This window comes from Variovorax sp. Varisp53 (assembly GCF_059491555.1).
Genome location: NZ_CP168512.1, coordinates 1,028,468 through 1,084,419, shown reverse-complemented (window position 1 = coordinate 1,084,419; position 55,952 = coordinate 1,028,468). Strand labels below are relative to the sequence as shown.

At 66.8% G+C, this 55,952-nt stretch carries 50 protein-coding genes and 1 pseudogene (2 of these 51 running past the window's edge); 15 read left to right on the top strand and 36 right to left on the bottom strand.

The genetic code is table 11. From position 1 onward, the window contains the following. A protein-coding gene (locus ACEOAB_RS04825) for an LpxL/LpxP family acyltransferase (protein ID WP_056585961.1) crosses the window boundary here: on the bottom strand, positions 1-308 show its 5' end (the start). The gene continues 577 nt to the left of window position 1, outside the view; 308 of the gene's 885 nt are visible here — the first part of the coding sequence; it begins with the start codon at positions 306-308; the stop codon falls past the left edge of the window. Next, entirely contained in the window at positions 305-1,195 is an 891-nt protein-coding gene (locus tag ACEOAB_RS04820; protein WP_495653508.1) for a lysophospholipid acyltransferase family protein, read from the bottom strand. Before ACEOAB_RS04820 ends, ACEOAB_RS04825 begins: the two co-directional genes overlap by 4 nt. 214 nt (positions 1,196-1,409) lie before the next feature. Between ACEOAB_RS04820 and metK the strand changes: the two genes are divergently transcribed. Further along, the gene (metK, locus tag ACEOAB_RS04815; protein WP_413748146.1) at positions 1,410-2,594 is read left to right on the top strand and encodes a methionine adenosyltransferase; all 1,185 of its coding nucleotides are present in this window, start codon (positions 1,410-1,412) and stop codon (positions 2,592-2,594) included. Between the two features lie 24 nt (positions 2,595-2,618). Here the strand turns inward: metK and ACEOAB_RS04810 are convergent, their stop codons facing one another. From ACEOAB_RS04810 to ACEOAB_RS04795, 4 genes are all read right to left on the bottom strand, one after another. Next, positions 2,619-4,757: a TonB-dependent receptor domain-containing protein gene (locus ACEOAB_RS04810; protein WP_413748145.1), complete on the bottom strand. Its 2,139-nt coding sequence runs from the start codon at positions 4,755-4,757 to the stop codon at positions 2,619-2,621. A gap of 63 nt (positions 4,758-4,820) precedes the next feature. Further along, on the bottom strand, positions 4,821-5,009 hold the full coding sequence (locus ACEOAB_RS04805; protein ID WP_413748144.1) for a hypothetical protein: 189 nt from the start codon (positions 5,007-5,009) through the stop codon (positions 4,821-4,823). Then, the gene (locus ACEOAB_RS04800) at positions 5,006-6,196 is read right to left on the bottom strand and encodes a PepSY-associated TM helix domain-containing protein (protein WP_413748143.1); all 1,191 of its coding nucleotides are present in this window, start codon (positions 6,194-6,196) and stop codon (positions 5,006-5,008) included. The genes ACEOAB_RS04805 and ACEOAB_RS04800 overlap by 4 nt, the downstream gene beginning before the upstream one ends. Before the next feature lie 26 nt (positions 6,197-6,222). Continuing rightward, on the bottom strand, positions 6,223-8,319 hold the full coding sequence (locus ACEOAB_RS04795) for a TonB-dependent siderophore receptor (RefSeq protein WP_413748142.1): 2,097 nt from the start codon (positions 8,317-8,319) through the stop codon (positions 6,223-6,225). Between the two features lie 176 nt (positions 8,320-8,495). Between ACEOAB_RS04795 and ACEOAB_RS04790 the strand changes: the two genes are divergently transcribed. Continuing rightward, positions 8,496-10,097, top strand: a complete 1,602-nt coding sequence (locus ACEOAB_RS04790) for a phospholipase D family protein (protein WP_413748141.1) — start codon at positions 8,496-8,498, stop codon at positions 10,095-10,097. A gap of 81 nt (positions 10,098-10,178) precedes the next feature. On the opposite strand, the gene ACEOAB_RS04785 is transcribed toward ACEOAB_RS04790, so the two are convergent. Continuing rightward, positions 10,179-11,045 (bottom strand): helix-turn-helix transcriptional regulator, encoded by an 867-nt coding sequence (locus ACEOAB_RS04785; protein ID WP_413748140.1) that lies wholly within the window; start codon positions 11,043-11,045, stop codon positions 10,179-10,181. 100 nt (positions 11,046-11,145) lie between these two features. Between ACEOAB_RS04785 and ACEOAB_RS04780 the strand changes: the two genes are divergently transcribed. The 3 genes from ACEOAB_RS04780 (at position 11,146) to groL (ending at position 13,948) form a co-directional block, all read left to right on the top strand. Then, positions 11,146-11,619, top strand: coding sequence for an ester cyclase (locus ACEOAB_RS04780; protein WP_413748139.1), 474 nt, complete (start codon positions 11,146-11,148; stop codon positions 11,617-11,619). Between the two features lie 356 nt (positions 11,620-11,975). Next, a complete protein-coding gene (locus tag ACEOAB_RS04775; protein WP_007835162.1) occupies positions 11,976-12,266 on the top strand; it encodes a co-chaperone GroES in 291 nt (96 codons plus the stop codon). A 29-nt stretch (positions 12,267-12,295) separates the two neighbouring features. Continuing rightward, entirely contained in the window at positions 12,296-13,948 is a 1,653-nt protein-coding gene (groL, locus tag ACEOAB_RS04770) for a chaperonin GroEL (protein ID WP_056585923.1), read from the top strand. Between the two features lie 161 nt (positions 13,949-14,109). Here groL and xylB read toward each other — a convergent pair whose 3' ends face one another. The 11 genes from xylB to ACEOAB_RS04715 form a co-directional block, all read right to left on the bottom strand. Then, the gene (gene xylB, locus ACEOAB_RS04765) at positions 14,110-15,579 is read right to left on the bottom strand and encodes a xylulokinase (RefSeq protein ID WP_413748138.1); all 1,470 of its coding nucleotides are present in this window, start codon (positions 15,577-15,579) and stop codon (positions 14,110-14,112) included. Between the two features lie 21 nt (positions 15,580-15,600). After that, complete coding sequence (locus ACEOAB_RS04760; RefSeq protein WP_056594794.1) at positions 15,601-16,557, bottom strand: AraC family transcriptional regulator; 957 nt, start codon at positions 16,555-16,557, stop codon at positions 15,601-15,603. Between the two features lie 18 nt (positions 16,558-16,575). Further along, positions 16,576-17,541: a carbohydrate kinase family protein gene (locus ACEOAB_RS04755; RefSeq protein WP_495653507.1), complete on the bottom strand. Its 966-nt coding sequence runs from the start codon at positions 17,539-17,541 to the stop codon at positions 16,576-16,578. Between the two features lie 17 nt (positions 17,542-17,558). After that, positions 17,559-18,230 carry a transaldolase family protein gene (locus ACEOAB_RS04750; protein ID WP_413748160.1) on the bottom strand — a complete coding sequence of 224 codons (672 nt, stop codon included), beginning with the start codon at positions 18,228-18,230 and terminating at the stop codon, positions 17,559-17,561. Positions 18,231-18,551: 321 nt separating this feature from the next. Continuing rightward, positions 18,552-19,340: an L-iditol 2-dehydrogenase gene (locus ACEOAB_RS04745; RefSeq protein ID WP_413748136.1), complete on the bottom strand. Its 789-nt coding sequence runs from the start codon at positions 19,338-19,340 to the stop codon at positions 18,552-18,554. Then, positions 19,337-20,725 carry a D-arabinitol 4-dehydrogenase gene (gene dalD, locus ACEOAB_RS04740; RefSeq protein WP_413748159.1) on the bottom strand — a complete coding sequence of 463 codons (1,389 nt, stop codon included), beginning with the start codon at positions 20,723-20,725 and terminating at the stop codon, positions 19,337-19,339. The genes ACEOAB_RS04745 and dalD overlap by 4 nt, the downstream gene beginning before the upstream one ends. 85 nt (positions 20,726-20,810) lie before the next feature. Further along, the gene (locus ACEOAB_RS04735; protein WP_056594801.1) at positions 20,811-21,851 is read right to left on the bottom strand and encodes an ABC transporter ATP-binding protein; all 1,041 of its coding nucleotides are present in this window, start codon (positions 21,849-21,851) and stop codon (positions 20,811-20,813) included. Between the two features lie 17 nt (positions 21,852-21,868). Then, positions 21,869-22,705 (bottom strand): carbohydrate ABC transporter permease, encoded by an 837-nt coding sequence (locus ACEOAB_RS04730; protein WP_056594802.1) that lies wholly within the window; start codon positions 22,703-22,705, stop codon positions 21,869-21,871. A 13-nt stretch (positions 22,706-22,718) separates the two neighbouring features. Then, the gene (locus ACEOAB_RS04725) at positions 22,719-23,576 is read right to left on the bottom strand and encodes a carbohydrate ABC transporter permease (protein ID WP_007834021.1); all 858 of its coding nucleotides are present in this window, start codon (positions 23,574-23,576) and stop codon (positions 22,719-22,721) included. Between the two features lie 149 nt (positions 23,577-23,725). Continuing rightward, entirely contained in the window at positions 23,726-25,036 is a 1,311-nt protein-coding gene (locus tag ACEOAB_RS04720) for an ABC transporter substrate-binding protein (RefSeq protein WP_413751210.1), read from the bottom strand. A 179-nt stretch (positions 25,037-25,215) separates the two neighbouring features. Then, positions 25,216-26,142, bottom strand: coding sequence for a LysR family transcriptional regulator (locus ACEOAB_RS04715; protein ID WP_495653506.1), 927 nt, complete (start codon positions 26,140-26,142; stop codon positions 25,216-25,218). A 94-nt stretch (positions 26,143-26,236) separates the two neighbouring features. Here ACEOAB_RS04715 and ACEOAB_RS04710 point away from each other — a divergent pair, with 94 nt between their 5' ends. After that, a complete protein-coding gene (locus tag ACEOAB_RS04710; RefSeq protein ID WP_495653505.1) occupies positions 26,237-27,211 on the top strand; it encodes a Bug family tripartite tricarboxylate transporter substrate binding protein in 975 nt (324 codons plus the stop codon). Between the two features lie 46 nt (positions 27,212-27,257). Then, positions 27,258-28,310, top strand: a complete 1,053-nt coding sequence (locus tag ACEOAB_RS04705) for a 4-hydroxythreonine-4-phosphate dehydrogenase PdxA (protein ID WP_495653504.1) — start codon at positions 27,258-27,260, stop codon at positions 28,308-28,310. A 31-nt stretch (positions 28,311-28,341) separates the two neighbouring features. Here the strand turns inward: ACEOAB_RS04705 and ACEOAB_RS04700 are convergent, their stop codons facing one another. The 3 genes from ACEOAB_RS04700 to tal form a co-directional block, all read right to left on the bottom strand. Continuing rightward, positions 28,342-28,674 carry a DUF805 domain-containing protein gene (locus ACEOAB_RS04700; RefSeq protein ID WP_056594808.1) on the bottom strand — a complete coding sequence of 111 codons (333 nt, stop codon included), beginning with the start codon at positions 28,672-28,674 and terminating at the stop codon, positions 28,342-28,344. Between the two features lie 143 nt (positions 28,675-28,817). Beyond that, a complete protein-coding gene (gene pgi / locus ACEOAB_RS04695) occupies positions 28,818-30,371 on the bottom strand; it encodes a glucose-6-phosphate isomerase (RefSeq protein WP_495653503.1) in 1,554 nt (517 codons plus the stop codon). A 2-nt stretch (positions 30,372-30,373) separates the two neighbouring features. Continuing rightward, complete coding sequence (tal, locus tag ACEOAB_RS04690) at positions 30,374-31,330, bottom strand: transaldolase (protein ID WP_413749847.1); 957 nt, start codon at positions 31,328-31,330, stop codon at positions 30,374-30,376. Positions 31,331-31,639: 309 nt separating this feature from the next. Here tal and ACEOAB_RS04685 point away from each other — a divergent pair, with 309 nt between their 5' ends. Beyond that, positions 31,640-32,230, top strand: a complete 591-nt coding sequence (locus ACEOAB_RS04685; protein WP_495653502.1) for a lipocalin family protein — start codon at positions 31,640-31,642, stop codon at positions 32,228-32,230. Here ACEOAB_RS04685 and ACEOAB_RS04680 read toward each other — a convergent pair. The 4 genes and pseudogenes from ACEOAB_RS04680 to ACEOAB_RS04665 all read right to left on the bottom strand — a co-directional run bounded on the left by ACEOAB_RS04680 (position 32,176) and on the right by ACEOAB_RS04665 (position 37,182). Then, positions 32,176-32,838, bottom strand: a complete 663-nt coding sequence (locus ACEOAB_RS04680) for an HAD family hydrolase (protein ID WP_413749845.1) — start codon at positions 32,836-32,838, stop codon at positions 32,176-32,178. The two genes, ACEOAB_RS04685 and ACEOAB_RS04680, sit on opposite strands and share 55 nt — an antisense overlap. 12 nt (positions 32,839-32,850) lie before the next feature. Continuing rightward, the gene (locus tag ACEOAB_RS04675) at positions 32,851-33,900 is read right to left on the bottom strand and encodes an ABC transporter ATP-binding protein (protein WP_413749844.1); all 1,050 of its coding nucleotides are present in this window, start codon (positions 33,898-33,900) and stop codon (positions 32,851-32,853) included. After that, a pseudogene (locus ACEOAB_RS04670) lies at positions 33,897-36,159 on the bottom strand (ABC transporter permease). Before ACEOAB_RS04670 ends, ACEOAB_RS04675 begins: the two are co-directional and overlap by 4 nt. A 12-nt stretch (positions 36,160-36,171) precedes the next feature. Beyond that, entirely contained in the window at positions 36,172-37,182 is a 1,011-nt protein-coding gene (locus tag ACEOAB_RS04665; protein WP_056594819.1) for an ABC transporter substrate-binding protein, read from the bottom strand. Between the two features lie 155 nt (positions 37,183-37,337). On the opposite strand from ACEOAB_RS04665, the gene zwf reads away from it, so the two are divergent. Beyond that, complete coding sequence (gene zwf / locus ACEOAB_RS04660) at positions 37,338-38,810, top strand: glucose-6-phosphate dehydrogenase (RefSeq protein ID WP_056594820.1); 1,473 nt, start codon at positions 37,338-37,340, stop codon at positions 38,808-38,810. 22 nt (positions 38,811-38,832) lie between these two features. Here the strand turns inward: zwf and ygiD are convergent, their stop codons facing one another. The 8 genes from ygiD to ACEOAB_RS04620 all read right to left on the bottom strand — a co-directional run bounded on the left by ygiD (position 38,833) and on the right by ACEOAB_RS04620 (position 48,401). Beyond that, complete coding sequence (gene ygiD / locus ACEOAB_RS04655) at positions 38,833-39,753, bottom strand: 4,5-DOPA-extradiol-dioxygenase (protein ID WP_413749842.1); 921 nt, start codon at positions 39,751-39,753, stop codon at positions 38,833-38,835. 77 nt (positions 39,754-39,830) lie between these two features. Further along, a complete protein-coding gene (locus ACEOAB_RS04650) occupies positions 39,831-40,838 on the bottom strand; it encodes an ABC transporter ATP-binding protein (protein WP_056594822.1) in 1,008 nt (335 codons plus the stop codon). After that, positions 40,835-41,905, bottom strand: a complete 1,071-nt coding sequence (locus tag ACEOAB_RS04645; RefSeq protein WP_495653501.1) for an ABC transporter ATP-binding protein — start codon at positions 41,903-41,905, stop codon at positions 40,835-40,837. Before ACEOAB_RS04645 ends, ACEOAB_RS04650 begins: the two co-directional genes overlap by 4 nt. A gap of 134 nt (positions 41,906-42,039) precedes the next feature. Then, the gene (locus ACEOAB_RS04640) at positions 42,040-42,951 is read right to left on the bottom strand and encodes an ABC transporter permease (protein ID WP_056509329.1); all 912 of its coding nucleotides are present in this window, start codon (positions 42,949-42,951) and stop codon (positions 42,040-42,042) included. A gap of 118 nt (positions 42,952-43,069) precedes the next feature. Beyond that, positions 43,070-44,656, bottom strand: a complete 1,587-nt coding sequence (locus tag ACEOAB_RS04635) for an ABC transporter substrate-binding protein (protein WP_056594824.1) — start codon at positions 44,654-44,656, stop codon at positions 43,070-43,072. Positions 44,657-44,687: 31 nt separating this feature from the next. Further along, complete coding sequence (locus ACEOAB_RS04630; protein ID WP_056594826.1) at positions 44,688-45,959, bottom strand: M20 aminoacylase family protein; 1,272 nt, start codon at positions 45,957-45,959, stop codon at positions 44,688-44,690. 4 nt (positions 45,960-45,963) lie between these two features. After that, positions 45,964-46,944, bottom strand: a complete 981-nt coding sequence (locus ACEOAB_RS04625) for an ABC transporter permease (RefSeq protein WP_413750079.1) — start codon at positions 46,942-46,944, stop codon at positions 45,964-45,966. Between the two features lie 194 nt (positions 46,945-47,138). After that, a complete protein-coding gene (locus ACEOAB_RS04620) occupies positions 47,139-48,401 on the bottom strand; it encodes a porin (RefSeq protein WP_056594830.1) in 1,263 nt (420 codons plus the stop codon). A 282-nt stretch (positions 48,402-48,683) separates the two neighbouring features. Between ACEOAB_RS04620 and coq7 the strand changes: the two genes are divergently transcribed. Further along, positions 48,684-49,313, top strand: coding sequence for a 2-polyprenyl-3-methyl-6-methoxy-1,4-benzoquinone monooxygenase (gene coq7 / locus ACEOAB_RS04615; protein ID WP_413750078.1), 630 nt, complete (start codon positions 48,684-48,686; stop codon positions 49,311-49,313). Between the two features lie 9 nt (positions 49,314-49,322). Here coq7 and ACEOAB_RS04610 read toward each other — a convergent pair whose 3' ends face one another. Further along, the gene (locus ACEOAB_RS04610) at positions 49,323-49,772 is read right to left on the bottom strand and encodes an OsmC family protein (protein ID WP_056594832.1); all 450 of its coding nucleotides are present in this window, start codon (positions 49,770-49,772) and stop codon (positions 49,323-49,325) included. 269 nt (positions 49,773-50,041) lie between these two features. On the opposite strand from ACEOAB_RS04610, the gene ACEOAB_RS04605 reads away from it, so the two are divergent. Next, positions 50,042-51,256: a porin gene (locus ACEOAB_RS04605; RefSeq protein ID WP_413750080.1), complete on the top strand. Its 1,215-nt coding sequence runs from the start codon at positions 50,042-50,044 to the stop codon at positions 51,254-51,256. A 92-nt stretch (positions 51,257-51,348) separates the two neighbouring features. On the opposite strand, the gene ACEOAB_RS04600 is transcribed toward ACEOAB_RS04605, so the two are convergent. Further along, a complete protein-coding gene (locus ACEOAB_RS04600) occupies positions 51,349-52,479 on the bottom strand; it encodes a site-specific integrase (protein ID WP_056594834.1) in 1,131 nt (376 codons plus the stop codon). A gap of 49 nt (positions 52,480-52,528) precedes the next feature. Here ACEOAB_RS04600 and ilvA point away from each other — a divergent pair, with 49 nt between their 5' ends. After that, on the top strand, positions 52,529-54,145 hold the full coding sequence (gene ilvA, locus ACEOAB_RS04595) for a threonine ammonia-lyase, biosynthetic (RefSeq protein ID WP_056594836.1): 1,617 nt from the start codon (positions 52,529-52,531) through the stop codon (positions 54,143-54,145). A 6-nt stretch (positions 54,146-54,151) separates the two neighbouring features. On the opposite strand, the gene ACEOAB_RS04590 is transcribed toward ilvA, so the two are convergent. Beyond that, the gene (locus tag ACEOAB_RS04590) at positions 54,152-54,781 is read right to left on the bottom strand and encodes a type II secretion system protein N (RefSeq protein ID WP_495653500.1); all 630 of its coding nucleotides are present in this window, start codon (positions 54,779-54,781) and stop codon (positions 54,152-54,154) included. Positions 54,782-54,831: 50 nt separating this feature from the next. On the opposite strand from ACEOAB_RS04590, the gene gspG reads away from it, so the two are divergent. The 3 genes in view from gspG to gspI are tightly spaced (each overlapping or abutting the next) and all read left to right on the top strand, a layout consistent with a single transcriptional unit that may run on beyond the window. After that, a complete protein-coding gene (gspG, locus tag ACEOAB_RS04585) occupies positions 54,832-55,272 on the top strand; it encodes a type II secretion system major pseudopilin GspG (protein ID WP_042673496.1) in 441 nt (146 codons plus the stop codon). Continuing rightward, a complete protein-coding gene (locus tag ACEOAB_RS04580; protein WP_413751337.1) occupies positions 55,247-55,759 on the top strand; it encodes a prepilin-type N-terminal cleavage/methylation domain-containing protein in 513 nt (170 codons plus the stop codon). Before gspG ends, ACEOAB_RS04580 begins: the two co-directional genes overlap by 26 nt. Continuing rightward, on the top strand, positions 55,756-55,952 hold the 5' portion of the coding sequence (gene gspI, locus ACEOAB_RS04575) for a type II secretion system minor pseudopilin GspI (protein ID WP_413751336.1). It continues 187 nt past the right edge of the window; the window shows 197 of its 384 coding nt (coding positions 1-197); it begins with the start codon at positions 55,756-55,758; its stop codon lies beyond the right edge, outside the window. Before ACEOAB_RS04580 ends, gspI begins: the two co-directional genes overlap by 4 nt.

The window sequence follows — 55,952 nt, the reverse complement described above, 5'->3', positions numbered from 1 at the left end:
ATCTCCGACGCCGCCCCAACCACCTTGAGCCGGCTCGCCACCACCTTCTCGGGCGCATGCCAGAGCCAGCTGCGGTCCAGCCAGGACTGCGCCACGTAGACGAAGGTCTGGCGCGCGATGGCGCGGCGCTCGGCCTCCGATTTCCCGGGAAAGCAGACCGCCAGGTTGGTGTCGACCACGCGCCGCCGCGGCACCGCGACGGTGTGCAGGATGCGGCCGAGGAACGCGCCGAAGCCGCGCACGAGCGGCAGCGGCAGCGGCGCGATCACGCGCATGAAGCCGATGCCAAGCCGGGAACCGAGGCTCATGCGGCCTCCCCGGTGGCGGCGGCCACGCGCTGGGCGCGCGGCTCCTTGTAGCGGGCGTAGTCCCACACGTACTGGCCCGGCAGGCTGTGGATCAACCTGCCGATGGCGTCGTTCATGGCCGCGGCCGCGTCCTCGATGGAGGCCGACGGGTCGGTCAGCGCCGTGCCGACGATGGGCTCGAAGCGGACCACGTAGCCGGCGCCGTCCGGCAGCCGCTCGCAGACGCTCAGGAAGCAGGCCGCGCCGGTCTGTTGCGCAAGGCGGGGAAGGAGGGTCATGGTGTAGGCGGGACGGCCCAGGAACGGCGCCCAGACGCCCTGCCCCATCGGCGGCACCTGGTCTGGCAGGATGCCGGTGTAGCCGCCGCTGCGCAGCGTGCGGATCAGGCCGCGCACGCCGCTGTTGTTGGTGGGCAGCGTCTGCAGGCCGGGCCGGTCGCGCGAGCCGGCGGCGATCAGGTCGGCCATACACTTCTTGCGCGCCGGCCGGAACAGCGCAGTGATCGGCCCGTAGGCCGACAGGAAGCGCTCGCCGATGGCCTGGCCGCACATCTCCCAACTGCCGAGGTGCGGCGCCACCAGGATCACGCCTTTCTTCGCCTGCATGGCCGCCTCGAAGGCCTCGACGCCCTCCCAGCGCACCACGCGATGCAGCACGGTCTCGCCATGCGGGCGCAGCCAGAGCCAGGGCAACTCGGAAGCCATCTTGCCGGCGGCGGCAATGGCGGGACGGTATTGGCCGGGCGCGAAGCCCGCGCTCTCGGCATTGGCCTTGAAGCGGCGGCGGTAGTCCGGCGCGCTCCACCAGACCAGCCAGCCCAGCATGGCGCCGAGCCGATGCATCAACGGCATCGGCACGCGGGCGAGCAGGCGAAACAGGGTGATCATTGAAAGCGGGAGGGTCAAAAAACGGACGCGCGCGCATGGTATGCACGGCTCGAATAGAATCCAAATTGTCGCCGAGTTACGGAACAACTTGCAGGGCGACAAACACAAGCGCAAAGCGATTGTGCCCCGTCGATCCATCGACATCTGCTAAAGCGTTCGCCAGGGCTCCGCAGAGTTGGCAACGCGCCAATCTCAACTTCAAGGAGTTTTAAAAATGGCGAACGACTTCCTCTTCACTTCCGAATCGGTTTCCGAAGGCCACCCCGACAAGGTCGCCGACCAGATCTCCGACGCGATCCTGGACGCGATCTTCGAGCAGGACCCGCGCAGCCGCGTGGCCGCCGAGACGCTGACCAACACCGGCCTCGTGGTGCTCGCCGGCGAGATCACGACCAACGCGCACGTCGACTACATCCAGGTCGCGCGCGACACCATCAAGCGCATCGGCTACGACAACACCGAGTACGGCATCGACTACAAGGGCTGCGCGGTGATGGTCTGCTACGACAAGCAGTCCAACGACATCGCCCAGGGCGTGGACCACGCGAGCGACGACCACCTGAACACCGGCGCCGGCGACCAGGGCCTGATGTTCGGCTACGCCTGCGACGAAACGCCCGAGCTCATGCCCGCGCCCATCTACTACGCGCACCGCCTCGTCGAGCGCCAGGCCCAGCTGCGCAAGGACGGCCGCCTGCCCTTCCTGCGCCCCGACGCCAAGAGCCAGGTCACGATGCGCTACGTGGACGGCAAGCCGCACAGCATCGACACCGTGGTGCTCTCCACGCAGCACAGCCCCGACCAGAGCGAGACGCCGACCAAGATGAAGGCTTCGTTCAACGAGGCCATCATCGAGGAGATCATCAAGCCCGTGCTGCCCAAGGAGTGGCTTAAGGAAACGCGCTACCTGATCAACCCGACCGGCCGCTTCGTCATCGGCGGCCCGCAGGGCGACTGCGGTCTCACGGGCCGCAAGATCATCGTCGACACCTACGGCGGCGCCTGCCCGCACGGCGGCGGCGCGTTCTCGGGCAAGGATCCGTCGAAGGTCGACCGCTCGGCCGCCTACGCCGCGCGCTACGTGGCCAAGAACATCGTGGCCGCCGGCCTGGCGCGCCAGTGCCAGATCCAGGTGGCGTACGCCATCGGCGTGGCGCAGCCGATGAACATCACGGTCTACACCGAAGGCACGGGTGTGATTCCTGACGACAAGATCGCCGAACTCGTGCGCGAGTTCTTCGACCTGCGTCCGAAGGGCATCATCCAGATGCTCGACCTGCTGCGCCCGATCTACCAGAAGACCGCCGCCTACGGCCACTTCGGCCGCGAGGAGCCCGAGTTCACCTGGGAAGCGACGACGCAGGCCGCCGCGCTGCGCGCAGCCGCCGGCCTCAAGTAAGCGACAGGAACCGGCGGTGGGTCGTCAGAAGCGGTACGCGCCGCTCAGGCCCACCGTCCAGTTGCGGCCCGGCGCGGGCTCGTAATAGCGCGCATTGCCCTCGTTGACGATGACCGAGCCCACGTAGCGCCGGTCGAACAGGTTGTCGACACGCGCGAAGGCGTTGAACTCCCAGCGCTCCCATTTCTTCAGGTAGCCCGCATACACCGCCGCGACGGCATAGCCCGGCGCGCTCGCGGTGTTGGCGTCGTTGGCCTGGATGCGCCCCAGCGCGCGCATCTCGACGCCGGCGCGCCAGCCTTCGGGCGGCACCCAGCCCAGCGATGCGAACAGCGACTGCCGCGCGATGCCAGGAATGCGGTTGCCCGCGACGACGGTGTTGGCCGCCGCGCACGGTGACGGCGAGCAGAAGGCATCGCGGTAGGTCGCGTCCAGCCACGTGTAGGCCAGTTGCGTGCGCCAGTGGTTCGCGGTCTCGTGCTGCCAGCCCAGCTCGAAGCCGTTGCGCTTCGTGCGCCCCGCGTTCTGGAAGGTGGCGCGGCCGCCGACGTTGGTGTCCGTCACGATCTCGTCGCGCGTGCGGGTCTGGAACAGCGCTGCCGTCAGCAGTCCACCGGCAAGCCGTGCCTTGGCGCCGAGCTCGATGCTGTCGTTCACCGCAGGCCGCAGCGCGAAGTTGAGCCCGCTCGCGCCGTTTGCCCGATAGGAAAGTTCGTTCAGTGTCGGCGTCTCGAAGCCGCGGCCGATGGAGCCGTACAGGGCCAGGTCCGGCGTCGCCTGGTAGCGCAGCGAGGCCACCGGCAGGGTCTTGCTGTAGCGCGCACTGCCGCTGTCGTCGCGGTTCGTGCCGACGATGTAGCGGTCCTGCGAGTTGAAGTGCACGCTGCTGCGGCGCACGCCGGCTTCGAGCGTCCAGCGGTCGGCGAAGCGCCAGGTCGCCTGCGCGTAGGGATCGAGGTTCCAGACGTCGTTGAGCTCGTTGCGCCGCAGACGGCCCTGCACGCCCAGCACGGGCGCCGCGACGCGGCCGAGGTAGTTCTCGTAGCCGCGGCGCTTTTCGCGCAGGCTGTCGTAGCCCAGGCCGGCGACCACGTCGAAGGGCCGATCGGCCAGGGTCAACGCAGCATTCCAGCGGATGTCGACACCGCCGTACTGCCGCGACAGGTCGATCACGCCGCCCGCATGCAGCGGGTTCTGCTGCGCCGACACCGGAATCGATTGGTACTGCGTGGTCTTGCGCTCGCCGCCATAGACCATGAGGCGCAGCCCCTGCTCTGCGTTGATGCGACGCTCGTACAGCAGGCCGGCCTGCGTCTGCTCGACCGTCTTGCGCGTGTTGAATTGGGTGGCGAGCGCCGCATTGCGCGGCGCCAGCGCGTACTGGTCGGCCGTGAGGCCCAGCGGGTCCTGCGCGTCGACGCGCACGCTGTTGAAGACCAGCGTGAGCCTGTCGCCGTTGTCGAGCGCGATGCCGAGCTTGCCGTTTTCGATGTCGCGCCGCGCGGCGCTGTGCTCGCGCCAGCCGTCGGTATGGAAGCGGCTCGCGTCGAGCAGGTAATCGACCGCGCCCTGCGATCCACTGAGCTGCAGCGACTGCCGCCAGGTGCCGAAGCTGCCGCCCGCGAGCGAGTACGACAGCCGCGGCGGCCCCTCGCCCGAGGCGGTGAAGGCCTGCAGCACACCACCCGAGGAGTTGCCGTACAGCGCGGAGAACGGCCCGCGCAGGATCTCGACGCGGTCCAGCGAGCCGATGTCGATGTTCGAGGTCTGCCCCTGCCCATCGGGCAAGGTCGCCGGAATGCCATCGACGTACAGCCGCACGCCGCGCACGCCGAAGGTCGAGCGCGCACCGAAGCCGCGGATGGACAGCTGCAGGTCCTGCGCATAGTTCAGCCGGTTCTGCACCTGCAGCCCCGGCACCGCGCCCAGGCTTTCGGAGAGGTTGACCTGCAGGCGGCTGTCGCGCATCTCGTCGCCGTCAACGCGGTCGACCGAGCCGGGCACATTGAAGGGCGCAACCTCGCCGCGCGGCGTGGAGACGGTGATCTCGCGCAGGCGCGCGCCGCTGGCGCCTGGATCGGCCGGCGGCTCCTGCTGGGCCTGCACGGCCAGCGGAACACCCAGCAAGAGAAGGCAGGCAGCGGCGACGGGCGCAAGTTTCATCGCGCCGATTCTGCTTCGGCACGCCGGCCGCGCATGTCGCGGTGGCGCGACTCTCAGGGAAAACTAGCGGGCCGGCGCCTTGCGCCAGCCATACCAGGCGCCCACCACGACCGGGATGCCCAGCGTGATCCAGGCCAGGACGTCGCCCAGCCCGCCGTCGCTGAAGAGCGCCGAGATCAGCCCGAAGGTCGTCAGCAGGCCGAGCGCGATCGGCCAGCCCCACATGCGCCTGAAGCTTTGATGCTGCTTCATGCCTGCACCTTCATGGCCGGCGCGGGCTCGGGCTGCGCAGTGCCGCCAGAGACGCGCGCTTCATGCGCCGCGGCCCTCGGGGGCGCGGGCACGGGGTTGCCCCGCTTGAGCCACAGGTACAACCCGCTGCCCAGCACGATGATGGTCGCGATGTCGAGCAGCGCCCAGATGATCTGCATCGGCATGCCGCCGTAGTCGCCGAAGTGCAGCGGCTGCGACACCAGCAGCGCCGTGAGGTACCAGGGCAGCTTCGGCACCGCGGTCACCTCCGCTGTCTTGGCATCGACCAGCACCGGCTGGAACAGCTTCGACGTGAAGGGCTCGTTGCCGCGCACGAAGAAGGTCGTGTGGTGCGGGCTCGAGAACGACGTGCCGGGGAAGGCGACGAACGACAGCTTCATGCCGGGCGTCTTCTGCATCGCGGCGTCCATCGAGCGCTGCACCGAGGCACGCTCGTTCACCGCCACGATGGGTTCGTTCTTGTAGGGCGCGAGCAGCGAGCTGAGCTGGTCGTGCTGCCAGTACTTGATGAGCAGGTCGGCCCAGGTGTTGATCATGCCGGTGGAGCCCACCACGAACAGCCACACCAGCGTGACGATGCCAAGCAGGTTGTGCAGGTCGAGCCACTTCAGGCGCGGGCGCTTCTCGCGCCGCACCGTGCCGAAGTCGAGCTTGCGCATGAAGGGCGAATACAGCACCACGCCCGAGACGATGGCCACCAGCAGCAGCAGGCCCATGAAGCCGAGGAAGAGCTTGCCCGCCAATCCCGCGAAGAGGTCGACGTGCAGCTTGAACATCACATAGATGAAGCCCTCGTCGAACTTCGGCTGCGCCAGCACCTCGCCGGTGCGCGCGTCGATCGCGACCGACTTGAAGTCCTCCGTGGCTTGCGGCGTGGGCGTGAGCGTGACGAACCACAGGCCGTCGTCGTCCTCGGGCTGCGAGACGAACTGCACCACCCGGCCGGGGTGCTTCGACTTCGCGATGTCGAGCACGCGGTCGAGACTGACGCGCGGCGTGCCCGCGGGCATCTTCGGCGCCTCGACCTCGGTGCCCAGCAGGTGGCCGATCTCGTGATGGAAGATCAGCGGCAGGCCCGTGATGCACAGCAGCAGCATGAACACCGTGCACACGAGGCTGCTCCATTTGTGCACCCAGGCCCAGGTCTTGATCTTTCGGCTGTTCATGCGGGGGCTTTCCTGAAGGTCGTGTTCTAGAAGCGATAGGTCGCGCTCGCGACGATGTTGCGGCGCGAGCCATACCAGCAGTCGCCGCGCGACAGGCAGGTGCTGAAGTAGACCTTGTCGGTCACGTTGTTGATGTTGAGCGCATAGCGCCAGCGGTCGGTCTCGTAGGCGAACACGAGGTCGGCCAGCGCGATGCCCGGCACGCGCGGACCGGTGCCGAACTGCGTGTCGCGAAACGAGCTCATCAGGCGCACGCCGGCGCCGGCGGAAAAACCGTTCACGCCGCCGATGGAAAACCTGTACTTCGCCCAGAAACTGGCCTGGTGTCTGGGCAGGCCTTCGATCTGCGCATCGGCATCGGTGTAGTTGTAGTGGGCGATCAGGTCGAGGTTCGGGCCGGCCGAGCCCTTGGCCTCGAGCTCCACGCCCTTCGTCTTCGTCAGGCCGTGCTGCGAGAACACGTTGGGCTGCTCCTCGACGATCTGGTTCTTCTCGCGCAGGTCGTACACCGCTGCGCTGAAGGCCAGGGCGCGGTCCCTGGGCTCGTACTTGACGCCGGCTTCCCACTGCTCGCCACGCAATGGCGTGAAGATGCGGCCTTCGCGCGGCGACTGCGGCGTGAACGACTCGCTGTAGCTCAGGTACGGCGACCATCCCGACGGCGAGGCGTACATCAGCCCGAAGCGCTTGGTGGTGGCGCTGCTCTTTTCCTCGTTGCTGCCCGCTGCGCTGGACACAGCCCTGTCTTGCCGCAGGCCCGCCACGAAGATCCAGTTGTCGAGCCTGACCTGGTCCTGCAGGTAGACGCCCGCCTGTCGCTGGCGAGTGCGCGGCCGCGCATCGCGCACGGGCTCGTCGAGATGGCCGTAGACCGGCGCGTAGACGTCGATGGTGTCGAAGGTGGTGCCGCCCCAGACGTTCTCGCGCTGGCGCGCGAAGTCCGCACCCACGAGCAGCGTGTGCTTCAGCGCGCCGGTCTGGAAGCGGCCCTCGACGTGGTTGTCGAGCGTCTGCGTGCGGTTGCGGGTCAGCTGGCTGTCGTAGTAGCGGCCGAGCACGCGCTTGAAGACCGGGTCGGTGGACCAGCTGTCGAATCCGCTGAACGAACTGCCGTAGTGGTAGCGGTTGTCGTTTTCGTTGTGCGCATAGCGGAAGTTCTGGCGGAAGGTCCAGCTGTCGTCGAACTTGTGCTCGAACTGCCAGCCGAAGGTCTTGCGCTCGCTGTCGTAATAGTCGCCCGGCTCGCCGATGAAGCGGCTGCTCGGCAGGCGTCCGTTGGGGTTCGGCAGCAAGGTGCCCTCCCACGGCAGGAACTGCGAGCTGCTGCCGCTCTTGTCCTTCTGCCAGAGGCCCTGCAGTGTCAGCGAGGTCATGGCGTTGGGCCGCCAGGTCAGTGAAGGCGCGATCACGCTGCGGTCGTCGGGCACGTGGTCGACCTGCGTGCCGGACTTGCGCTGCAGCGCGATCAGGCGGTACGACAGCGTGCCGTCGGCGTTCAGCGGGCCGGTCAGGTCGGCCTGGATCTGCTTGCGGCCGAAGCTGCCAAACTGCACGCCCACCTCGCGCTGGGCCTCCTGCAGCGGCCGCTTGCTGACCATGTTGACCACGCCGGCGGCGGTACCCGCGCCGAACAGCATGCCCGAGGGGCCGCGCAGCACTTCGAGGCGCTCCAGCGTGTACGGCTCGGTGCGGGTGGTGCTGGTGTAGTAGCCGTAGGCCTGGCGCAGGCCGTCGAGGTAGACATCGGGATAGGCGCCGCGCACCCGCACGGAGTCGGTGCGGGAATCGAGTCCGTAGGCATCGGAACGCACACCGGCCGCGTAGTTGAGCGCGTCCTGCACATTGACCGCGCCCTGGTCGACCATCTGGTCGCGCGTGACCACGGTCACGGACTGGGGTGTTTCGGACAGCGGGGTGTCGGTCTTGGTCGCGGTGATCGCATTTTTCGCGCGGTAGCCGATCACCGGCGTGATCGCCGTCTCGGTTTCGGCATTCGCGTCGACCCGCACTTCCGGCAGCGCGCCCGCATTCGTCGCCTGGGCCAGCACCTCGCGCTGTGTACAGATCGCCAGACACCCCATCAGCACCGATGCAGCCTTGCGCCGCGCCTCCAACCTCTTCATCCCGGTCTCATTCCAAATATTATTAAGAATGATTCGCATTTTAGTACGTGACTTATTTGTGCCTCCCCCAATCACTGCTCCGATGAAGGGTGTTGCGTTGCGAAATTGCGTCTGCGGGTCCAGGGCGGACCGGCTACCATGCCGCCCGCACGCTTCCCGTGCGTTGGCAAGCCCTCATGCTCAAGCTCATCGCCTTTCTGTTTCCCGCACTGCGCGGTCCGGCTCTGCGGCTGATGGTCCTCGCGGCTGCCATTGCGCTGGCCGGCTGCGCGGGGCTCCCACCGCGCACGCCTGAACCGCCCACCCTGGCGATTGCGGCCTCGCCTGCCACCGAGCTCGGCCGCGCCGCCGTCAGCCTCGACTCCCCGCCCGACGGCCTGAGCAGCATGCGGCCGCTGATCGAGGCGTCTTTTGCGCTCGACGCCCGGCTGGAGCTGATGCGGCGCGCGAAGTCGTCGCTCGACATCCAGACCTACCAGCTCGGCAACGACAAGACCGGCCGCCTGCTGCTGCGGGAAATGCGCAATGCTGCCCGGCGCGGCGTGCGCGTGCGGCTGCTGCTTGACGACTTCTACACGGCCGGCATGGATCGCCTGCTGCTCGGCCTGGCCGCCGAGCCCAATGCCGAGATCCGGCTGTTCAACCCGTTCGTGAACGCGCGCGACCACTCGTCGGGGCGGTGGCTGGAGTTCTTCACCGACTTCCGGCGCCTCAACCACCGCATGCACAACAAGCTGTTCGTGGCCGACGGCGCCATGGCCATCGCGGGCGGCCGCAACCTCGCCGACGAGTATTTCCTGCGCAGCGAGAGCGCGAACTTCATCGATTTCGAGCTGCTGCTGGCCGGCCCGGTGGTTCCCGAGTCGGCCGCCATCTTCGACACCTACTGGAACAGCGACGTGGTCTACCCCCTGCAGCGGGTGGCCGGCACCAGCAGCACGCCGCAGGCGCTGAAAGCCGATTTCGAGGAAGCGACCTCCCCGGCCCACGCACCGCCGCCCGACCCGCTGCCTCCCACCGACCTGCTCGGCGACCTGCCGCTGGGCGCCCAGCTCGCCAACATCGACGAGGCCAAGTGGATGCGCGCCGAGGCCCACGCCTCCGCCGACAGCCCCAACAAGGCGCTGGGCGTCATGGCGCAACCCATGGAGCCGCTGGCGCAGCGCTTCCACGAGATGCTGGCCACGGCCAAGTCGAGCGTGGTGGTGATCTCGCCCTACTTCATTCCGGGCGACGAGGGCATGGAGCGCATCCGCATGGGGCGTGAGCACGGCGTGAACATCACCGTCATCACCAATTCGCTGGCCGACAGCGACGAGCCGCTGGTCAACATCAACTACAACCGCTACCGCGTCGACATGCTCAAGCTGGGCGTGAACCTGTACGAAGTCAGCACCCAGCAGCTGCGGCGCAGCGGCCAGTTCCGCGACCTGCTCAAGAAGGCCCGCGGCCGCCTGCATGCCAAGCTGGCACTGGTCGACCGCCAGTGGGTGCTGCTCGGCTCCATGAACCTCGACCCGCGTTCCGCCCGGCTGAACACCGAATTCGGCATACGCGTGCGCAGCTTCGACCTGACGCAGGCGCTGCTTTTCGCCTACGAGCTCGACGACATCGAGGGCGTCTACCGCGTGGTGCTCAAGCCCGACGGCCAGAACGTCCAGTGGATCGGCACCGGCGACGTCCACAACGAGGTGCTCGACAGCGAACCGGATTCGAGCATGCTGACGCGGCTGCAGCTGCTGCTGTTCTCGTGGTTCGTGCCGACCGACCAGCTGTAGGCGGCTGCGGAACGCCAGAGAACCTTGGCGGCCAAAACCTCCCGGCGCGCCAAGTGAAATGCAGAGGACGGTCCTTCCGCGTCATGGCGTCTTGTGGCCGACCCGGTGCTCGTTCCAGCGGCGTTGCAGCAACTTCACCTTCTGCGCGCTCTGTGCATCGACCGGCGTATAGACGACGAGCCGCATGTCCGGCGACTCCTCGACCATGAACGAGCTTTGCTCCAGTTCCATCCGGCCGACGCCGCGCACCTCGAAGCGCTTGGCCCGGTCGGTGCGCATGCTGACATTGTGGTCCGGCCACCATCGTCCGAATTCGGGGCTGGCGATCTGGAGGCGTTCGATCAACGCAAGAAACGCCGGATCGTCGCGATGCCGCCCGAACTCGACACGAAAGCGCGCGAGCATCGCGCGTGCATCGGTTTCCCACTGCGGTATCGCCGCGCGGTGCGCCGGGCTCGCGAACACCAGCCACAGCATGTTCCTGTCTTCGGGCGCGATTACCGAGAGATCGCCGAACACGGCCGAGAGCGCATCGTTCCATGCAATCACGTGCATCGATGCGGTCGCGAGGTAGGCCGGCCCGGTGACTGCATCGAGCATGCGGCGCAGGTGCGGCGTGACCGCGAGCGAGGGGCCGGGCGCGATCGGCGGCGGTCGGTTGTGCGCCAGCGTGAAAAGGTGCGCGCGCTCGGTTGCATCGAGCTTCAGCGCCTGAGCGATGCGGTCGAGGAAATGCGCCGACACCTCGATCTCGCGCGCCTGCTCCAGCCATGTGTACCAGGCCAGACCAACGCCCGCGAGGTGGCAGACCTCTTCGCGCCGCAGGCCCGGCGTTCGGCGCCTCGCCGTTGTCGGGAGACCGACTTCGGCGGGCTGCAGACGCTCGCGGCGGCTACGCAGAAACGCGGCCATTTCGGCGCGCGCCAGCATGCGGGTCGGTGGGGTCATTGCGTGAGGCTGGTGGTTTTTATACCTGGATAACTTCCTGTCTTGTCGAGGGATATTAGGCCTTCTACGCTGGTTCTTTCAACTGACGAAGGACCACCGAATGACACCCATCGCCCGCATCAGGGAACGCTTTCTCGACTTTCGCAGCCGGCTCTACGACCAGCACGATCTCACAGTTGTCGACGAGCACCTGCACCCGGAATTTTCGAGCCACAGCCCCAATGTCCGTCCGCTGCTGGAGGCGGCGCGATCGGCCGGCGCACCGCGCCCCGACGTGCGGCCCGCCTACAAGGAGTTTGTGAAGGCCTTCTACGTCGGCTTGCCCGACCTGAAGCCGATGCGCCAGGAGATCATGGTCGAGGATGAAGGCCTGATGGCGATGACGCAGTGGGAAGCGACGCACACCGGCGTCTTCTTCGGCGTGCCGGCCACGGGCAAGGCACTGCACTTCTCGACGGCGGACCGCTATCGCCTGCAGGACGGCCTGCTGGTCGAACACTGGGATGTGGTGGACGTGCTGGAGGCGTGGCTCGCGCTCGGCATCGTCATTCGCCCCGGGGCCGCCCAGATGTAGAGCTTCGATAGGTTGTTGCGGGTGTTCACCCGGAGTGGATTGAGAGGCTGGAAATCGCCCCCGATCCACTCAACACCCCAACCCGTGCGTAGCCGTCAGGACGGCCCAAATACCCCTGCCAAGCACCCTGAGGCCAAGAATCGGATGTTCAGTGGCGCATCGTTGAAGGATCAGTGTCGTTCCGCACCGAGACACCGGCGGCAACCCCGCCCCCTTGAAAGCCCGCCGATTGCCCTTATGATTAGCACTCGCTGCTGATGAGTGCTAACAGCCTCGCTTCCAGTCGATGGGCTGCCGGCCTCCGGTCCGGCACCCGACCACAAACCCGTTTCTTATCCATACATCCAGGAGATGCAATGAAACTTCGTCCTTTGGCCGATCGCGTGATCGTCAAGCGTGTTGACAGCGAAACCAAGACCGCCTCCGGCATCGTCATCCCCGACGCAGCCGCTGAAAAGCCCGATCAGGGTGAAGTCCTGGCCGTGGGCCCGGGCAAGCGCAACGACAAGGGCGAGCTGGCCGCACTGACCGTCAAGGTCGGCGACCGCGTCCTGTTCGGCAAGTACAGCGGCCAGACCGTCAAGGTCGGCGGCGACGAACTGCTGGTCATGAAGGAAGACGACCTGTTCGCGGTCGTCGAGAAGTAATTCAACAAATCCATTCGGAGTAAACAGACATGGCAGCAAAAGACGTAGTCTTCGGCGGTGAAGCCCGCGCACGCATGGTCGAGGGTGTGAACATCCTGGCCAACGCAGTCAAGGTGACCCTGGGCCCCAAGGGCCGCAACGTGGTGCTCGAGCGCTCGTTCGGCGCCCCCACCGTCACCAAGGACGGTGTGTCGGTCGCCAAGGAAATCGAACTCAAGGACAAGCTCCAGAACATGGGCGCCCAGCTCGTGAAGGAAGTGGCTTCCAAGACTTCGGACAACGCCGGTGACGGCACCACCACCGCGACCGTGCTGGCACAAGCCATCGTTCGCGAAGGTTTCAAGCTGGTGGCTGCCGGCATGAACCCGATGGACCTGAAGCGCGGCATCGACAAGGCCGTGACGGCCCTGGTCGCCGAGCTGAAGAAGGCTTCGAAGCCCACCACCACGTCGAAGGAAATCGCTCAAGTCGGCTCGATCTCGGCCAACAGCGACGAAACCATCGGCAAGCTCATCGCTGACGCGATGGACAAGGTCGGCAAGGAAGGCGTGATCACCGTGGAAGACGGCAAGTCGCTGGACAGCGAACTCGACGTCGTCGAAGGCATGCAGTTCGACCGCGGCTACCTGTCGCCCTACTTCATCAACAACCCCGAGAAGCAATCGGCGCTGTTGGACAACCCCTTCGTGCTGCTGTTCGACAAGAAGATCAGCAACATCCGCGACCTGCTCCCCACGCTGGAACAAGTCGCCAAGGCTGGCCGTCCGCTGCTGATCATTGCCGAAGAAGTCGAAGGCGAAGCCCTGGCTACGCTGGTTGTGAACACGATCCGCGGCATCCTGAAGGTCGTGGCTGTCAAGGCTCCTGGCTTCGGCGACCGCCGCAAGGCCATGCTGGAAGACATCGCCATCCTGACGGGCGGCAAGGTCATCGCTGAAGAAGTGGGCCTGACGCTCGAAAAGGTGACGCTGGCCGACCTGGGTCAAGCCAAGCGCATCGAAGTGGGCAAGGAAAACACGATCATCATCGACGGCGCCGGCGCCGCTGGCGACATCGAAGCCCGCGTGAAGCAAGTGCGCGTGCAGATCGAAGAAGCCACGAGCGACTACGACCGTGAAAAGCTGCAAGAGCGCGTGGCCAAGCTGGCCGGCGGTGTTGCCGTGATCAAGGTTGGCGCTGCCACCGAAGTCGAAATGAAGGAAAAGAAGGCTCGCGTCGAAGACGCCCTGCACGCTACCCGCGCTGCAGTGGAAGAAGGCGTTGTGGCTGGCGGCGGCGTGGCTCTGCTGCGTGCCAAGCAAGCCGTGGGCGAATCGGTCAAGGGCGAGAACGCCGACCAGGAAGCCGGCATCAAGCTGGTGCTGAAGGCCATCGAAGCCCCCCTGCGCGAAATCGTGAACAACGCCGGCGGCGAAGCCTCGGTGGTGGTGAACGCTGTGTTGGCCGGCAAGGGCAACTACGGCTTCAACGCTGCGAACGACACGTACGGCGACATGCTCGAGCTGGGCATCCTGGACCCGACGAAGGTCACGCGCACCGCACTGCAGAACGCCGCTTCGGTGTCCTCGCTGCTGCTGACGACCGAAGCCATGGTTGCTGACGCACCCAAGGACGAAGGCGCAGCCGGCGGTGGCATGCCTGACATGGGCGGCATGGGTGGCATGGGCGGCATGGGCATGTAATTGCTCGCCCCCAGGCTGCGCGGCACTTCGTGTCCGCTACGCCTACCCCCTACCGGGGGCGACACCTGCGGACCGGCAGAGCCGGATCCGCGGTGTCTCGCGAAATGAAAAAAGCCCGGCTTGCGCCGGGCTTTTTTCATGGGCGGTCGTGATCGCTCCGTTTACTGGAATTGATCTCGCACCGCCTTGTACAGCGCCTGGAAGCGCGCATGCCTCGTTCTGTGGACATCGGCTCCTTCGGTCGACGGCACCAGCTTCTGCTTCACCGGCGGCAAGGTGCACACATCGGCCACCGTGCCGCCATCGGCCAGCCACGCCAGCCGCGCCGCGCCCAGTGCGCCCCCCGTCTCGCTGCCCGCATAAAGCGTGAGCGGCACGCCGAAGATGTCGGCCAGCAACTGCCCCCACCACACGCTGCGCGCACCACCGCCCACCAGGGCCATTTCGCGCAGCGGCATCCCGGCCGGCAGCCGCAGGGTGTCGAAGCCGTCGCGCAGGCCGAAGCTCACGCCCTCGACCACGGCGTACGCGATTTCCGCCGGCCCGTGTGCGTGCGTGAGGCCGAACAGCACGCCCTGTGCATTGGGGTTGTTGTGCGGCGAGCGCTCGCCCGAGAGGTACGGCAGGAACAGCGGGCAGCCCTCGCGCTGTGCCAGCGGGACGGACGCCGCCGCTTCGAGCAGTGCAGCCTCGTCCGCGAACTTGAAAGTCTTCGCGGCCCAGCTCACCGCACTCGCGGCCGAGAGCATCACCGACATCTGGTGCCACCGTCCCGGCAGCGCATGGCAGAAAGCGTGCATCGCCTGTGCGGGGTTCGGCAGGAAGCGGTCGGTCGAGACGAACACCACGCCCGAGGTGCCGAGCGACACGAATCCCTGCCCCGGCTCGACGAGCCCCATGCCGACGGCGCTGGCCGCGTTGTCGCCGGCACCGCCCGCGATCATCACGCTGCCGCTGCCCACGCCCCAGCGCGCCGCCAACTCGGGCTTGAGCTGCGCCGACATCTCGCTGCCTTCGACCAGCCGCGGCATGTGCGCGCGCGTGAGGCCCGTGGCCGCCAGCAGTTCGTCGGACCAGTCGCGCGCGCCCACGTCGAGCCACAGCGTGCCCGCCGCATCGGACATCTCGCTGACCGCCTCACCGCTGAGCATGAAGCGCAGCCAGTCCTTGGGCAGCAGCACGCGCGCCACACGGCCGAAGATTTCAGGCTCGTGCTCGCGCACCCACAGCAGCTTGGGCGCGGTGAACCCCGGCATCGCGAGGTTGCCCGCGATCTCGCCGAGCCTCGGCACGGCGCGGGCAAGCGCCTCGCACTGCGCGCCGCTGCGGCCGTCGTTCCAGAGGATCGCAGGGCGCAGCACCTCGCCCGCCGCATCGAGCAGCGTGGCACCGTGCATCTGCCCCGACAGGCCTATGGCGCGCACCGCCGCGAGTTCTTCGGGATGCGACTTGCCGAGCGCACGCATCACCTCCTCGAGCGCGTGCCACCACTGCTGCGGCGCCTGCTCCGACCACAGCGGCCGCGGCCGTTCGACCGTGAGCGGCGCGCGCGCCACGCCAACGATGCGGTGGTCGTCGGCGAGCAGCAGCGCCTTGAGCTCGGACGTGCCGAGGTCGAGTCCCAGGTACAAGATGAACCCCCTGGCTTTTGTTCAGGAAGAGATGCCGCCGCCGAAGCGGGTGTCTGCCTGCTTTCGGAATTCGCTCGGCGTCATTCCCTTGATTTCAAGAAAACGTCGATTGAAATTCGCCACGTTGTTGAAGCCCACCTGGTAGCAGATGTCGGTCACGTAGTGATCGGTCTGCATCAGCAGGTGGCAGGCGCTGTTGATGCGCACGCGGTTGACGAAGTCGGTGAAGCTGTTGCCGGTGGAGCGCCGGAAGAAACGGCTGAAGCGGCTCTCGCTCATGCCCAGTTCGGCCGCCACGTCCGACATCGAGATCGACTCCGCCATGTTGCTGGTGATGCGGTTGACGATGTCGTTGATCTGGTCGACCTGTGCATCGCCCTCGATGCCCTGCGCGCCCTGCATCTGCACGCTCGACAGCAGCCGGTAGTCGGTGCATTGCGCAAGGTCGGCCATGAACTCGAGGAACCGTCCGAGCCGGCGCACGCCGCGCGCGGCCTTGATGGCGTCCCAATGCGCCTGCGCCTGTTCCGACATGCCGAAGAACTCGATGCCGTGCCGCGCACGTTCGAGCAGCTGCATCACTTCGCGCAGCTCGGGAATCTCGGCCGCGGCGTGCTCGATCGGCTCGTGGCGGAACTGGATCACCCGGTCGCGCCCCGCGGCGCCGCCTTCGGGCACGTCGAGCGAGATCCAGTTGTGCGGCAGGCGTGGCCCGCAGAGCACGAGGTGTCCGGGCTGGAACGGCCCGATCCAGTCTCCTATGAAGGCCTTGCCCGAGGTCTCGGTGATCAGGTGCAGCTCGTAGTCTTCATGGAAGTGCCATCGCACCAGCGGGCTCGGAAAGCCATGCGCGAGGCAGCGCACCAGGCCGGTTTCTTCGAGGGCCTCGTAGCCCAGCGAGGGGGAGCGCGCAAAGTCGCGCTCCAGCTCGGGTTGGCGCTGACGGGGAACCGAACGCTTGCGGGTGGACGTCGTCATTGCAGCATGAGCATGGAGTCAGGACCGGGAAGCAGCCCCATTGTCCGCCTCGGCAAGCGCGTTGTGAACGGCCTGCAGCGTGGGCGGATCTGCGCCTTCCCGGGTGCAGTTCAGGGCGGCGGCGGTGGCAGCGAAACGCAGCACCTCGGTCCAGGCTTCGTCGCCCAGTTCACCGAGCTGGGCCGGGTGCTCCACGCCATGCGCGAGCAGCGACACCGAAAGCCCGGCCGTGAAGGTGTCCCCCGCCCCGATGGTGTCGACCACAGTGACGCGCGGCGCGGCCACGGTCAGCGGCTCGTGACCCGTGCGCCAGAGCGTCGCGCCGTCGCCGCCTCGCGTGACGATCACGGCGCGCGCGCCGGCCGTCACGCACTCGGCCGCCAGCGCGTCGACCGGCTGGCCGGGCGCGAGCAGCGCAGCATCTTCGTCGCTGAGCTTGACCAGATCGGCCATGCCGAACCAGCCCGTGACGCTGGTACGGTAGGCCGCCATGTCGGGGATCAGGCTGGGCCTCACGTTGGGGTCGAACACGATCACGCGGTGCCCCGCGTTTGCCGCAACGAGCTCGGCGATGCGTGTGGCAGCCGGGTCCTGCAGCAGCGAGATCGAGCCGAAGTGCAGGAAGCGGCAGTCCGCCGGCAGCTGTGGCAGCGGCTCGGGCGCCCAGGTGGCGTCGGCGCTGCCGCGCGTGTAGAAGGCGTAGCGGTTGGTCTGCGGCGTGCGCTCGACGAAGGCCAGCGTCGAGGGCGCGTTGCTGCGCAGGATGAAACTGGTGTCCACGCCGTTGCGCTGCAGGAAGCCCATCAGCCGCTCGCCGAACAGGTCGGTCGACAGCTGCGTGAGAAAACCGGTCGGCTGCCCGAGCCGCGCGCAGGCCACGGCCGTGTTGAGCGGAGAGCCGCCCTCGTGGCCCAGGAACGCCAGGGTGCCCGCCTCGCTGGCGGTGAAATCGATGAGGGCTTCGCCCGTGAGTGCTATGCGCATGATGACTGGATTCTCGATCAGGGCAGTGCGCGGGCATCCGCCAAGAAGCCGCGTTCGGCGGCGAGCGTGGCGGGATGGTCGAGCAGCTCGGCGAAGAGGCGCGGCGGGATGGTGATGGCTCCCACGCCGAGCCCCAGCAGGGCAAGATAGGCCTCGCGCGAACGGATGCTGGCCACCAGCAGCCGCGTGCCCGACGCCGGGCGGCGCGCGACCAGCGCCTGCATCTGCCCGATCAACGCCAGGCCATCGACGCCGCTGTCTTCGAGCCGTCCGAGATACGGCGCCGCATAGGCTGCACCCAGTTGCGCGGCGAAGTGCGCCTGCTCGGGCGCATACACCGCCGTCCAGGTGACGGGGACGCCCTGCGCAATGAGGCGCGCGCCGGCATCGAGGCCCTGCCGCGTGGAGGGGATCTTCACGACGAGTTGGCCTCGGTCGAAGTGCGAGAGCAGGGCTTGCGCGTCTTCGAGCATGCCGTCGACTTCGCTGGAATACACCTGCGCCTGGACCTGGCGTGCGCCCAGTTCGATGCAGCGCTTCAGCAGGCCGGGCACTTCGCCGCGTCCGATACCCGCACGCTTGAGCAGCGTCGGATTGGTCGTGACGCCATGCACCACGGGGTGCGGCAGGCAGGCCTTTAGCTCGGCCAGGTCGGCGCTGTCTAGATACAGATGGAAGTCTTCGGTCATGGATTGCATGGTGCAGGAGAAAAGGCGCGTTGGGGGTGCGTGCACAGGCCACCGGGTACTCCCCTCCGCGAATGTCCCCCGGCTTCGCCTCCTCCTTTATTTCGCTGCGGGGAGCACCCGGTGCCCTGTGCACGAGGGGCACTCTGCTTATGCCCGCAGTTCAACCGCTCTGCTGAACGATCACGCCGGCGGGGTGCCTTGCGCAGCGAAATAAAGGAGGAGCCCGAAGGGCGGGGGACATTCGCGGAGCAAGGTACCCCGTCGGCGTGAGCGCACCCCAAACAAAACCCACCGCATCGAACAGAAAAGAAAACTCTCATCTCAACTCATGACATTGCCACCATCGACATTCAAGGTCTGCGCCGTGATGTAGCGCGCCTCGTCGCTGGCAAGAAACACGGCTGCCCCCGCGATGTCGCTCGGCATGCCCATGCGGCCGAGCGGCACCTCGAGGCCGACGCGCCGCTTCTTCTCTCCGGGCGGCAGTCCCTCGGCCTTGGCGAACAGGCTGTCGACATGGTCCCACATCGGCGTATCGACCACACCGGGAGCAATGCCGTTGACGCGGATGCCGTGCGGCGCCATGGCCAGTGCGGCGCTCTGCGTGTAGCTGATGACGGCCGCCTTGGTCGCGCAGTAGTGCGACACCAGCGCCTCGCCGCGGCGCCCGGCCTGGGAGGCCATGTTGATGACCGAAGCGCCCTGCGTGCCCGCCTCGACCATGTGGCGCAGCACCGCCTGCATCACGAAGAACATGCCCTTCACGTTGACCGCGAAGAGGCGGTCGAAAGAGGCTTCGTCGCTGTCGAGCAGCGGCGCCAGGTCGAACACGGCGGCGTTGTTGAACAGCGTGTGGATCGGGCCGAAGGCGACCTGCGCCTCGGCCAGCATGTGCTTGATGGCCTGCGTGTCGGTCACGTCGGCCGCAATGTAGGCCAAGTGGTCGGGATGGCGCTGCTGCAGCGCCCGCACCGCCTCGGGCGCCGCTGCAGCGCGGTCGACCACGCTGCAGCGAGCGCCCTCGGCAATGCAGGCCTCGGCAACGGCCAGGCCGATGCCGCCGCCGGCACCGGTCAGCAGCACGTGGCGGTTCTTCAGGCGTTCGCTCATTTCGTTGCTCCAGGATTCAGGAAATTTTCCACTCGGCCGCTCGCACCTCGAACGGCATCGATCAGGCGTGCATCGCCCGCAGCGGCGCCCCACAGCCCCGCGTCCGAACACAGCGCGAGCACCGGGTCGGCGGCATCGCAGATCGCATGCGCCACGGCCTCGTCCATACCCTGGTCCTGGTACGCATAGGGCAACGCGCCACGATGCCAGCGCTGCAGGAATGCAAGGAACAGTGCGGGCAGCATCGCCACGCTGTCGATGCCCTGGCCCGCCGCCAGCCGCTCGCGCACCGTCGGCGCGATGAAGCCGGGGATCTTCGAGAAACCGTCCGCCGCCACGCGCTGGTTGGTGTCGCGGATGGACGGATTGCCGAAGCGGTCGAGCACCACGTCGCGATACGCCGCGAGGTCGATCGGGCTCGGGCTCAGGCACGGGATGACGTCGTCGGTGACGTAGTCGAACGCCATCTTGCGGATGGCCGCGTCGTGCGTGCCTTCGTGGATGAAGTCGAGACCCGCGAGCGTTCCCGCCCAGGCGATGCAGCTGTGCGTGGCGTTGAGGATGCGGATCTTGGCTTCTTCATACGGCTGCACCGATGCGACCAGCTCCACGCCCACGCGGCCCCAGTCGGGACGGCCAGCCGCGAAGTCGTCTTCGATCACCCACTGGATGAAGCTTTCGCCGGTGATGGCGGCCGCGTCGTCGCGCCCCGTGGCGGCCTTCACGCGCGCGCGCAGCTCGGGCGGCGGGCGCGGCGTGATGCGGTCGACCATTGCGTTCGGGCAGCGCGTGTTCGCGTTCACCCAGGCCAGCAGGTCGGCATCGCCCGCCAGTTCGATGAACTCCAGCAGCCCGGCGCGGAAGCGCTCGCCGTTGTGGCGCAGGTTATCGCAATTGAGCAGCGTCACAGGGCCGGCATTCGCGGCCTTGCGCGCGCGCAGGATGGCGCAGACCGCGCCGTAGATGGTCACGCCGTCGCCGCCCGCCTCGCCGCGGCGCGCGCGCTCGACATCGGCCGCCAGGTCGCCGAACGACAGGTCCAGCCTGCCCTTGGTGTCGAGGTAGTAGCCCGCCTCGGTCACGGTGAACGACACGATGCGCGTCGAGGCCGCCGCGCCGCGCGCGATCACGCCGGCCAGCGAGGGCTCCCACGGCAGCACCTCGCGGATGGCCTCGATCTGCTCGTAGCGGTACTCGCCCGCGGGCGACACGGTTTCGAGCGTGTAGCGTCCGCCCTGCGCCTGCAGGGCCGCGACGACCTCGGGCATGTCGGGCCGGATGTTGGCGCCCGACAGCGACCAGCGGTTGTCGCCCGCATCGATCAGCCGCTGCAGGTAGACCGCCTGGTGCGCGCGGTGGAACGAGCCCAGGCCCAGGTGAAGCACCGTGAACTCCGTGGGAGCCGGTGGAATGTGCGCGATGGTCACGGGAATGTCCGTTGAAGAATGCGGTGAAGAAGAAAAGGAGGTGTCACGCGCTGACCGACCGGCCTTCGCGGTTGAACAGGTGCAGCACCGACGGATCGAGCTCCACGGCCACGTCATCGCCGGCCTGTAACGGCGTGCGCTCGTTCTGGCGTGCGATGAGCGGCACGCCGCCCACGTCGACGTGAATGAGCGTGTCGGCACCCAGCGCCTCGATGAGCTCGACGCGGCCCTGCACCTCGCTCACCGGTGCGCCCTGCTTCGGATGCACGCGCAGGCCTTCGGGGCGCACGCCCAGGAAGCCGTCGGTGGGCAGCCTCCCGCCGGTAGCGGCCGAGAAGCTGGGAATCGCATTCGCCGCCACCATGTTCATCGACGGCATGCCGATGAACTGCGCGACGAACTGGTTGGCCGGACGGTCGTACAGCTCCAGCGGCGTGCCGACCTGTTCGATGAGTCCGTCCCTGAGCACCACCACGCGGTCGGCCAGCGTCATGGCTTCGACCTGGTCGTGCGTCACGTAGATGGTGGTTGCGCCGAGCGCGCGGTGCAGCTTGTGGATCTCGACGCGCGTGTTGCCGCGCAGCGCCGCATCGAGGTTCGACAGCGGCTCGTCGAACAGGAACACCTTGGGCGCGCGCACGATGGCGCGGCCGATGGCCACGCGCTGGCGCTGGCCGCCCGACAGGTCCTTCGGCGTACGGTCGAGGTACTGCGTGAGGTTGAGCGTCTTGGCCGCATATTCGACCTTGGTCTTGATCTCGCTCTTGCCCACGCCCGCGAGCTTGAGCGCGAAGGACATGTTGTCGTACACGCTCATGTGCGGATAGAGCGCGTAGCTCTGGAACACCATCGCCAGGTCGCGCTTGCCCGAGGGTGTCCAGGTGATGTCCTTGCCGTCGAGCAGCAGGTTGCCGCTGGTGATGGGCTCGAGCCCCGCGATCAACCGCAGCAGCGTCGACTTGCCGCAGCCCGAGGGCCCCACGAAGACGATGAACTCGCCCTTCTGGATTTCGAGATCGACGCCCTTGATGATGTTGACTTCACCAAAGCTCTTCTTGATGTCTTTGAGTTGCAGGTAGGCCATGAGATGTCTCCCTTTCTTTACTTGACGGCGCCGAAGGTCAGGCCTTGCACCAGTTGCTTCTGGCTGAACCAGCCGAACACGACGATGGGCGCAATGGCCATCAGCGAGGCCGCCGACAACTTGGCCCAGAACAGGCCTTCAGGGCTGGAGTACGAGGCGATCAGCGTGGCCAGCGTGCCGGCCTTGGCGGAGGTGAGGTTGAGCGCCCAGAAGGCCTCGTTCCAGCTCAGCACCAGGCACAGCAGGCCGGTCGATGCGAGGCCGCCCACCGACAGCGGCATCACGACGTGGCGGAACTCGGTCCACAGGCTCGCGCCGTCCATGCGCGCGGCTTCGAGGATCTCGTTCGGAATGTCCTTGTAGGCGCTGTAGAGCATCCACACCATGATCGGCAGGTTCGACAGCGTGAACACGATGGTCAGCGCGGTGAGCGAGTCCAGCATGCCGGCGGTCTGCGCGATCACGTAGATCGGTACCAGCGCGCCCACGGCCGGCATCATCTTGGTGGAGAGCATCCACATCAGGATGTCGCGCGTCTTCTTCGTGCGGAAGAAGGCCATCGAGTACGCGGCCGGCGCCGCGATCAGCAGGCCGAGGATGGTCGAGCCCAGGCTGGTGATGAGCGAATTGCGCGCATACAGCAGGTAGTCGCTGCGGCGCTGCACCTCGCCGAAGTTGTCGAGCGTGGGCTCAAAGACGAAGAGCGGCGGCACGTGAATGGCCTGCAGCTCCGTCTTGAAGGCCGTGAGGAACAGCCAGCCGAGCGGGAAGAACAGCAGCAGCGCGACGGCCCACGCACCCACGGTGCGCAGCAGTTGCGGCAGGAAGTTGCTGGGAGCTTGTTGTTGTTGCATGGCGTGCCGCTCCTCAGTCCAGGTTCTTGCCGATGATGCGGATCAGGAACACGGCCACGATGTTGGCCAGCACCACCGCGAACAGCGCGCCCGCCGAGGCCACGCCCACGTCGAAGTTCATGAGCGACTGCTTGAAGATCATGTAGGTCATGTTCGTGCTCTCGTTGCCCGGGCCGCCGTTGGTGGTGATGGCGATCTCGGCGAACACGCTGAGCAGGAAGATCATCTCGATCATGATCACCACCGCCATCGGGCGGCCGAGGTGCGGAATGGTGAGATAGAAGAAGCGCTGCACCGCGCTCGCGCCGTCCATGCGCGCGGCCTCCATCTGCTCGCGGTCCAGCGACTGCAGCGAGGTGATGAAGATCAGGCAGGCGAACGGCAGCCACTGCCAGGCCACCATGATGATCACCGACAACAGCGGCACGTCGGTGAGCCAGTCGACCGGCTGGGCGCCGAAGGCGCGCCACACGTCGGCCAGCACGCCGTAGATGGGGTTCATCATCATGTGCTTCCACAGCAGCGCATTGACCGCGGGCATGACGAAGAACGGCGAGATCAGCAGCACCCGCACGATGCCGCGCCCCGGGAAGGGCTCGTTCACCAGCAGCGCGAGCAGCACGCCCAGCACCACCGTGATGACGATCACGCTGCCGATCAGCAGCAGCGTGTTCCACGTGGCCGGCCAGAAGTCGGGGTCGGTGACGAAGTAGTGAAAGTTCTCGATGCCCGCGAAGGTGTGCTCGCCCGGCTGCATGAGGTTGTAGTTCACCAGCGAGAAGTACAGCGTCATCACGAGCGGCACGATCATCCAGGCGAAGAGCGTGAGCACGGCGGGCGCCATGAGGGCGCGGGGCAGGAGTCGTTTCATGAGGTATCCCTTCTTGTGGTCCCTGGCTCCTTCCCCCGCTGGGGGAAGGTGGGGATGGGGGCTGCCCGATCAGGCGCGGCGAAGATTGATGCGCCGCGTGCCCCCACCCCGGCCCTCCCCCAGCGGGGGAGGGAGAAAGAAAGCCCGGGTTACTTGTAGTACCCAGCCTTCTTCATCTCCCGCTCGGCCGCCGTCTGCGAGGTCTTCAGCGCCTGGTCCACCGTGACCTTGCCCGACAGCGCCGCGCTCATCTGCTGGCCCACCGCCACGCCGATGGCCTGGAACTCGGGAATGGCCGCGTACTGCACACCGACGTACGGCGACTTGGGCAGCGTGCTGTCGGTGAGGTTCGCGCTGTCGATGGCCTTCTTCTCCGCTTCGGCGAACTTGGCCACCTTCTGGAACTCGGGGTTCGCATAGGTCGACTTGCGCGTGCCGGTCGGCACCGAGGCCCAGCCGGTTTCCTTGGCCACGAGGTTGACGTAGTCCTTGGAGGTCGCCCACTTGATGAACTTCTGCGCCGCCTCGTCCTTGGTCGAGCTGGCCGGAATGGCGAGGTTCCACGACCACAGCCAGTTGGCACCCTTCGGCGTGGTGGCGGTCGGCGCCTGCGCGAAGGCCACCTTGTCGGCCACCTTCGACTGCTTCGGGTCGCTGATGAACGAGGCGGCGATGGTCGCGTCGACCCACGCGGCGCATTTGCCTTCGTTGAACAGCGCGAGGTTCTCGTTGAAGCTGTTGGCCGAGGCGCCCGGGGGGCCGTCCTTCTTCATCATGTCGACGTAGAAGGTGATGGCGTCCTTCCAGGGCTTGGTGTCGATCTGCGGCTTCCATTGCATGTCGAACCACTGACCGCCGTTGGTGTTCACCAGCGTGGTCAGGAAGGCCATGTTGTCGCCCCAGCCGGGTTTGCCGCGCAGGCACATGCCGTACACGCCGGCCTTCGGGTCGTTGACCTTGTCGGCGAACTCCTTCACCTGCGCCCAGGTCGGTTGCTCGGGGAACTTGATGCCCGCCTTGTCGGCCAGGTCCTTGCGGTACATGAGCATCGAGCTCTCGCCGTAGAAGGGCGCGGCGTACAGCTTGCCGTCGTTCGACAGGCCGTTGCGGATGGCGGGCAGCAGGTCGTCCACGTCATAGGCCGCGTCGGTGGCGATGGGCTTGAGCCAGCCCTTCTTCGACCAGATCGGGGTCTCGTACAGGCCGATGGTCATCACGTCGAACTGGCCGCCCTTGGTGGCGATGTCGGTGGTCACGCGCTGGCGCAGCGTGCCTTCTTCCAGCGTGACCCACTTGAGCTTGATGTCGGGGTTGGCTTTTTCGAAGAAGGGGGTGAGCTTCTGCATCTCGATCATGTGGCCGTTGTTCACGGTCGCGATCACGAGTTCGGTGGCGGCCTGGGACAGCGCGCCCGTGCCGATGAGTGCGAGGACGAGGCCCGCTTTCAGAAAACGCTTCATGTTGTCTCCTAGAGGTGAGCGACGCCCTCTTGTCTGTCGGGTCGCCGTGGTCGGATTCTGGAGAAACGCGCTTGCGGTTTTGGTACTTCGGCAGTTGATACCAGTACTCTCATGCACCAGTCGGCTAGTGAATTCCCTAGTTAACGCAAGACAGCATGTAAATCGGCAACCCAAAGGCTTCAGCCGCCGCCCAGCAACTGGCGCCGGAACTGGGCGGCGGCCGGCGAAAGCGCGCGGTCCTCGCGGGTGATGAGGCAAATCGGCGGCACGCGCACCGGCAGCTCCACCGGCACGGTGCGAAGCACGCCCAGCCGGGCGTAGTGGCTGGCCTGCGAGGCAGGCATCACCGCCGCCATGTCTGAGCTTTCCAGCAAGGCGGTGATGGCAATGGGCGATGCCGTTTCGATGATGTCGAGCCGGGCCTGGATGCCCGCCTCGCGCATCGCCGCCTCGAAGCGCCCGCGCTGCGGCGAGCCCGGCGGCTGCAGCACCCAGGACCAGTTCGCCATCTCGGCCAGCGTGACCGTGGGGCGCTCGAACACCGGGTGCGCGATGCGCACCACCACCTGCGACTCGCCCAGCAGCGGCACGCTCGCGTACTTCGCCTCGTCGTGGCGGTCGGTGAGCCGGCCCAGCACGAGGTCGACATCGCCCTGCTCCAGCTGCGCCTGGATCACGTCGCTGGTCTCGACCACCACCGACACGGCCACCTGCGGATGGCGGCGGTGGTACTCCACCAGCGCCGGCGCCAGCAGCTCGGGCACGGCGCCCGGTACGCTGCCCACGCGCAAGGCGCCGCTCAGGCCCGAGCGCAGCGCCAGCATCTCCTCGCGCGCAGTGCCGAAGTCGCTGAGCACGCGGCGGGCATAGCGGATCAGGATCTCGCCGTAAGGCGTGGGCTCCATGCCGCGCGCCAGCCGCTCGAAGAGCTTTTCGCCGAGCGAGTCTTCGAGCTGCTGCAGCAGCTTGGTGGCCGCGGGCTGGCTGATGTTCATGGCCTCGGCCGCGCGGCCGAGATGGCGGTGGGCATCGAGCCGGGCCAGCAGCAGCAACTGGCGCGGCCGCACGTGGAGCATCAGCGAGGCATCGGTCGAACCGGAGTTCATGCACAAAAGTATATGAAGCTTCGGGCTTTTTCGATTGGATCGGGATGGCGAAGCTCCGTACGCTCGGTCCCCACAACAAGCAGGAGACGACCCGATGAAGCTTTCCTCCCTGGCCCGCGCGGCAGGCCTGGCCGCCGCGCTGCTGGTCGCGGCGTCGGCCGGCGCCCAGTCCGCCTACCCCGACAAGCCCCTGCGCATCATGGTGGGCGCCTCGCCCGGCGGCGGCACCGACATCCTCGCGCGCGTGCTGGCCGACAAGCTGTCGCCAGCGCTCAAGCAGCCCGTGGTGGTCGAGAACCGGCCCGGCGCTTCCAACACCATCGCCGGCGAACTCACGGCCCGCGCGCCGGCCGATGGCGCCACGCTGCTGCTGGCCACCAACACGGCGCAGGCAGTGGCGCCGCACATCCTCAAGCTCAAGTACGACCCGCTGAAAGACCTGCAGCCCGTGGGCCTGGTGGCCGTGATGCCCAACGTGCTGGTGGTGTCCGCGAACTCGCCGTACAGGTCGGTGAGAGACCTGGTGACGGCGATGGCGGCGAAACCCGGCGGCTTCAAGTACGCGTCGTCCGGCATCGGCAGCACTCAGCACGTCGGCGGCGAGGCCTTCAACCTGGCCACCGGCATGAAGTCGATCCACGTGCCCTACAAGGGCAGCTCGCAGGCGCATGTCGACATCATCTCGGGCGAGGTCGACATGATGTTCGACAGCACCTCCTCGGCCATGGGCCAGATCAGGGCCGGCAAGTTCCGCGCGCTGGCCGTGAGCGCGCCGCAGCGCTCGCCCGAGCTGCCCGACGTGCCCACGCTGGCCGAGCAGGGCATCAAGGGCGCCGACGTGTCCACCTGGTACGGCCTCTACGTGACGGCCGGCACACCCCGCCCCGCGGTCGAGCGGCTGAGCGCCGAACTCGTGCGCACGCTGAAGTTGGCCGATGTGCAGAGCCGCATCAAGGCGCTGGGCGGCGAGCCCGGAACACTGACCGGCGAGCCCTTCGCGGCGATGAACAGGCAGGAGTTCGACCACTACGGCCAGCTCGTGCGCGACGCCAACATCAAGGCCGAGTGAGCCGGCCCTTGTTACCCTTTTCCTTCAACCGCATCCAACCGACACCATGCCCACCCCACCCAAGACGCCGAGCGTGATCTCCGCCAAACCCCGCATCGCCGTGCTGCTCGGCGACCCCGGCGGCGTCGGCCCCGAAATGGCCGTGAAGCTGCTGGCGCGCCAGCGCAACCTGGACGCCGCGCGCGTGCTGCTGATCGCCGATCCGGTGGTGCTGGCCGCCGGCGAGCGGGTGGCAGGCCTGAAGCTGGCCCCGCTGCAGGTCGAGAGCCTCGACGAACTGCATTTCGAGGACGGCCGGCCCAGCCTGCTCGCGCGCGACTGGATGGAGGGACAGGAGCCGGTGCCCGGCGAGTCGAACGAACAGTCCGGCCGGGCTTCGTTCGAGGCGCTGGAACTGGCCACGCTGGCGGTGCGCCGCGGGCAGGCCGAGGGAATTCTCTTCGCGCCGCTCAACAAGCATTCGCTGCGCCTGGGCGGCCTCGTGCACGAGGACGAGCTGCGCTACATGCAGGAGCGCTTCGCGGTGACGGGCTTCGTCTGCGAGTTCAACCTCACCGGTTCGCTGTGGACCTCGCGCGTGACCTCGCACATTCCGCTGAAGGACGTGGCGAGCCACATCACGGTGCAGGGCGTGAGGGACGCGGTGAAGATCATCGCCGCCGCGCTGCGCCGCGCGGGCGTGGCGCATCCGCGCATCGCGGTGACGGGGCTCAACCCGCACGCGGGCGACGGCGGCTCCATCGGCATGGAGGAAATCGAGATCATCGCGCCCGCCGTCGAGCGGCTGCGCGCCGAGGGCTTCGACGCACGCGGCCCGTTCTCGCCGGACACGGTGTTCATCGGCGCGCGCCGCGGCGACGTGGATGCGGTGGTGTCGATGTACCACGACCAGGGCCAGATCGCGATGAAGCTCATGGGCTTCGAGCAGGGCGTGACGCTGCATGGCGGCCTGCCGGTGCCGGTGGCCACGTCGGCCAGCGGCAGTGCATTCGACATCGCCGGCCGGGGCATCGCGAACATCGAGGGGCTGCAGCTGGCCTTCGACCTGTGCGTGCGCATGGCGAGCGGCCAGGAAAAAGGGCCGCTTTCGCGGCCCTGACGATGCGGCGCTGCATGCGCCGTTGCAAGGCTCAGGCGCTCGCCGGCTCGCCGTGCGGGTTGGCCTCGGGCTGGGAGGGCTGCACGTAGAAATAGATCAGCACGAGGTTGACGATCGGGATGAGCATCAACAACTGGAGCCAGCCGCTCTTGCCGATGTCGTGCAGGCGGCGCGCGCCCACGGCCAGCGCGGGCAGCAGGAAACCCAGCGCCGCAATGACATACACGAACTGATGAATGAGGCTCGCGACGATGAGCACGATGACCTCGGCCAGCACAAACCACCAATATTCCGAGCGCGATGCGCGCCCGTTGAAATCGGCGTATTTGCTGAAACAAGTCTTGACCGCTGTTTGAAAATCCATTGATCGACTCCTCTTGATGGGTCCCAGGGAAATTTCCCCGGACCGATCATATCGATGCATCTTCCAACGGCAAACTCGGCCATTCGTACGCAAACAAACGGCTTATTTCAAGAAGCCGCCCAACGAATCCGGGTCCGGATTCTTCAGTTTCCCAGCCGCTTCAACAGCCCCGCCGTCGAGGCATCGAGCCCCGCGACGTCGCCCGAGGCCAGGCGCGGTTCGATGTCGCGCGCGAGCACCTTGCCCAGCTCCACGCCCCACTGGTCGAAGCTGTTGATGCCCCACAGCGCGCCGCTGGTGAACACGCGGTGTTCGTACATCGCGAGGAAGGCGCCCAGCGATTCGGGCGTGAGCTTCTCGAACACGAAGAAGGTGCTTGGACGGTTGCCCGGGAAGTTCTTGTGGCCGCCCTGGTCGAGCTTGCCGACCATCAGCGCCTGCGCCTGCGCGAGCGCGTTGGCCAGCAGCTTGGGGTGGTGGCCTTCGAGGTCGTGCGCCGCGTCGCGCACCGCCACGAACTCGAGCGGGATCACGTCCGTGCCCTGGTGCAGCATCTGGAAGTAGGCATGCTGGCCGTTGGTGCCCGGCTCGCCCCACAGCACCGGCGAGGTGCCGAAGGCCACGGGCTTGCCGCTGGCATCGACCTGCTTGCCGTTGCTTTCCATCTCGAGCTGCTGCAGGTAGGCCGGCACGCGCTTGAGCGCGCTGTGGTACGGCGCGATGCTGCGGCTCGTGAACTTGTGGAAGTTGCGATACCAGACGTCGAGGAGGCCCAGCCGCACCGGCAGGTTGTGCTCCAGCGGCGCGGTGCGGAAGTGCTCGTCCATCGCGTGCGCGCCCGCCAGCAGGCGGCGGAAACCGTCGGCGCCGATGGCCAGTGCGATCGGCAGGCCGATGGCCGACCACAGCGAATAGCGCCCGCCCACCCAGTCCCAGAAGCCGAAGGTGGTGTCGATGCCGAACTTCTTCGCCGCTTCCACGTTGGTGGTGAGCGCCGCGAAGTGGCCCGCGATGTCGGTGCCGCCCGACTGCTCGTACCAGCGCCTGGCCGACTGCGCGTTGGTCATCGTCTCGGCCGTGGTGAAGGTCTTCGAGGCAATGAGGAACAACGTGTGCTCGGGCGCAAGGCCCTGCAGCACGCCGGCCAGCTCGTGGCCGTCGACGTTCGAGACGAAGTGGAATCGCTTGCCCGGCGCGGCGAACTCGGCCAGCGCCAGCACCGCCATCTGCGGGCCGAGATCGGAGCCGCCGATGCCGATGTTGACCACGTCCGTGATCGTGTGGTCGCCGCGCACCTTCTCTGCATAGGCCAGCATCGCGTCGAGCGTGGCGTGCACCTCACGCAGCTCGTTCGCGGTCTTCGGCCCGGTCGGCGCATCGGCCGGCGCGCGCAGCAGCGTGTGCAGCACGGCACGGTCTTCGGTGTTGTTGATGTGCTCGCCCGCGAACATGGCGTCACGGTGCGCCTCGAGGCCGCATTCGCGGGCCAGCGCGAGCAGCAGCTCCTCGGTGCGTGCGTCGATCAGGTTCTTCGACAGGTCGGCGAAGACATACGGCGCCTCCTGGCTGAAACGCGCAAAGCGGTTCGCGTCGTCCACGAAGGCGTGGCGCACGTCGAACTGGCGGCCCGCCGTTTCGAAGCTGGACTGAAGTTGCGCCCAGGCCGGCGCATGGTCGCAGCGAAGGGTCATGGCCATGTTTACTTGCCGCTTTCCTGCATGAGTTTTTCGAGCTTCACCGCATCGGCTGCGAAGGCGCGGATGCCTTCCGCGAGTTTCTCGGTGGCCATGGCGTCTTCATTCAGCGCAAAGCGGAAACCCGCCTCGTCGTAGCTGACCTTGGCGATGTCGCCCCCGGACGCGGCCTTGGCGTCGAGCGCGTGCTGCAGCGGTTCGTTGCTGGCGGCCAGCTCGGCCAACAGCTCGGGGCTGATGGTCAGCAGGTCGCAACCAGCCAGCGCCTGGATCTGCCCCACGTTGCGGAAGCTCGCGCCCATCACCTCGGTCTTGATGCCGTGCTGCTTGTAATAGTTGAAGATTTCCCGCACCGACTTGACGCCCGGGTCGTTGGCGCCGGCACTGGCCGCTTCGTCCCACTTGGCGCCGGCCGACTTCTTGTACCAGTCGTAGATGCGGCCCACGAAGGGCGAGATGAGCTGCACGCCGGCCGCGCCGCAAGCCACGGCCTGCGCGAACGAGAACAGCAGCGTGAGGTTGGTGCGGATGCCCTTCTTCTCGAGTTCGCGCGCCGCCTCGATGCCTTCCCAGGTGGAGGCCACCTTGATCAGCAGGCGCTTTTCGGTGTCGATGCCTTCGGCCTTGTAGAGCGCCACGATGCGCTCGCCGCGCGCGACGGTCGCGGCCGTGTCGAAGGACAGGCGAGCGTCGACCTCGGTCGACACGCGGCCCGGGATGATCGAGAGGATCTCGCCGCCGAAGCGCACCAGCAGGCGATCGATGACCTCATCGAGCGGCTTGCCGGCGTGCTTCTTCACGGTTTCATCGAGCAGCGGCCGGTACTCGGGCTTCTGCACGGCCTTGAGGATGAGCGACGGATTGGTGGTCGCGTCCTGCGGCCTGGAAACGCTGAGTTGCTTGAAGTCACCGGTGTCGGCGACGACGGTGGTCCACTGGCGGAGGGCATCGAGTTGGTTCATGAAATGATTATCCAGTGCGGGTTGTGACAAGTCCTGCACGCAGTTGCGCGTGGGCCGATGTTTTCATGCGCACCGTAGCACGGCTTTTCCGGCGCTCTATCAGCCTGTTGCGTACAGGGTTGTCAGCCGCCCTGCCCTACACCGGCTGTGGTCCGCGGCTGACGGCATCGGCCGCCCGCCCGGGGCTACGCTGCGCTCCACGCCGAAATTTTCAGCCAGGAGCCCCCCATGTCCCATCGCCAACGCGGCCCCGCGCCTCCCGACGGCCTGCCCTTCGACTAGCGCCGCACCAGCGGGGCTATCGGCACCATGGCCACCGCTTTCGTCATGGGCGGCGCCGCGGCCTGGCTGGCCCTCCAAGCCTCGCGCACCGCGCGTGTGCAACCGGCCGGCCCAGCCGACGGCGCACCGCTGATGCGCGCCCCGCTGCAGGTGGTGGCACCGGTCGACCTGCGGCGCTATGCCGGCATCTGGCACGAGCAGGCGCGCCTGCCGAACCGCTTCCAGAAAGCCTGCGCTGGCCCCGTGACCGCCGAGTACACACTCCAGCCCGACGGCACCGTGCAGGTCGTGAACCGCTGCGCGCGCGCGGACGGCAATTTCGACCAGGCGACCGGCACCGCGCGCGTGGTGCCCGTGGCAGGCCAGCCCGGCGCGGGCCGACTCCAAGTGCGCTTTGCGCCCGCCTGGCTCGGCTGGCTGCCCATGGTCTGGGGCGACTACTGGATCCTGAAGCTCGACCGCAACTACGAGGTGTCGCTCGTCGGCACGCCCGACCGCGAGTACCTCTGGGTGCTGTCGCGCGCGCCGCGCCTGGACGACGCGGTTCTGAAGGCGGAGCTGGACTACGCCGGCAGCCTGGGGTTCGACACCGACAAGGTGGTGCTGACGGGCAGGTAGCGCTGCAGCTGCGACGGCAGCATGGCCGGCGCGGTGCAGTGGATGGCCTGCCAGCCGAAGGCGCGCGCGGCCTCTACGTTGGCGGCGGAGTCGTCGATGAACACGGTCTGTTCCGGATCGAGTGCGTAGCGCATCGCCAGCACCTCGTAGATCTCGCGCTCGGGCTTGAGGAACTTCACGTCGCCCGAGAACACGCCGCCGTCGAAGCGCTGCATGAACGCATGCCGGCGCTCGATGGCGCGGGCGTACGACGCAGGCATGTTCGACAGGTAGTACAGGCGCAGCGGCTGGCCGGCCTCACGGTGCGCGACCAGCTGTTCGAGCATGTCGACCGTGACGCCGATCGGCTCCAGCCGCTCGCCCAGTCCTTCGAGCATGGTGCGAAGCGGCTCGGCCGGCAGCGAGAGCCGGGCCGACATGCGGGCGATGGCATCGTCCAGCGTGCGGGTGCCGCAGTCGAAACCCGTCCAGTCGTCGTGATGGAATAGTGCCCGGCCGAGTGCCGCGGCGGCCGTCTCAGTGGGTGCGTGCTGCGCGAGATGGGCCTGTACCAGCCGGGTGGGCTCCCATGCGAACAGCACGGCGCCCAGGTCGAAAACCACGTTCATGGCGCCATTGTTTCATGCACCGGGCACCACGCTCACGCCGTGGGCTCCCAGCGACAGCGTGGCCTGCGCGCCCGCCGCCAGCGGACGGGACAGGTCGCTCGACACCACGAAGACCGGCCCCAGGGTGGTGTCGAAGCCGTATTCGTAGAAGCTGCCGAGGTACGCCGCCTTGCGCAGCGTGGCCGGCAGGCCGTTGCCCGCGTCCGCGGCGCCGATCTGCCAGGCTTCGGGACGCACCGCGACCTTCACCGTGCCGGGTGCCACCGCATGGCGCGGCTGCAGGCGCAGCGGGCCGAGCGCCACGCTGCCGTCGGCGTGCGCCGTGGCGGGAAACACCATCGCCTCGCCCATGAACCCGGCGACGAACTCGCTCTCGGGCCGCCCGTAGAGCTGCTCGGGCGTGCCGCGCTGGGCGATCACGCCGTGGTCCATCACGATGATCTGGTCGCTGACGGCCAGCGCCTCGCTCTGGTCGTGCGTGACGTAGGCCACGGTCAGCTTCAAGCGCTGCTGCAGCGCGCGGATTTCCTCGCGCATCTCGCGGCGCAGGCGGGCGTCGAGGTTGGAGAGCGGCTCGTCGAAAAGCAGCACCGCCGGCTCCAGCACCAGCGCGCGCGCCAGCGCCACGCGCTGCTGCTGGCCGCCCGAGAGTTCGCTGGGCAGGCGCTCGTCGAAGCCGACCAGGCCCACGCCGCGCAACGCCTCGCGTGCCCGTGCGGTGGCCTCGTCCTTCTTCACGCCGCTCATCCGAAGGCCGTAACCCACGTTCTCGATCACGTTCATGTGCGGGAACAACGCGTAGCTCTGGAACATCATGCTCACGTTGCGCTCGGCCGGTCCCAGCGTGGTGACGTCGCGCCCGCCCATGAAGATCGAACCCGAGGTTGGCGATTCGAGCCCCGCGATCATGCGCAGCGTGGTCGTCTTGCCGCAGCCCGAGGGGCCAAGGATGGTGGTGAGCGTGCCGACCGGCACCTCGAAGCTGATGCCCTTGACGGCCAGCGGCGCGTTCTTGTCCGCGCCGTAGCGCTTGGTGACGTTGCGGAGTTCGATGCCGTTCATGCCAGGCCTTCCATTTTGTGATGTCCCTGATGCTGCGGCGTGGCCCCTCGCCGTCCCAGCTTGCGCTCTCCCACCACAAACTGCACCAGCGCAATCGCCAGCGACATCAGGATCATCAGCACCGTGCAGTACGCCAGCGCGATGCCGTAGTCGCCGTTGCCGACGCGGCCAATGATGTAGGTGGTGGCCAGCTCGTTCTCGGCCGTGACCAGGAAGATCACCGCGCTCACCGTCGTCATCGCGCGCACGAAGCTGTAGACCAGCGCGGCCAACAGCGCCGGCTTCAGCAACGGCAGCACCACCTTGAAGAGCGTCTGCGAGGTCGAGGCGCGCAGCATCAGCGAGGCTTCGTCGAGCGAGCGGTCGAGCTGCTTGAAGGCCGCCGTGCCCGCCCGCACACCCACTGGCAAATTGCGAAACATGAAGCACAGCACGATGATGAGCCCCGTGCCCGTGAGCTCGAATGGCGGCACGTTGAAGGCCAGGATGTAGCTCACGCCCAGCACCGTCCCCGGAATGGCGAAGGCCAGCAGCGCGCCGAACTCGAACAGCCCCTGTCCCCTGAACTCGTTGCGCGCCAGCAGCCACGCGATCAGCAAGCCGAGCGCTGCAGTGATCGGCGCCGAGATGCCCGCGAGCTTGAGCGTGGTGATCAGCGAGTTCCACGCCGTACCCGCCCACACCAGCCCGAACTGTCCCCATTCGAGCGAGAACGCATTCCTGAAGTGGTTCAGCGTGAAGCTGTAGTCGCGCCCCCAGGTCTGCACGAAGCCGCCCGCGAAGGCGAACAGGTAGACCACCGCAGTGAACGCGATCCACGGCAGCGCGATGCACTGGATGGTGCGGCGCACGCCGTCGGGCAGTGCCATCGCGATGCCGGCGTCGCCCTTGCCGCTCACGGTGGTGTAGTTCTGCTTGCCGAGCACGCCGCGCTGCAGCGCGAACACGCCGAGCGCGAAGATCGTCAGCACCCAGGCCAGCGACGCGGCACGTCCCTGGTCGTATTGCGCGCCGACGATGGCGAAGAAGATGTCGGTCGACAGCACCGAGAACTGCCCGCCCACCACCACAGGGTTGCCGAAGTCGGCGATGCTCTCGATGAAGCCGACAAGGAAGGCATTGGCCAGCCCCGGCTTGAGCAGCGGCAGCGTGATGGTGAAGAAGGTGCGGCGCCGGTCGGCGCGCAGCATCTGCGCGGCTTCTTCCAGGCTGGGCGCGATGCCCTGCACCACGCCGCGCATGATCATGAAGGCGATGGGCGTGAACGCGAACAGCTGCGCCACCAGCACGCCCGGCATGCCGTAGAACCAGCGCGTGGGCTCGATGCCGAACACGTTCTCCAGCACCTGGTTGACGATGCCCGCGCGGCCGAACAGCAGGATCAGGCCGAGGCCCACCACGAACGGCGGCGTGATGATCGGCAGCAGCGCCAGCACCCGCAGCGCGCCCTGCCCGCGCTTGCTGCCGCGCTCGGCCATCAGCGCCATCAGCGTGCCGAGGAAGGTCGTGCCTGCCGCGGTGAGCAGGGCCAGCACCAGCGTGTTCCACGCCACGCCGCAGCGCACGCCGCCGGAAAAGCACCCCAGCCCCCAGATGCGTTCGGTGAACACGCGCGCAACAAACGCGGCGATCGACCACTGCCCGTCTTCGTTGAAAAACGCGCCCGACAGCGCCTTGCTCACCGGGTAGGCGATGAACAGCGCCATCAGCACGCCGCAGCCGATGACCGCGGCCGCCACGAACAGGTCACCCTTGAAAAGGCCGAGCCGCGCGATGCCGAAGGCCGCCAGCAGCACGAGCGCAGTGAGCGCCACGAAGCCGCCCGCGCCGATGCCGAACTGGTTGGCGGCCAGTTCGCCGAACTGCGTGTTGAGCGCCGCGAAGCTCCAGCCCCGCGCGCCGATCGCGAAGCCTGTCACGGCCAGTCCGATGGCGCCTGATCGCGCCACCCGCGAGCAGCCAGCGTCCCTGGCTGCGGCCGGCAGGCAGCCACACACCTAACGCGCACATCAGCAGCCCCGCAAGGCCGATGAAGAGCCAGCTGCGGCCCTGCGTCGCCGCCTGCATCAGGCCGTTGGCACCCTCCGCCTGGCCGAACACCTGCGGAACGGCTTCGTACCAGGTCGCGTCCTGAATCGCATACCAGGGCAGCAGCAGGTACGCGGCAAGGCCCAGCGCGACCCATGCCCAGATCCAGCGCTGCGAGCGCCGGGCCGCGGCCAGGGACGCCGAATTGACCGGCGCGCCGGTGTCGATCAAATGCGCGGCCACTCAGCGCGGCAGCGAATTGACGTCTTTTTCCCAGCGCGCGATCAGGCGCCGGCGCTCGGTGCTCGCGCCGTACTTGGCGTAGTCGTAGTTGATGAACTTGATCTTCTTGAAGTCCGGGATGCGTGGGTCGAGCTTGGCGTTCACGTTGCTCGGCAGCTGGAACTGCTTGTTGGCGGCGCCGAGCTCCTGCGCGGCGGGCGTCAGCGCCCATTCGTAGAACTTCTTGGCCGCCTCGAGGTTGCGCGCGCCCTTGACGATGCTCATGGAGCCGATCTCGGCGCCGGTGCCGTCGCTCGGCGTGATGGTCTCGACCGGGAAGCCCTGCATCTTCTCGCCGGGGCCGTCATGCACGAAGCTGATGGAAATCGCGGTTTCGCCGCGCGCCACCGCCTTGATCGGGCCGGTGCCCGAGCGGGTGTACTGGCCGACATTCTTGTGCAGCGCCTTCAGGTAGTCGAAGGCCTTGTCCTCGCCCATCAGCTGCACCAGCGTGGCGATCATGGTGTAGGCCGTGCCGCTGGAGGCCGGGTTGGCCACCTGGATGTCGCCCTTGTACTCGGGCTTGAGCAGGTCGGCCCAGGTCTTGGGCACGGGCAGCTTCTTCTTGGCCAGCAGCTCGGGGTTGTAGCCGAAGCCCAACGGGCCCGAGTAGATGCCCACGGTCTTGTAGCCCGACTGCCTGGCCTGCTGCTGCGCCCAGGGATGCAGCTGCGCCAGCGTCGGCGACTTGTATTCGAGCGTGAGGCCCTGCTCGGCCGCCTGCAGGTGCGGGTCGCCGGTGCCGCCGAACCAGACGTCGGTCTTGGGGTTGTCCTTCTCCGCGATCAGCTGGGCCAGCGCCTCGCCGGAGCCCTTGAGCGCCATGTTGATGCGCACGCCGGTGGTGCGCGCGTAGACGGTGGAGATCACGCTGCACCACTCGGCCTGGACCGAACAGATCACGTTGACGGTCTGCGCCGACGCGGCGGCCGACAAACCGAGCAGTGCGGCTGCGGTAAAAAGCTTCTTCATCTGAATTTTCTCCGCCTCATGCATAAAAAAAGGCCTTGCGGCCACAGGTCAGCGTAGCTTTAGTACAGGTCGGGCGAATCGGTACAAGTACCATCGCAAGTGGCCCTCTCGGCGGCCCACGACCTGCTCGGCATTCAGACAAAGGAAAGTTTTTCATGAGCTTCGATCTCGTTCTGTTCGGCGGCACTGGCGATCTCGCGTGGCGCAAGCTCATGCCCGCGTTGTTCCAGGCATTCCGGCACGGCAGCCTGCCGCAAGACGGGCGCATCGTCGGCGTGGCGCGGGACGACCTGTCGGACGACCAGTACCGCGAACTGATCCAGTCGCGCTTCAGCGCGGTCGAGGGCGCCAAGCGGCCTTCTCCCGAGGAGTTCGAGAAGTTCGCGTCGATGCTGCACTTCCTGCGCATGGACCTGTCCAAGCCCGACGACTACGCGCGGCTGGCCGATCTGCTCAAGCAGCGCGACGCGAAGACGATCGTGATGTACGTCGCCACGGCGCCCGCGCTCTTCACGCAGGTGGTCGAGCAGATCGCCGCGGCCGGCCTCAACGGGCCGAGGACGCGCATCGTGCTCGAAAAGCCGCTGGGCCATGACCTCGCCTCCAACCGCGCGATCAACGCCGCGGTCGGCAAGGTGCTCGAGGAGAAGCAGGTCTTTCGCATCGACCACTACCTCGGCAAGCCATCGGTGCAGAACCTGTTCGCGATGCGTTTCGGCAATGCGCTGTTCGAGCCCATCTGGCGCCGGGAGCACATCGCCAACATCCAGATCACCATGGCCGAGGACCTGGGCGTGGAAAAGCGCGGCGCCTTCTACGACCAGACCGGCGCGCTGCGCGACATGGTGCAGAACCACGCGCTGCAGCTGCTGTGCGCGATCGGCATGGAGCCGCCGATCAACTCGCATGCCGACGCCATCCGCGACGAAAAGCTCAAGGTGCTGCGCGCGCTCAAGCCCTGGACGCCCGAAACGCTGGGCCTGCACACGGTGCGCGGCCAGTACACGGCCGGCACGGCCTACGGCGAGCGCGTGCCGGGCTACCGCGACGAGCCGGGCGTGAACCCCGACAGTCGCACCGAGACCTTCGTGGCGCTGCGCACCGAAATCGCCAACTGGCGCTGGGCCGGCGTGCCCTTCTACATCCGCACCGGCAAGCGGCTGGCCTCGCGCGATGCGCGCATCGAGGTCAACTTCAGGCCCACGCCGCATGCGATCTACCGCGCGCCCACCGGCAACGTCAACAAGCTGGTGATCAACCTGCAGCCCAAGGACGGGCTGGAACTGCACATGCTCGCGCAGGCCCAGGACAACCGGCAGCGCGGTGGCAACGGCCACAGCAACGCCGCGCAACTGGCGCCGGTTCAGCTCGACCTCGATTTCGACAAGCGCTTCGGCGCCGAGCGCGTGGGCGCCTACGAGCGCCTGCTGCTCGACGTGATCGACGGCCGCCTCAACCTGTTCGTGCGCAGCGACGAGCAGGAAGAAGCCTGGCGCTGGGTCGAGCCGCTGATCGACAGCTGGGAAGCGGACGGCGGCCCGCGCCCCTATGCGGCCGGCACCTGGGGACCGAGCGCGTCGAGCGCAATGATTGCGCGCGACGGGTTCGCCTGGGGCGAGGAGCAGTAACGCTGCTGCCGCGCCCGCGCGCTCAGCCGAACTGCAGGCAACGCATGCTGAGCGTGCCCGACTGGAATCCCTCGTAGACCGTCTTCGCGCGTTCGCTGATTCCTGCGGCACCGAGGGCGTAGAGGAAGGGGTAGTAGTGGTCCGGCGTCGCCACGGCGGTGGAGGCTCCTTCGAGCTTCGCGTAGTCGATCAGCGCACGGTCGTCCCGGCCTGCCAGTGCCGATTTCACCGCATCGTCGAACGATTGCGCCCATGGCCGGCTGGCGCTCGGCCCGTCGGGCGTTCCGCGGTCGGTGGCGCGCAGGTTGTGCACCACGTTGCCGCTGCCCATCACCAGCACGCCCTTGTCGCGCAGGACTGCGAGGTCGCGCCCCACCGCGTAGTGGAAGGCGGCCGGCTTGTCGTAGTCGATGCTGAGCTGGAACACCGGGATGTCGGCCTTCGGATAGAGATGCTTCAGCACCGACCACGTGCCGTGGTCGAGGCCCCATTGCTCGGTGGCGATCACCGGTGTCTGCTTCACCGCGCCGACGGTCTCGCGGGCGAGTGAAGGATGGCCGGGCGCGGGGTATTCGACGTCGAACAGCGCCTGCGGGAAGCCGCCGAAATCGTGGATCGTCTTCGGCCGCACCTGCATGCCGACACCGGTGGCGCCACGGCTCAGCCAGTGCGCCGACACGCTGAGGATGGCCGACGGCCGTGGCAGCTCCCGGCCCCAGGCCGCCAGTCGGCGTGTGAACGCGTTGTCGCTGATGGCGTTCATTGGCGTGCCGTGGCCGATGAAGACGACCGGCGTGCGACGCTCCGCAGCCGCATGGGCGCGCGATGCCAGGGATGCCAGCACGGCGGTCGCACCGAGCGCGGTGCCCATGACGAAACCGCGGCGGCCCAGTTCGGGTGCGCCTTGCCGTTCGATGTCCGAGAAATTTGCCTTGCCTGCCATGGTTCCCTCCGGGTCAGCCGCCCACTGTGCGGCAGCGCCCGATGCGGTGCAGTGCCTTAACGCACACTTTTCAGCGGCTAGATGCGGCCCTCTTCCACCGCGTGGCAGGCCACCTGAACGCCCGCAATGCTCAGCAGCTTCGGCCGCTCCGAGGAACAACGCGCATTGGCATGCGGGCAGCGCGGATGAAAGGCGCAGCCCGTCGGCGGGTTCAGCGGGTTCGGCACCTCGCCCTGCACCGGCGTGCGCGAGCGCCCGGTGTGCTTCATCTGCGGAATGGCATCGAGCAGCATGCGCGTGTACGGATGCCGCGGCTCGGCAAAGAGCTTCTGCTTGTCGGCCACCTCGACCAGCCGGCCGAGGTACATCACGCCGACCTGGTCGGCCACGTGGCGCACCACGGCAAGGTTGTGCGAGATGAACAGGTAGGTCAGGCCCTGCTCGCGCTGCAGGTCCTTCATGATGTTGAGCACCTGCGCCTGCACGCTCACGTCGAGCGCGGAGGTGGGCTCATCGCACACCAGGAACTCGGGCTGCGTGGCGAGTGCGCGCGCGATCGAGATGCGCTGGCGCTGGCCGCCAGAGAACTGGTGCGGATACTTGCTCATGTCCAGCGGCGACAGGCCGACCGACTTGAGCAGCTCGCCCACGCGCTCGCGCAGCGCGGCCTTCTCACTCAGGATGCCGTGCTCGCGCAGCGGCTCGCCGATGATGTCCTCGACGATCCAGCGCGGATTCAGGCTCGCGTAGGGGTCCTGGAAGATCATCTGGATACGGCGGCGCAGCTTGCGGCCGTCGGGTGTCTTGAACGCGGCATGCGCGTCCTGCCCGTCGAACTGCAGGCCACCGCGCGTGGGCGCGTACAGGCCCACCAGCAGGCGCGCCACGGTGCTCTTGCCGCAGCCCGATTCGCCCACCAGCGCGAGCGTCTTGCCGCGCTCGATGGAAAAGCTCACGCCGTCGACCGCATGCAGCAGCACGCGCGGCTTGCGTTCGAGCACGCGGTTGAGCCAGGGTGGAGAGACGTCGAAGGTGCGCGCGAGGTCGTGCGCGACCACGAGCGGTTCATTCGCGGCGGCGCTCATCGCGTCGCCTCCGCGAGAGGCTCGGCCGCTTCAGGCGCGGCGCGTTCGCCGGCCGACAGCGCATCGTGGTGCTTCGCCGCGATCTCGGCCTGGCCGACGTGCGGGTCGGTCGCGTCGTGCAGCCAGCAGGCGGCGCGCGTGGCGCCGGCATGCATGAGCTCGGGCCGCTCGACGAGGCAGCGCGCAAAGGTGCGCGGGCAGCGCGGGTTGTAGGCGCAGCCGGTGGGAATGGCATTGAGCCGCGGCATCGCGCCGTCGATCTGGTTGAGCCGCTCGCGGTCGCTCGTCATGTCGGGAATCGAGGCCATCAGGCCCGAGGTGTAGGGATGCGCGGGCTGGTGGATCACCTCGTGCACCGGGCCGATCTCGGCGATGCGGCCTGCGTACATCACGGCCACGCGGTCGCAGGTTTCGGCGATCACGCCCATGTCGTGCGTGATCAGCATCACCGCCGCGCCGCGGTCCTTGCACACCTGCTTGAGCAACTGGATGATCTGCGCCTGGATCGACACGTCGAGCGCGGTCGTCGGCTCGTCGGCCACGATGAGCTTGGGCTCGGCTGCGAGTGCCAGCGCAATGACCACGCGCTGCCGCATGCCACCCGAGAACTGGTGCGGGAAGTGGTCGATGCGCTGCTCGGCGGCGGGGATGCCTGTGTCCTGCAGCAGGCCGATGGCCCGCTTGCGCGCTTCGGATTCCGACACAGGCAGGTGCGCGCGAATGGTCTCGACCAGCTGCCGGCCCACGGTGTAGAGCGGGTTCAGCGAGGTCAGCGGATCCTGGAAGATCGCGCCGATCTTGCGGCCGCGAATCGGCCGCATCGCATCGAAGCCGAGGTTGTCGATGCGCTGGCCGTCCAGCACGATCTCGCCGCTGGCCACGCGGCCCGGCGGTTCGAGCAGGCCGATGATGGCCGCGCCCGTGAGTGACTTGCCGGCGCCCGATTCGCCCACCACGCCGAGGATTTCACCAGGCGCGATGTCGAAGGAAATGCGGTCGAGCGCGCGCAGCGTGCCGCGGCGGCCTGGAAATTCGACGACGAGGTCTTTGACTTGCAGCAAGCTCATGGCGCTACCTTCCACCGAACTCCACGGGGTGACATATCAGGAACACCGCGGAACCGGCTTTGCCGGGCCGCAGGTGTTGCCCCCTGCAAGGGGGTTGGCGAAGCGACACGAAGTGCGCGCAGACTGGGGGGTGATCATCTGAGTCGCGGGTTGAGCGCGTCGCGCAGCCAGTCGCCGAGCAGGTTCACGCTGAGTGCGATCAGCACCAGCATCAGGCCCGGAAACACCGTGATCCACCATTCGCCCGAGAACAGGTACTGGTTGCCGATGCTGATGAGCGTGCCCAGCGAAGGCGAGGTCGGCGGCACGCCGACGCCGAGAAACGAGAGCGTGGCCTCGGTGATGATCGCGGTCGCGACCTGGATCGTGGCCAGCACCATCACCGGCCCCATCACGTTGGGCAGCACGTGGCGCAGCATGATGCGCAACGGCGCCACGCCGGTGACGCGCGCGGCCTGCACGTACTCCTTGTTGCGCTCCACCAGCGTGGAGCCGCGCACCGTGCGCGCGTACTGCACCCAGCCGGTCAGCGAGATGGAGATGATCAGCACGCCGAAGGCCAGCGACTCGTGCGCGCCGGGAAAGAGCGCGCGGCCGACGCCGGCGATGAGCAGCGCCACCAGGATGGGCGGGAACGACAGCATCACGTCGCACACGCGCATCAGGAAGGAATCGAGCCAGCCGCCGAAGAAACCGGCCAACAGGCCCAGCACCACGCCGACGGCGAGCGACAACGCCACCGACACGAGGCCGACGATCAGCGAGATGCGCGCGCCGTAGATCACGGCCGAGAGAATGTCACGGCCCTGGTCGTCGGTGCCGAGCAGGTACTTGGAAGAGCCTTCGGCGCTCCATGCGGGCGGCAGGCGCGCATCGCCGAGTTCGAGCGTGGCCAGGTCGAAGGGGTTGTGCGGCGACACCCAGCCGGCGAACACCGCGCAGATGACGCAGGCCAGCGCGATCAGCGCCGCGACGATGGCCACGGGCGAGGTACGGAAGCTGTAGCCGACATCGCTGTCGAGCCAGCGGGCTAGTGTTTTTTTCATCGTGAGGCCAATCCGCGTAAGGCCGCCGCCGGGCCGCCCCAAGGCGGCCGTGCCACCCCCCCGGGGGGTGGCGAATTACACGCAGCGCAGCGGAGTGAAAAGCCGGGGGCAGGCATCCTTATGGCTTGATGCTCATCCACTTGAAGGGCATGTAGTTGTCGGCCATTTGCGTGAGCGACACCTTCTTGCTGACACCCCAGGCCAGCGTCTGCTGGTGCAGCGGCAAGTGGCCGATGTCGGCGGTGTGGATGTCGAAGGCTTCCTTGATCATCGCGTCGCGCTTGGTCTTGTCGGTTTCCGACTGGATCTTCTTCGTCAGCTCGTCGAGCTTCGGATTGCAGTACGCGCCCAGGTTGAACTGGCCGGCGCCGGTCTTGTCGTCGGGGCAGGCCATCAGCGCGGTCAGCGCGTTGTGCGAGTCGTAGGTGGTCGGGGTCCAGCCCAGCATGTAGAAGCTGGTGTCGCGGCGCAGCACCTTGGGGAAGTAGGTGCCCTTGGTCTCGGCCGCGAGGTTGATCTTGACGCCGATCTTCGCCAGGTTCGCCGCCACGCTCTGGCAGATCTGGCCGTCGTTCACGTAGCGGTCGTTCGGGCAGTTCATGGTCACTTCGAAGCCGCTCGGATAGCCGGCGTCGGCCAGCAGCTTCTTGGCGCCTTCGACGTCGAGCGGCAAGCGCTTGTCCTGGGCTTCGGTCCAGCCGTTGATACCGGGGCCGACCATCAGACCGGTCGGACGCGAGGCGCCGCGCATCACGGTGCGCTGGATGCCGGCGATGTCGATGGCCTGGTAGAAGGCCTGGCGCACGCGCTTGTCCTTGAACGGGTTCTTGCCCTTCACGTTCGAGTAGAGCAGTTCGTCGCGCTTCTGGTCCATGCCCAGGAAGATCGTGCGCAGCTCGGGGCCGGCGATGACGCGCGCCGTCGGGCTGGCGTTGACGCGCGCGATGTCCTGCACCGGCACGGGTTCCATCACGTCGACTTCGCCCGAGATCAGCGCGGCGACGCGGGTGGCCGGATTGGCGATCGGCGTGAAGATGATCTCTTGCGCGTTGCCTTCGATCTTGCCCCAGTAGGTCGGATTGCGCGTGAAGACCGTGCGCACGTTCGGCTGGCGCTCGCGCACGCGGTACGGGCCGGTGCCGTTGGCCTTGAACGAGGCGGTGTTCTCGATGCCTTTGCGGCGGTCCACGGGCGTGACGGCCTTGTTTTCCTCGCACCACTTCTTGCTCATGATCATGAGCTGCGTGATCACGTCGGGGAGGATCGGGAACGGACCCTTGGTCTCGATCTCGATGGTGTGCGAGTCGACCTTGCGCACTTCCTTGATGTCGGTGGTGTTGGACTTCATGTCCGAGCCGTCGCCCGATGCGCGCGCGAAGCTGAAGAGAACGTCGTCGGCGGTGAACGGCGTACCGTCGTGGAACTGCACGTTCTTGCGCAATTCGAAGCGCCACACGGTGGGCGAGGTCTGCTTCCAGCTCGTGGCGAGCAGCGGCGCGACGCTCAGGTCCTTGTTGCGCCCGACCAGCGTTTCATACACGTTGGCCGTGGTGCTCAGCTGCAGCGATTCGTTGAGCGAGTGCGGGTCGAGCGATAGCGCGTCACCCTGGTTTGCAACACGGATGGTCTGCGCGCCGGCGACCAGGCTGACGGCGCCCAGCGCGCACAAAACGGCGGCCGCGGCCACATTCTTCTTGAAACTCATGGGAACACTCCTCGGGTTGGAATCAAACACATCACGTCGCCGCGGTGGCGGCGGCTTTCTCTGGCCGCGCACCGCGGGTAGCGGAAAGCGGCATGCCCTGCTCGATCAGGCCCGCATGCAGCGCGGCACCGAGCGGCAGGATCTCGTCGTTGAAGTCGTAGCGGCTGTTGTGCAGGAAGGCGCCTTCGCGCACGTCCTGCCCGATGCGCAGGTAGGCGCCCGCTTTTTTCTGCAGCATGAAGGAGAAGTCTTCGGCGCCCATGCTGGGCTCCATGCTGCGCTCGACGTTCTTTGCGCCCACCAGCGACTCGGCCACGTCGGCCGCAAACATGGCCTCGGGCGCGGTATTGATGGTGGCCGGGTAGATGCGCTCGTACTTGATCGTGGCGGTCGCGCCGAAGCCGCCTGCGATGGCCGTGCACAGTTCGGTCAGGCGCTGCTCGACCTGCGCCTGCACGCGTGCGCTGAAGGTGCGCACCGTGCCGACCAGCGTGGCCTCGCCGGGCACCACGCTCATCGCGCCGAGGTCGCCGGCCTGCATCGCGCAGATGCTGACGACGGCCGCGTCGATCGGGCGCACGTTGCGCGAAACGATGGTCTGGGCCGCGGTGATGATGTGCGCCGCGACGATCACGGGGTCGATGGTCTGGTAGGCATGCGCCCCGTGACCGCCCTTGCCCTTGATCTCGATGGTCACGCGATCGGCCGCGGCCATCATCGCGCCGCGGTTGATGCCCACGGTGCCGGCCGGCATGGCGGGCCAGTTGTGCATCGCGTAGACGGCGTTGACGGGGAAGCGGTCGAACAGGCCGTCCTCGATCATCACGCGTGCACCAGCGAAGCCTTCCTCACCGGGCTGGAAGATGAGCACTGCAGTGCCGTCAAAGTCGCGCGTCTCGGCCAGGTAGCGCGCGGCACCGACCAGCATTGCGGTGTGGCCGTCGTGGCCGCAGCCATGCATCAGGCCGTCGCTGGCGGAGCGCCAGCCGAAGTCGTTGTCCTCGCGCATCGGCAGCGCGTCCATATCGGCGCGCAGGCCGATCATGCGGCCGCTGGCGGTCGAACGGCCGCGGATGACACCGACCACGCCCGTCTTGCCAATGCCTTCGTGGATCTCGTCGACGCCGCAGGCGCGCAGGGCCTCGCGCACGCGGCCGGATGTGTAGACCTCTTCGAAGCCAAGTTCGGGGTGTGCGTGCAGGTCGCGGCGAAAAGCGGTGATCTCGGGGTAGAAGTTCGCGATGTGCGCGAACGCGCGTCCGGAAGCCTTGAGGCGCGGGGCCGTGGATGTGGTTGCCGTCATGATGTCAATGACCTCCCGCCTTGCCCACGCGCAGCCGCGGATCGACCACGAAATACAGCAGGTCGACCACGAGGTTGATCACCACGAAGATCAAGGCAATGAGACACAGGTAGGCCGCCATCACCGGGATGTCGGCGAAGGTCACGGCCTGGATGAACAGCAGGCCCATGCCGGGCCACTGGAACACCGACTCGGTGATGATGGCAAAGGCAATCAGGCCGCCGAGCTGCAGGCCGGTGATGGTCATCACCGGCACCAGCGTGTTCTTGAGCGCATGGCCGAAGTGGATGGCGCGGTTCGACAGGCCTCGTGCGCGCGCGAACTTGATGTAGTCGGTGCGCAGCACCTCGAGCGTCTCGGCGCGCACCAGCCGCATGATCAGCGTGAGCTGGAAGATCGCCAGCGTCACCGCCGGCAGCACGATGTGGTGCCAGCCGTCGGCGCTGAACAGGCCGCTGGTCCACCAGCCGAATGTCACGGTCTCGCCGCGGCCGAAGCTCGGGAACCAGCCCAGCGTGACCGCGAAGACGAGGATCAGCAGGATGCCGATCAGGAAGGTCGGCAGCGAAACGCCGAGCAGCGACACGGTCATGAACACCTGGCTCATGAAGGTGCCGCGGCGCAGCGCGGTGTACACGCCCATCGGAATGCCGATGAACAACGCCAGCACCGCCGCCACGAGTGCCAGTTCGAGCGTGGCGGGAAAGCGTTCGCCGATCAGCCGCGAGACCTTCGCGCCCTGGCGCAGGCTCAGGCCGAACTCGCCTTGTGCAGCGTTGACAAGAAAGTGCCCGAACTGCACGAAGAAGGGTTGGTCGAGCCCCAATGCGGAGCGCAGCTCGCGGATCTGTTCGGGCTTGGCGTCCTGCCCCAGCAGAAACACGACAGGGTCGCCAACATATTGAAAGAGGAGGAAGGCGATGAACGCGACCGCGATCATCACGATCACGGCCTGGATCAAACGGCGCAATACAAAAGCGATCATTCAGCAAACAAAGTGAACGGGCATGCTAGCAGTGCAAGGTGCGTGCCCGCACGGTGATTCCCCGGGGGTGCACGCAGATGGTGCTCTTTGCCAACATGATTCGCGATGATCGCGCCCGAACGAAAAAAGCCACTCGACTTTCGTCGAGTGGCTTTTGAGCTTTTGATTCGAAGCTGGCTTACGCCAGCGTCAAATTAGAAAGCGTGACGGATACCGAAGTCGTAGCCGGTGGAGCTCTTCGGGGTGAAGGCGCCAGCTGCGTTGTTGTAGAAGGCCGGGCCGCCAACCGTGTAGCCAGCGCCGTTCTTGTTGCTGACGCGAGCGATCGTTGCGTACAGAGCCGTGCGCTTCGACAGGTTGTGCACGTAGCCCAGAGCGATCTTGTTGGCCTTGGGATCAGGCGTGTTCACAGCGAACAGCGTGGTAGGCGTGTTCGTGTCGAGCTTGACGTGCGACCACGAAGCGCGGATCAGGCCAGCGCCGACCGGCACGGTCACGCCGAGCAGGTAGCCGGTCAGATCGATGTCGGGACGGCCGCCAGCCAGCGGGGTCACTTCGTAGTCGATCTTGTTCTTGGCCTTCGACACTTCACCGAACAGCTTCACGGGACCGAAGTCATACGAAGCGCCCAGGTTCAGGGTGTTGACCTTGGTGGTCGTGCCGACGTAGTAGTCGTCGCCAACGGTGCTGCTGCCATAAGCCAGCGCAACGTCCAGAGGACCGTTTGCGTAGCCGAAGCGACCACCGATGTAACGGCCTTGACGCTGCGAGTTCAGCGTAGCGGGCGTGAAGATGCCCGAGTCGTACTTGGTCTTCTCAGCCAGGGCGTATTGCACTTGGCCGTAGAAACCACCCAGGTTCGGCGGCAGGAAGTAGCCGATCGAGTTGCTGGCGCGAACGTAGTTGCTCGAACCCACGTTGGTGAACGGAGCGGTCGAAGCTGCGGGCGTACCGAAGTTGCCGAAAGCGGTGTTGGCGGTCGAAACCAGGTTGGTGCCAACGCCGTTGGTGCCGAACGGATCGAACACGGTGTCGTTCCAGAACGTCGGGGTGTAGTCACGACCCAGGCGGACTTCACCGAAACCACCCGACAGGCTCACGGTCGAACGACGAGCGAACGTCGCAATACCTTGCTGGCCGTCGTCATTGGAGATCGGAGCTTCGAGCCAGAAGCTAGCTGCCAGGCCACCGCCGAGGTCTTCCGTACCACGGAAGCCGATGCGGCTCGAGTTGTAACCCGAGTTAGCCAGTTCACGACGGCTGGTCTTGACCGAACCTTGGTTCAGGTAGACGGGGATACCGAAAGCGTTGGGGAACACGGTCGCGCGGTTGTCGCGGGCGGTGTTCGAATAGCCGCTGATCGACGCGTCGACCACACCAAACAGCGTGACGGACGACTGAGCCGAGGCAACACCGGCAACAGCCAGGGCAGCCAGAGCAACTAGAGATTTTTTCATTGCAAGTTTCTCCAAGGTTAAACATAGGGCTCCGGTGCGAAGGGCTCACCGTGACTGGCACTTTTGTGCTCCCACCGGACCCCGGGCCAACCTCCTTTTGGGAAGTTGATGCTATTGCACCAGAGCCGATGCGGCAGGGCAAAACAATTCGCCCGAAATCTTGGATGGCCCGCGCGTTTCGTTGCACGCCTGCAACAAAGGACTTAGGCCTCGCCACACACCACCATGTGAAATATGACAAGGCTTCCGCATGGCATTTCGCATGTGCGTTCAAATAGGCGCATGACGCTCATGATCGACTCCGTCCTGACCGCGGCAGACGCGGCGTTGCGCACCCTTTTCGCGCGCCCCCACGCCACGCGGGCAACGCCCGCCCCCTCATTGGCGCCCAGCGAACTGAGTGAAGTGGAACGCCGGGAGGCCGGCGCGCTGATGCGGGTGAACCACGTCGGCGAAGTCTGTGCACAGGCGCTTTACACGGCCCAGGCGGCCGTGGCGCGGGACCCTGCGCTGCGCGCCCATTTCATCGAGGCGGCGCATGAGGAGACCGATCATCTGGCCTGGACCCGCCAGCGTCTGGACGAACTGGGCGCACGCCCGTCGCTCCTGAACCCTCTCTGGTATGCGGGCGCCTTCGGCTTCGGTCTGGTTGCGGGCCGCCTCGGGGACCCGCTGAGCCTGGGGTTCGTTGCGGAAACCGAGCGTCAGGTGGAGGCCCACCTGGAAAGCCACCTTGGCCGCCTCCCGCCCGCAGACAGCGCCTCCAAGGCAGTGGTCGAGCAGATGAAGCTCGACGAAGCCCGCCACGCGTCGCAGGCTGTCAACGCCGGCGCAGCGGAACTCCCGGCGCCAGCCAAGGCCCTGATGCGCGTGGCTTCCCGCGTGATGACCACGGTAGCGCACCGCATCTAGGCCATTCGCTCAAGTTTCGATCAGATCGAAACTGGTGGTGATCTCGGCAGTCTTCGCCAGCATGATGCTGGCGGAGCAGTAGGTTTCGTGGCTCAACGCAACGGCGCGCTCCACGGCGGAGGCCGGAATTCCCTTGCCCGCCACGGTGAAGTGCATGTGGATCTTCGTAAAGACCTTGGGGTCCTTTTCCGCGCGCTCGCTGGTCAGCTTGACGCTGCAGCGCTCGACGCGATGGCGTCCGCGCTTCAGTATCAGCACCACGTCGTAGGCGGTGCATCCCCCGGTGCCGGCAAGAACGGTCTCCATCGGCCGTGCGGCGAGGTTCTGGCCACCGTTCTCGGGTTTCGCGGCATCGGGGGCGCCGTCCATCATCAGGACGTGGCCGCTGCCCGTCTCGGCAACGAAGCCCATGGCCGATCGCGTGCCTGTGTCACCGGTCCAACTCACTGTGCATTCCATGGTTTTCGGGGCTCCAAGTCTGGGATGCCGGGCAAAAATACACGCCGGCCTCCCTTTGTGTGTGGGAAAAGCATCACTCGCTTGTTGCAACGCAACAAACAGTCGATATACTTTATTTCATTGCGCGCCCGGTTGTGCGCACCCAGTTGTCTCCTCCACCCTTCCAATTGGTGGATTTAGCCCCGAGCTGCAAAGCTCGGGGCTTTTTTCTTTTCAGCCCCTGGCCGGCTCGGCGCCACTCTAGGTTTCGCGCCGAAAGGGCAGTTGCTCTGGCTGCCCTGGCTGTTGCCGGTGTTGCCTCGGCTCAGTCGCACGTCACGCTGTTTGGTGTGGTCGACGCGTCGATCAGCGGGTACTCGAACAGCTCGCGTGACCTGAACAACGGCGTGACGTACAACGCCCTCGGCTTCCCGGTTGCCTACAACCCGTTCTACGTGAACCAGGGCAGCGTCAGGGTCAGCCGCCGTGAACTGGCCAACTCGGCCTACAACGCCAGCAAACTGGGCTTCCGTGGTACGGAAGACCTCGGCGGTGGTCTGGCGGCCAGCTTCTGGCTCGAAGCTCCGATCAAGAACGACGACGGCTCGGAAGGTGTTGCCACCTTCTCCCGCCGTTCGACCGTGAGCCTGTCGGGAGGCTTCGGCGAAGTCCGCCTCGGCCGCGACTACACCCCGACGTTCTGGAACAACACCGTGTTCGACCCGTTCGGTACCAGCGGCGTCGGCACGAACCTGGTCCAAACGGCCACCAGCGCTTTTGGCAACCCGACCCGCGCCAGCAACACTATCGGCTACTTCCTGCCGCCGAACCTCGGTGGTTTCTACGGCCAATTGCAGTACGGCTTCCACGAAAAGGACAAGTACAGCCCCGGCTCGGCTCCTGGTGTGGCCACGCCTCCTGTGATCAACAATTCGCGCACCGGCCGCTACGTCGGCGGCCGCTTCGGCTACGCAAACGGCCCCCTGGACGTTGCGCTGGCTTATGGCAGCAGCACCGTTGGCGACAACTACTACGCCGGCACGACCACCAAGGTCAACACCTTGAACCTGGGCGCTTCATATGACTTCGGCCCCGTGAAGCTCTTCGGCGAACTGTCTCGAGCCAAGAGGAAAATCGACATTGACGGCGACTTCTTCGTCCGGCCGGCCGCCGTGGCACCGGACAAGCTCAACGGCTGGCTGGTGGGTGTGACGGCCCCCGTGGGTGCCGGCCTGATCCGGGCATCGTATTCGGCAGTGAAGTACAAGACGGACGACAACAATCCGTACTTCGACACACCGGACAAGAAGGCCAACAAGCTGGCACTCGGCTACGTGCACAACCTGTCGAAGCGCACGGCCCTGTACGCAACGATCGCTCGCATCAGCAACAAGAACGGCGCTGGCTACACGGTTGGCGGCCCGGTCTTCTACAACAACGCAGCCAACGTCTTCACCCCGAAGACCTCCACCGGCTACGACTTCGGCATCCGCCACGCCTTCTGACAGAGTCTGATCCGATGCTGGCAGCAGCCAGTTCGAGTCGATTCAGTGTCAAGCCGCCCAGCTTATGCCGGGCGGCTTTTTGGCTTTTCCTCTCAACTCGCGCGGCCGCGCCTGCTTTGCAGCAACCCCACATTCATTTCTCCGCTCAGAACCGAAGCGTAGAAACGTTCGACCATGTTGACGCTCGTTCGCGCATTGCGCGCCAAGGTCAGCATGTCGATTCCCTGGCCGTACAACAGTCGCAGCGTGATGGCGGTATGGCGCAGGCAGTAGAGCGTCCTCGACTGGCCCAGCGGTCCTTTTTCAAGACCGCTCTCCTCGAGCACCCAATGGAAAAGAAAGTTGAGCACGGCGAGCGCGTGCTCGCGATTCTTCAACTGCGGCAGGAAGAGATAGTCGTCCGCCGCGCCGAAGCCATGTTCGCGGCGATGAGCGAGCAAGCACTCGTAGACCCGCACCGCCGGCCGCAGGCTCACGATCGGCTGGCTGTGCCGCTTGGTCTCCGGCAGGTTCATGCGCAAATAGACATGCTTGCTCCGCACGATCTCGATGTGCTTGTGCTTCATGAGCTTGATGTCGCTCGGACGCACGAAGGTGTTCACCATCCAGCGGATCAGCCAGGGCAGTTCGTCCGGCATGGCGAGCAGTTCGCGCGCAATCCAGAAACGTTCGCCGGCCGCGAGCTGGGCGAGCACCGGATGCGCGTGCCCGCGCAAGCTGCGCGCGGTCTTGATGATCGCCCGGTACTCCGCAACGCTGAAGCTGCCGCGCGGCTGGCTGCGCACCTTGACCTTCGGGAATGCGGGCACATCGCGAAGCACGCCGATGTGCACGCCATGCATCACCACCTTGCGCAACAGCACGAGGTACTGCGCAATCGTCGTGCTGCTGAAGCCCTGTTCTCCGAGGCGATCGATCAAGCGTTGTGCGTCGGACGTTGCAAACGACTGCGCCGGCACATCACCCAGCAACGGAACGATGTGCGCACGCAATCTGTTGCCCATCACCTGCCACGTGGGGCGGCCGATTTCGTTTCGCCGAACCCGCGCGGCCTCGGCCTGCATCAGCCCTTTCGAAAGATCACTGACAGAAATTGATAACAGATTTTTTTCAATTGTGAACTGATTGGCGGCCACAGGGGCCGGCGGACAGGTGCGTCCAAAAAAACCTGAATCATTTGCAGCTGGGGCGTTGCTGAAGAGGTTTATGACATTTGTGTCCATGTCATACCCGCATGCAATCCCGATGCCTCTTATCATCGACAGTTAGCAAATGAAAACTCCCTTGGAAAAAACCGTGCGCAATGCACCTGTTAATCCGGCGCTGACGCCCGCCGACTATCTCAGAAAAATTCTCAACGCCCGGGTCTACGACGTTGCCGTCGAGTCCGCACTTGAGAAAGCGCGCGCGCTCAGCGAACGGCTGGGCAACACCGTGCTGCTCAAGCGCGAAGACCAGCAGCCGGTCTTCAGCTTCAAGCTGCGCGGCGCCTATAACAAGATGGCGCACCTGAGTGCTGCGCAATTGGCGAGCGGCGTTATTTGCGCATCGGCCGGCAATCACGCGCAAGGCGTTGCATTGGGTGCACGCAAGCTCGGCACGCGCGCGGTGATCGTGATGCCGGTGACCACACCCAAATTGAAGATCGATGCGGTGCGCGGCTTCGGCGGCGAAATCGTGCTGCACGGCGACAGCTATTCGGATGCCTATCTGCACGCACTCGAATTGCAGGCCCAGCAAAACCTGACCTTCGTGCATCCCTTCGATGACCCCGACGTCATTGCCGGCCAGGGCACCATCGCCATGGAAATCCTGCGGCAGCACCAGGGCCCGCTCGATGCCGTGTTCGTCGCGATCGGCGGAGGCGGCCTGATCTCCGGCGTGGCCAACTACATCAAGGCCGTGCGTCCCGAGATCAAGGTGATCGGCGTGCAGATGAACGACTCCGACGCGATGATGCAATCGGTCGCGGCGCACCAGCGCGTGAACCTGCCCGACGTCGGCCTGTTCTCGGACGGCACGGCCGTCAAGCTGGTCGGCGAGGAAACCTTCCGCATCGCCAGCGAACTGGTCGACGAATACATCGCGGTAGACACCGATGCCGTGTGCGCGGCCATCAAGGACGTCTTCGTGGACACGCGCAGCATCGTCGAACCGGCGGGTGCGTTGGCGGTCGCGGCCATCAAGGAATACGTTGCACAGCACGGCCGCCACGGCGAGACCTACGCGGCCATCCTGTGCGGCGCCAACATGAACTTCGACCGGCTGCGTTTCGTCGCGGAACGCGCCGAGGTCGGCGAAGAACGCGAGGCGCTGTTCGCCGTCACCATTCCCGAGGAGCGCGGCAGCTTCCGCCGCTTCTGCGAACTGATCGGCGAGATGCCCGCGAGCGATGCTGAAGCTGCGTTGGGCGGTGGTGGCGCACCGCGCAACGTGACCGAGTTCAACTACCGCATCAGCGACGCGGCCAAGGCGCACGTGTTCGTCGGTCTCACGACCTCGGCGCGCGGAGAGTCGGCCGTCATCGCGCAGACCTTCAACGAGCACGGCTTCGACGCGCTCGACCTCACGCACGACGAGCTCGCCAAGGAGCATCTACGGCACCTCGTGGGCGGACGCACCGGCCTCGCGCACGACGAGCGCCTGCTGCGCTTCGTGTTTCCCGAGCGTCCCGGTGCGCTGCTCAAGTTCCTGAGCCTGATGCGGCCGAACTGGAACATCAGCCTGTTCCACTACCGCAACCAGGGCGCCGACTACGGCCGCATCCTCGTAGGCCTGCAGGTGCCGGCCGGCGAAGCCGCCGAGTTCGACGCCTTCCTCGAAACGCTGGGCTATCCCTACGTCGAGGAAACGGCCAACCCCGCGTACCGCCTGTTCCTGCAGGCCTGAAAAAAGCTACTGCGCGGGCGCCTGCGGCGGCGGCGCCATCGCTGCAGGCTGCTGCAACGGGCCAGCCGGCTGCTGTGGCTGCTGCTGCAATTGCGGCGGAGCCACCACGGCCGGCATCGTCGCGGGCAGAGGCCCGGCCGGCAGAGCCATCGGCACCGCCGGCAACCCCGGGCTGGAAATGCTGATCGGCGCACGCACCGGCAGTTGCAGCGTGAACGCCGCCGGCCCGTCGGCCCGCGCGCCGATGGTCGCCGAACGCAGGCCCACCGACTGCAGCACATAGTTGTCGCCGACCGCCGAGCCGACACGGAACGGCCGCGGCGGCTTGCCGTCGATGGAGATCAGCGCGGCGCCCTGCTGCGAAGGGTCTGCCACCACACCCGACAGGGCGAAACGGCTGGCCGCCTCGGGCGCCACCGCTGCCGTACGGGACGCGGGCAGCACGCCCAGCAGCCGTGCCACCGAATCCGAATCGGCCGCCACCGAAGGCCGCGGCATCGTTGCCGCCGCTGCCACGGCCAGCGCCGGCGAAGCCAGGCGCAGCGCCCAGAACACGGCAGCGCCGGCCGCCAACGCCCAAAGCCCGGTCGTAGCAAGTGGGGCATGCCAGCGGGCGGCGGAGTAAGGACTTGTCATGGCCGCGGATTATCATGCAGCGCGCCTTCCGAATCATGTCCGCCCAACCTATGAACAAACTCCTTCGAGCCGCCACCCGCACCGCCCAACGCGGCTTCACGCTGATCGAACTGATGGTGGTGCTGGTCATCATCGGCGTGCTGGCGGCGCTGATCGTGCCGAACGTGATCGAGCGCGCCGACGACGCCCGCGTGACGGCCGCCCGGACCGACATCAACAACCTGATGCAGGCGCTCAAGCTCTACCGCCTGGACAACCAGCGCTACCCCACCGCCGAGCAGGGACTGCAGGCGCTGCTCACGCGTCCGACCACCGGCCCTGCCGCGCCCAACTGGAAGCCTTACGTGGAGAAGCTGCCCAACGACCCCTGGGGCCATCCGTACCAGTACATGAATCCGGGCATCAAGGGCGAGATCGACGTGCTCTCTTTCGGCGCCGACGGCCAGAGCGGCGGCGAGGGCAAGAATGCCGACATCGGCAGCTGGCAATAGCCGCACTGGCGCGCCGCGCCGCAACCGGTTCCCACGCCGCCACACCCGCCCGGCCAGCGGCTTCACGCTGCTGGAGCTGATCGTGGTGATCGCCATCATCGCGATGGCCACTGCCGCCGTGAGCTTCGCGATACGCGACACCAGCGCCGCCAAGCTCGACCGCGAGGCCGACCGGCTCGCCGCCCTGCTCGAATCGGCCCGCGCCCAGTCGCGCGCCAGCGGCATCGTGGTGCGGTGGCGGCCGGTCGAAGGCAGCTTCGTGTTCGACGGCCTTCCGCCGGGTGCGCTGCCCAGCGGATGGGCCGCCGAGGGCATCACCGCACAGGCCGCGCTTTCCAACGGCACGCCGGTTCCGGCGCTGCAACTAGGGCCCGATCCGATCATCGCGGCGCAGCAGGTCGTGCTCCATTCCGAGGGGCCGCCCGCACGCGCGCTGCGCATCGCGACCGACGGGGTTCGCCCCTTCACCGTCTCGGCGGTGCAATGAACTCGCGGCGCCCTGCTTCGTCCCCGCGCGCCGGCGGCTTCACGCTGATCGAAGTGCTGATCGCGCTCGGCATCGTCGCGCTGGCACTGGCCGCGGGTTCGCAGGCCACCATGTCGCTCACGCGCAATGCGCAGCGCCAGTCCGACCTCGTGCTGGCCGACCTGTGCGCCGAGAACGAACTCGCCAAGGCTCG

Coding starts and splice junctions, on each gene's coding strand:
- coq7 (WP_413750078.1), top strand. CDS start 48,684: ATGACGCTCATGATCGACTCCGTCCTGACCGCGGCAGACGCGGCGTTG.
- ACEOAB_RS04805 (WP_413748144.1), bottom strand. CDS start 5,009: ATGAAGCAGCATCAAAGCTTCAGGCGCATGTGGGGCTGGCCGATCGCG.
- ilvA (WP_056594836.1), top strand. CDS start 52,529: ATGAAAACTCCCTTGGAAAAAACCGTGCGCAATGCACCTGTTAATCCG.
- ACEOAB_RS04800 (WP_413748143.1), bottom strand. CDS start 6,196: ATGAACAGCCGAAAGATCAAGACCTGGGCCTGGGTGCACAAATGGAGC.
- ACEOAB_RS04750 (WP_413748160.1), bottom strand. CDS start 18,230: ATGACCGAAGACTTCCATCTGTATCTAGACAGCGCCGACCTGGCCGAG.
- ACEOAB_RS04580 (WP_413751337.1), top strand. CDS start 55,247: ATGCCGACATCGGCAGCTGGCAATAGCCGCACTGGCGCGCCGCGCCGC.
- ACEOAB_RS04645 (WP_495653501.1), bottom strand. CDS start 41,905: ATGAGCTTGCTGCAAGTCAAAGACCTCGTCGTCGAATTTCCAGGCCGC.
- ACEOAB_RS04735 (WP_056594801.1), bottom strand. CDS start 21,851: ATGGCCTACCTGCAACTCAAAGACATCAAGAAGAGCTTTGGTGAAGTC.
- ACEOAB_RS04725 (WP_007834021.1), bottom strand. CDS start 23,576: ATGAAACGACTCCTGCCCCGCGCCCTCATGGCGCCCGCCGTGCTCACG.
- ACEOAB_RS04795 (WP_413748142.1), bottom strand. CDS start 8,319: ATGAAGAGGTTGGAGGCGCGGCGCAAGGCTGCATCGGTGCTGATGGGG.
- ACEOAB_RS04590 (WP_495653500.1), bottom strand. CDS start 54,781: ATGACAAGTCCTTACTCCGCCGCCCGCTGGCATGCCCCACTTGCTACG.
- ACEOAB_RS04685 (WP_495653502.1), top strand. CDS start 31,640: ATGGCCACCGCTTTCGTCATGGGCGGCGCCGCGGCCTGGCTGGCCCTC.
- ACEOAB_RS04665 (WP_056594819.1), bottom strand. CDS start 37,182: ATGAAGAAGCTTTTTACCGCAGCCGCACTGCTCGGTTTGTCGGCCGCC.
- ACEOAB_RS04640 (WP_056509329.1), bottom strand. CDS start 42,951: ATGAAAAAAACACTAGCCCGCTGGCTCGACAGCGATGTCGGCTACAGC.
- ACEOAB_RS04775 (WP_007835162.1), top strand. CDS start 11,976: ATGAAACTTCGTCCTTTGGCCGATCGCGTGATCGTCAAGCGTGTTGAC.
- ACEOAB_RS04610 (WP_056594832.1), bottom strand. CDS start 49,772: ATGGAATGCACAGTGAGTTGGACCGGTGACACAGGCACGCGATCGGCC.
- zwf (WP_056594820.1), top strand. CDS start 37,338: ATGAGCTTCGATCTCGTTCTGTTCGGCGGCACTGGCGATCTCGCGTGG.
- ACEOAB_RS04820 (WP_495653508.1), bottom strand. CDS start 1,195: ATGATCACCCTGTTTCGCCTGCTCGCCCGCGTGCCGATGCCGTTGATG.
- ACEOAB_RS04620 (WP_056594830.1), bottom strand. CDS start 48,401: ATGAAAAAATCTCTAGTTGCTCTGGCTGCCCTGGCTGTTGCCGGTGTT.
- ACEOAB_RS04810 (WP_413748145.1), bottom strand. CDS start 4,757: ATGAAACTTGCGCCCGTCGCCGCTGCCTGCCTTCTCTTGCTGGGTGTT.
- ACEOAB_RS04760 (WP_056594794.1), bottom strand. CDS start 16,557: ATGACGACGTCCACCCGCAAGCGTTCGGTTCCCCGTCAGCGCCAACCC.
- ygiD (WP_413749842.1), bottom strand. CDS start 39,753: ATGGCAGGCAAGGCAAATTTCTCGGACATCGAACGGCAAGGCGCACCC.
- ACEOAB_RS04630 (WP_056594826.1), bottom strand. CDS start 45,959: ATGACGGCAACCACATCCACGGCCCCGCGCCTCAAGGCTTCCGGACGC.
- ACEOAB_RS04635 (WP_056594824.1), bottom strand. CDS start 44,656: ATGAGTTTCAAGAAGAATGTGGCCGCGGCCGCCGTTTTGTGCGCGCTG.
- ACEOAB_RS04600 (WP_056594834.1), bottom strand. CDS start 52,479: ATGGACACAAATGTCATAAACCTCTTCAGCAACGCCCCAGCTGCAAAT.
- ACEOAB_RS04680 (WP_413749845.1), bottom strand. CDS start 32,838: ATGAACGTGGTTTTCGACCTGGGCGCCGTGCTGTTCGCATGGGAGCCC.
- ACEOAB_RS04785 (WP_413748140.1), bottom strand. CDS start 11,045: ATGACCCCACCGACCCGCATGCTGGCGCGCGCCGAAATGGCCGCGTTT.
- pgi (WP_495653503.1), bottom strand. CDS start 30,371: ATGGCCATGACCCTTCGCTGCGACCATGCGCCGGCCTGGGCGCAACTT.
- ACEOAB_RS04780 (WP_413748139.1), top strand. CDS start 11,146: ATGACACCCATCGCCCGCATCAGGGAACGCTTTCTCGACTTTCGCAGC.
- groL (WP_056585923.1), top strand. CDS start 12,296: ATGGCAGCAAAAGACGTAGTCTTCGGCGGTGAAGCCCGCGCACGCATG.
- tal (WP_413749847.1), bottom strand. CDS start 31,330: ATGAACCAACTCGATGCCCTCCGCCAGTGGACCACCGTCGTCGCCGAC.
- ACEOAB_RS04700 (WP_056594808.1), bottom strand. CDS start 28,674: ATGGATTTTCAAACAGCGGTCAAGACTTGTTTCAGCAAATACGCCGAT.
- ACEOAB_RS04715 (WP_495653506.1), bottom strand. CDS start 26,142: ATGAACTCCGGTTCGACCGATGCCTCGCTGATGCTCCACGTGCGGCCG.
- ACEOAB_RS04755 (WP_495653507.1), bottom strand. CDS start 17,541: ATGCGCATAGCACTCACGGGCGAAGCCCTCATCGATTTCACCGCCAGC.
- ACEOAB_RS04625 (WP_413750079.1), bottom strand. CDS start 46,944: ATGATCGCTTTTGTATTGCGCCGTTTGATCCAGGCCGTGATCGTGATG.
- ACEOAB_RS04730 (WP_056594802.1), bottom strand. CDS start 22,705: ATGCAACAACAACAAGCTCCCAGCAACTTCCTGCCGCAACTGCTGCGC.
- metK (WP_413748146.1), top strand. CDS start 1,410: ATGGCGAACGACTTCCTCTTCACTTCCGAATCGGTTTCCGAAGGCCAC.
- ACEOAB_RS04650 (WP_056594822.1), bottom strand. CDS start 40,838: ATGAGCGCCGCCGCGAATGAACCGCTCGTGGTCGCGCACGACCTCGCG.
- ACEOAB_RS04720 (WP_413751210.1), bottom strand. CDS start 25,036: ATGAAGCGTTTTCTGAAAGCGGGCCTCGTCCTCGCACTCATCGGCACG.
- ACEOAB_RS04790 (WP_413748141.1), top strand. CDS start 8,496: ATGCTCAAGCTCATCGCCTTTCTGTTTCCCGCACTGCGCGGTCCGGCT.
- ACEOAB_RS04745 (WP_413748136.1), bottom strand. CDS start 19,340: ATGAGCGAACGCCTGAAGAACCGCCACGTGCTGCTGACCGGTGCCGGC.
- gspG (WP_042673496.1), top strand. CDS start 54,832: ATGAACAAACTCCTTCGAGCCGCCACCCGCACCGCCCAACGCGGCTTC.
- ACEOAB_RS04675 (WP_413749844.1), bottom strand. CDS start 33,900: ATGAACGGCATCGAACTCCGCAACGTCACCAAGCGCTACGGCGCGGAC.
- ACEOAB_RS04710 (WP_495653505.1), top strand. CDS start 26,237: ATGAAGCTTTCCTCCCTGGCCCGCGCGGCAGGCCTGGCCGCCGCGCTG.
- ACEOAB_RS04705 (WP_495653504.1), top strand. CDS start 27,258: ATGCCCACCCCACCCAAGACGCCGAGCGTGATCTCCGCCAAACCCCGC.